The organism is Erysipelatoclostridium sp. MSK.7.34 (genome assembly GCF_019041935.1).
Taxonomy (GTDB): Bacteria; Bacillota_I; Bacilli_A; order Erysipelotrichales; family Coprobacillaceae; genus Thomasclavelia; species Thomasclavelia ramosa.
Genome location: NZ_JAHPYJ010000005.1, coordinates 56,674 through 113,788, shown reverse-complemented (window position 1 = coordinate 113,788; position 57,115 = coordinate 56,674). Strand labels below are relative to the sequence as shown.

Below are 57,115 nucleotides of genomic sequence, written 5' to 3'. Positions count from 1 at the left end.
TCCAAAGTATATGGCGACAAAGAATAAATACCAGGTAGATCCATTAATTTAACATCTTTATGACCTTTTAATTTACCCTCTTTTTTCTCTACTGTTACCCCTGGCCAGTTTCCAACAAATTGATTGGAACCAGTCAAAGCATTAAATAGCGTTGTTTTCCCACTATTAGGATTCCCCGCTAATGCAATTGTAATTGACATTTTTTCACCCTCCTATATATTTTACTACTATAATACTTCAATCATTGCTGCATCGGCTTTACGCAAAGATAGTTCATATCCTCGTACTTTAACCTCAATTGGATCACCTAATGGTGCAACTTTACGAACTAGTACTTCTGTCCCCTTAGTAATTCCCATATCCATGATTCTTCTTTTTACAGCTCCATCTCCATGCAGTTTCATGACTCTCGCACTAGTTCCGCATTTTACATCTCTTAGCGTTTTCAATTAATTATCCCCCTTTTAATAGTTAAATCATAATTTTATTAGCCATCTCTTGACTAATCGCTACTCTTGATTCTTTAATTTTAGTAATTAGATTTCCTTGGTTCTTACTTACAATAGTAACTGTCGCTCCTGTTGTAAAGCCTAGCGATTCAAGAAATAATTTTACTTCTTGTTTTCCTCCGACTTTTTTTATGGTCTGTACTTCACCAATTGTCGCCATAGTTAAAGGCATCATCATCACTTCCTCGCTTTTTCTTGTTAGTCCTATCTAACTACTGTTATGTTATACCTGCCTAACTTAAAAGTCAATAGTTGCCAAGAAAAAAGTTAGGATATTTTAACTTTATCAGCAAAAAAAGAAGGATTTCTCCTTCTTAGTCTAAATCTTCTCCATTTGATTCAAATGCTTTTTTAACCCAATGATATGATTTTTTAGGAATACGTTTTAAATCACGAATATCCTTATTAGTACGGTTTACATAAACAAAACCATATCGTTTATCCATATTACACATACTTGCTAGAATATCAATTGGTCCCCAAGTAATGTAACCTAGACATTTAACGCCTTCTTCAAACATTGCATTTTTCATTTCTTTTATGTGATCACGATGATAATTAATACGATAATCATCTTCGATTGTTTTATTAGCTGCTAACATTGTATCAACTTCTTCTTGCGTCATATCTTCACGCCATCCAATTCCGTTTTCAAGAACGAAAACCGGTAAATCAGAACGTGTTGCTAAATCATTTAAAGTCCATCTAAAACCAACAGGATCAATTTCCCAACCCCATTCATTAGCTTCGCAATGTGGATTTTTAACTGTATGTTCTCCAACTACTTCATGATATGGTCTTGTATAATCAAATTCACCTTCAGTAACAGTATTAGAGCGATAATAACTAAAAGCAATATAATCTACAGTATACTTTAATAATTCATCATCGCCTTCTTCAAATGTTGGCATCCATCCACGGTTTTCTAAATATGCTATCATATAATCTGGATATTTTCCTTTAGCAAAAACATCACAGTGGAAACCATTCATATATTGATAAGCTTTCCATGCAAATAAATTGTTCTTTGGCGTATTTGAATATGGATAAATATTAGTAACTGCATTCATACCGCAGAATTGAGCATCTGGCTGTAATTCTCTTAATGCTTTGACAGCTTTACAATGAGCAATAAAGACATTGTGATTGACTTGATATAAATGTTTAGCTGGGTCCACACCTTCAGGAATTTCTTCAGCGTTAGATACACGCAACATCATCCCATGTAAATTTTGTTCATTAAAAGACATCCAGTGTTTAACTCGATTACCAAATCGTTCGATACATACACGAGCATATCTTTCAAAACAGTCAACAACATAGCGTGATGCAAAACCATTATGTTCTTTTACTAATTTATAAGGCATATCAAAATGCACTAAAGTTATCATAGGTTCTATACCAGCAGCAATCAATTTATCAATTAGATCACTGTAAAATTTAATTCCTTCTTCATTTACCGGTTCATCTAAAGTCCCATCAGGAATAATTCTTGACCAGCAAATTGAAAAACGGTAAAAATTGAATCCCATATCTTTCATTAAAGCAATATCTTCATCATAACGATGATATTCATCAATTCCTACTGACCAGTCAGAAAATTCTGGATCAGTTGGTCTAACGTCATAAATACAAACGCCTTTTCCACCTTCGTTACGAGCTCCTTCAGTTTGAAAACTTGATACTGAGCCACCCCAATAAAAATTATCTGGTAATTTCTTTTCCATTACAATACCTCTCTTTCATATACCATTTTAGTTAATCTGTAAAGATAAGTAAATGAGTTTTTCTGACCTTATAATCAAGTTTCATATTTTATTTAATAAATACCAGTTTTATGAAACAATGTTTCATGATATACTAAATAGAGGTGATTTTATGAGTATTATGACTCAATTAGAATTTGAATTAGATTTCTCCAGTTCTGAAAAAACAATTGCGAAATACATATTAGATAATGGTGAAGATATTCTTAATTTATCAGTAAAAGAATTAGCTAAACAAACTTATACTTCTCCAGCAACAATTGTTCGTCTTTGCCGTAAATTAGGACTTAATGGCTATGGTGACTTTAAAATCAAATATTCAGCTGAATTACAGTTTGATAAAAAAAACAAAAAACGCGTTGACGTCAACTTTCCTTTTGGAAACACCGACTCAAATAGCCAAATTGCATATCGGATTGCCAATCTGCATCAAGAAGCTATTGAAGACACCTTAAACTTAGTTGATTTTAAGAACCTTGACAAAATTATTAATTTACTCGATCAAGCAAGACGCATCTATCTTTTTGGAAATGGTAATTCTTTATTAGCTGGTTTTGATTTTCAACACAAAATGATGCGAATTGGTAAAATGGTGGAAATGCGAGCTCATGCTGGTGAGCAAGGTTTCTTATCATATACTTGTAGTCCTGATGATGTAGCCATTCTTATATCATATTCCGGCGAAACGAATGAAATGGTAGAACTTGCGAAATTTTTAAAAAAGATGCATGTTCCCCTTTTGGGTATTACTTCTATCGGGGATAATCAATTATCAAAATATTGCACTTATATTATGAATACAGGATCACGAGAAAAGATATTTTCTAAGATAGCTCCTTATTCATCCAAAACATCGATTTCTTATTTGCTTGATTTGATTTTTTCATGTATCTTTAGATTGAATTATGATCATTATATTAATGAAAAAATTAATCGTGATAAATTATTTGATCACCGTCATCCTTATAAAAGTCCCATCAATGATTAAAAGGCTGTTTGAGCAGCCTTTTAAATTTCAATAATTTGTCCGTCCTCTATTTTTAATTGAACATCACATTTTTGAGCCAATGATGGCGAATGAGTAACAATTATAATACATTTATTAGCTTGATGAGCTAAATCGATAAATGTTTTTAAAATTTCTTTAGAATTCTTTTCATCAAGATTACCCGTAGGTTCATCAGCTAAAATTAAATCAACATCTTTGGCAATTGCACGAGCAATAGCAATTCTTTGTTGCTGTCCTCCAGAAAGTTTGCGAATATCTCGTAAACTTTGTTCTTTTGAAAGCCCTAATTTTTTTAAAATATCCAGGCAATATTCTTTTTTATTCGGGATCTTCCGTCCAGCTATTTCAATTGCATTAGCAACATTTTCATAAGCATTCATATAATGAATCAAATTATATGATTGAAACACAATCGAAATGTCATTCCGACGATATTTATTTAATCCAATCCCTGCAGTATCTTGGCCTTTAAAAATAACTTTTCCACCTTTTGGCTTATCTAAACCACCAGCCAATACAATAGTTGTTGTCTTCCCGCTACCGCTAGCGCCAACAATTGCATAGATTTTTCCTTTTTCAAAACTATAATTAGCTTTATTCAAAATACTTACATTACTAGAACCATCTAAATAATGGTATGAAACATCTTCAAAATTCAAAATTGTTTCCATCTCTACCCCTCCTTCTTCACAAGAATCTCACGTGGTGATAATCGTAATACATAAGCAGATGGAATAGCGATTGAAACAAGACAAATTGCAATTGTAATCCCCGCTAATTGCATTACTGTAGTAGTTGTTAAAGACACATCTAATTCTGTATTTTCCGGTCCATTAAATGCTTGATCGAACATTTTATCATTACCGGATGTCGAATTAGTGTTATTGCTATCGTTATTTTGATCTCTGATTTCCGGCATCTGCATTTGAACTTGATTATTGTTCGTTCCAGATTCTAGCATATTTCCAACTACATTTGATACTAACTTTCCGGTACCTAGTGAAATAACAAAGGCAACAGCCGCAATCAAAAGCATCTCAAATAATTGTTGTAAAATAATTTTCACTTTACTTTGTCCTAATGATAAAAATACACCAATTTCATAATATCTGCTTCTGATTGTTAAAATTAAAATCAAGCATAGAATAGCACTTCCGGCACCAATTACAACGATTAAAAACATTGTTGCAAATGATTGAGTATTTTTTAAACTACTTACATTTTGCTGATATAAACGATCATTTGCATCAAGCGTATATGTCTCAAAATCGATATCACTCTTTTTTTGTGCTAAGGTTTGAAAAGCTTCAATATTCTCAGGGTCATCTAAATAATAAGTTGCCGATGTAATATTTGTTTCACTCCCCGATAATGTTTGACCAATAGATAAATCTGTATAAATTGTATTAAACGGATTACTTTGCCCAGGTCCACCCATTGTTTTAGCATCTGTCACCTCGTAGATTCCGACAATAGTTAATTGTTGTGTTACTATTTCTTCATTTATAGTAGTATAAACTGTAAATGTATCACCTACATTTAAATCATTATCAGTAGCTAAATTTGTTTCAATGACACAATTATTTGTTCCGGCATCATCACTTGATAATAATCGTCCCTGTTTTAGAGTACTACTTTCTTCTGTGAAACTATCTAAATATTCCATCGTCGTATTTGCACTGATTGAAAAATCTCCTTGATTTGCTGATTGGAAATTTTCTTGTCCATCAGGACGTTCCATTGTTTGATTATCTTGACTTGTGGTCAATTCAACAGCTGTAATATCATCGCTACTTGCTGTGGTTGAAATAGCATAATTATAATTTTTTACATATTTTAAATCTTTTAACTGGTCAGCCATCGCAATTGTAACACTTGCTGCTACTTCACTAACTGCTTGCCCTTTTTCACGTTGACCCATCATATTTTGCATATTTGTTGTCAATGTTACATCATTGCCAAGTGATGTTCTAATTTGCTCCATTGATTTTTTCGAAGCACTCTGGATTGACAAACCTGCAATAATCAAGTTCGCAATTACTGTCATTATTACAAATAATAAAACTGTCTTGCCAATATTCTTTTTAATACTTAGAAATGCATTTTTTAACATATCTTAACCTCCTGAAAAAAATATAGCAAACTATAGTTAAGGATAAAATCGTTCAATTATGTAAAAAAATAGGAAACTAAAGTTAGTTTCCCTTATCTATATTTAATTGTAGAATCTTCTTGATTTCCTGATACAACTATTTCATCATCACCTAATTGATCTTTAGCATTGTCATTACTTGACTGTTGCCCATGTTTTGGTTTTTTCATAAATTCACCTCAATAATATTATGTACTATTTTTAATATTTAATTCAAAATTTTTAAAAAAATATTATCAAATGATACTTCTTATACTAGACTAATATCTACCGCAATAAGAATTATTCATTTCGACTATCTTTGATTCTTTTTATGTAATAAAATAATCTTAATAGTTTTTATTCATATAATATTATTTACATTTTTATAAAAAAATAAGACTGTTTTACAGTCTTATTCATCACCAAAGCAAATTCCAATCGCTTTTGCAGCTTTTACTAATTCACCATTAGGATCTACATGTTTTTGTTTTCCAAATTTAGCATCACCGATTACTTCCTCTAAAGATGTATAAGACATTTCTTCACCTTTTAAAGTAACAACATTACCAAATTTACCTTCTTTAATCAGCTCAAGTGCTTTTACACCAAAACGAATTGATAAAATACGATCATATGCTTGGATATCTCCTCCACGGATGATATGTCCTGGATTAACTGAACGAACTTCATGGTTAGCAATTGCCTGTTCAAGATCATCAGCTACCTTTGCAGCTAATCCTGAATAACGAACTGGATCAGGACTATCTTCAACGATTTTTCCAATCACCTTAGTCCCATCAGCATATTTAGCACCTTCTGCTACTGCAATTACAGTGTATGGATAACCTTCAGCGTCGCGTTTTGCAACGTGCTTAACAATGTTATCAATTGTAAATGGAATCTCAGGAATTAAGATACATGAGGCATTTCCTGCCATTCCTGAATATAACGCAATCCATCCAGCATCTCGTCCCATCAGCTCACAACAGATAACTCGATGATGTGATTTTGCCGTTGTATTTAACCGGTCAATAAATTCAGTTCCTACTGAAGAAGCACTGATAAATCCATAAGTTAAATCAGTCGCTGGCAAATCATTATCCATTGTTTTAGGGATACCAATTACATTAACGCCTTTTCTTGAAAAATCACGAGCACTTGTTAAAGTACCATCACCACCTAAAACAACCAGCACATCGACACCAGCTTTTTTTAAGTTTTCGACACCAACATCAGAAACGTCTTTTTTTACCTTTCCGCCATGACCATCATCAACAAGATAGTCGAATAAGTTATCTTTATTAGAACTATATAAAATAGTTCCACCTTCTTTATAAATATTCTCTACCTTATCAACTGTCAATTCTATGTAATCATTGTTATAAAGACCACGATAACCATAAACATAGCCAATAACTTCATACCCGTATTCATTAATAGCCGCTTTGGTTACTGCTCTAATAACAGCATTTAACCCGGGGCAATCTCCGCCTCCAGATAATAATGCGATTCTTTTTACGTCTGCCATAAACATCCCTCCATAAACTTTATTATATGATTTTTTATAATAAAACTCAATAAAAATGTTACCGTTTACATAAAATACGCAATATTTATAAAATTCAACAAAATATTATAAAAAATATTAACTTCTGCCTTAAATAAACAACATCTATTTATTATAAAGATGACTACATTACTTTTAAAGATTCAATAAATAATTACTCAATAATTAAATTATTATTATAAAAACAAAAATATCTACTTTACGTTATAATATCTTTATAGGAGGGGTCTCCATGAGAACAAATGAAGTTGAAAAAATCACAGGTTTAACTAAACATGCCATACTTTATTATGAAAAAGTGGGAATCATCCGACCCAAAAGAACAAATAATGGTTACCGTAACTACAGCCATGACGATTTACAAACGTTAAAACTTGTGAAATTTTTACGTAATTTAGATATTTCAATTGATGATATCAAAGCAATCTTAAATAATAAATGCAGTTTAGATGACTGTTTAAAGATTCATAAGCGCAACATTGATCAAACAATTTCTGAATTAGAAGATCTTCAAAATACAATATCAACATTCAAAGATATGCATATTCCACTAATTCCTGCATTAGAAAATATTAAATTAGTTCCAGAGAAAAAAGGGCTTGGATATCGAAAAACAAGTAAAACAATAGCTTATAATCGCCCACTAACTAGAGCCATGGCAATACGACAGGTCATTTCTGCAGGAATTATTGCTTCGATTTTTACTTACGGTATTTATATTTGGATTTGGAGCGAAAAATGGTATTATTTAGAAAATTTATATTTTGTCGCAGTCGTCTTTTTAATAAATATTTTAATTTTTATTTTTGCTAACTTCCAATTTATGATGCATCTTTACGATAAATCAAGAAACCAATCTATTGAATTTTTAGAAGAAGGAATAAGAATTTTCAAGCGTAAAAATTCTTTTCACCATTTTAAATATGTACTTTCTGCCTTGATTAATCAGCATTATAAATATCAAAAGTTTTATTTCTACCAAGATATTGAAAAACTTGTCGTTCAAACTAGATAGCGTTTTATCCCTCTTTATAGTTTAGGTACTGGAGGCCCAAGCACTGATATGTATGAAGTAGATATCACACTTTATTTTAGTGATGGTGAAACTTATTTTTTATTGGGACCTGAAACATTTAATAATGACAGTCAGCTGATTGGACATATTTTAACAGAGAAAATTCCCAATATTGTAGATCCCGACAATATCCTAACAGCTTACCAAAATAAAATAAATCTAACCGATTACATGACATCACAAAAAAGTATGATTTCCAGATAATAGAAATCATACTTTTTTATTCTAGTCACTCAATATTTTTTATCTATGATTATTTAAATATTCTTCAATGATCCAAACCGGCATTCCAATAACAGTCTCTAAGTTTCCTTCTACTTTAGCGACTAATGCCTTACCTTCACCTTGAATTGCATAAGCTCCTGCTTTACCTGGCCATTCGTTTAAATCAAGATAAGCGTTAATTTCTTCATCAGATAATTTTTTAAAAGTGACTTTAGTTCCATCATGGTAAGTAGAAACTTTTCCATTATCAATGATTGCTACCGCTGAGTAAACAGTTTGGGTCTGATCAGATAACAATTTTAACATTTCATAAGCTGCCTGACGTTCAGCAGCTTTTCCCAGCATCTGATTTTCTAAACATACCATAGTATCTGCTCCAATAACAATATCACTAGGGTATTTTAAAGCAATGGGTGCTGCTTTTTGATAAGCTAACTTCTCTAAACGTAAAGGAAGTGCCAAACTTTCATCTAGCACTTCCTCAATTTCTTGAAAGTCGATTATAAAATCAAACTTATGTAATTCTAATAATTCTTTTCTTCTAGGTGAACTACTAGCAAGAACAAGCCTTTTCATTATTCTGCCTTTGGTTCTTCTTTAGGTTCTTCTTTTTTAATTGGTTTAGGAAGTAAAGCCTTGCGTGAAACATTTACTTTTCCCTTATCATCAACTTTAGTGACTTTAACTTTAATGATATCACCTAATTTTATCACTTCACCCATTTTTTTAGTTCTTTCATATGCATAATCAGAGATATGCAAAAAACCATCTGTTCCGTCAAACAAATTAATAAAAGCATAATTATCTTCTACTCTTACTACTTTACCATCATAAACTTCGCCAACTTGCGCTTTTTTAACAATTTTTTCAATTAGCTCAACTGCTTTATTGATTGCAGCTTGATCATAATGATAAATAACAACTGTACCATCTTGTTCAATGTCGATCTTAACACCATCAGATTGTTCAATGATTTCATTGATTGTTTTACCCCCCTGACCAATAACCGCTTTGATTTGATCAGGTTCAATCTTCATCATTTGTACTTTTGGTGCATATGGTGATAATTCATCACGTGGTGCTGCAATCGCATCCATCATGTTTGCCATAATTTGTTTACGAGCTACTTTAGCTTGAGCTAAAGCCTCTTGTAAAATTTCTTTCGTAATACCATCAATCTTAATATCCATTTGTAATGCACAAATACCCGCATCAGTTCCTGCAACTTTAAAATCCATATCTCCTAAATGATCTTCCATTCCTTGGATATCTGTCAAGATAGTATATGCATCCCCTTTTTTTACTAGTCCCATAGCTACTCCAGCTACTGGTGCCTTAATTGGAACACCGGCTGCCATTAAGGCCATTGTCGAAGCACAGATAGAAGCCTGTGAAGAGGAACCATTAGATTCCAATACTTCAGAAACCACTCTAATTGTATAAGGAAAAGCTTCTTCACTAGGAATCACTTGTGCTAAAGCTCTTTCGCCTAAAGCGCCATGCCCAATTTCACGACGACCTGGAGCACCCATTCGTCCTGTTTCTCCAACTGAATATGGCGGGAAATTATAATGATGCATAAAACGTTTTTGATCTTCTAACCCTAATCCATCTATTTTTTGATGTTCTCCAATTGCACCTAATGTTGCAACCGATAAAACTTGCGTTTCACCACGTGTAAATAACGCTGACCCATGAACTCGAGGTAACAAATCAATTTGCGAATCTAATGGCCTGATTTCATCGATTTTGCGTCCATCCGGTCTTATTTTATCTTCAGTAATTAATCGACGTACTTCATCTTTTTCTAGATCATGTAAAATGATTCCAACTTGTTTCATCACATCAGCTTTTATTTCTTCATTTTCATATTCTCTATTGTCATATTCCTCTGTCACTTGAGCGATTAGATCATCAATTGCTCCATATCTCTCTAATTTACCGGGAATTGAAACTGCTGCAGCCATTTCGGCTTTAGCACGTACTGCAACTTCTTCAACTAAATCATTATTTAATTCAAACAATGGAATTTCAATTTTTTCTTTTCCACAAGCCTCAACTACTTTTTCTTGGAAAGCAATTAATTCTTTGATTTTTTCATGACCAAACAATAATGCTTCCAACATTACCTCTTCACTAACTTCTTTAGCATCAGCTTCAACCATATTGATAGCATCTTTGGTTCCAGCTACCTCTAAATTTATTAAAGAATTCTCTAGCTGTTCTGGTGTTCCGTTAACAATGAATTCACCATCAACCAAACCAACGTTGACCCCTGCAATAGGGCCATTAAAAGGTATATCAGAAACACATAAAGCCAGTGATGCACCTAACATAGCCGCCATTTCTGGAGTTGCATCTTGATCTACAGATAAAACGGTGTTAACACTTTGCACTTCATTTCTAAACCCATCTGCAAATAATGGTCTAATTGGACGGTCAATCATTCGAGCTGTTAATGTCCCATGTTCACTAGGTCGCCCTTCTCTTTTTAAAAATCCACCTGGAATCTTTCCAACTGAATATAATTTTTCTTCATAAGTTACTGTCAATGGAAAAAAGTCAACATTTTTTGGTTCTTTCCCTGCCACAACAGTTGATAAAATAACTGTATCATTATATCTTACCAATACAGCTCCATTAGCCTGCTTAGCTAATTCTCCTACTTCCACACTTAGATTTTTACCATAAAAATCCATACTAAACACTTGTTTATTCATTCTTTCACCTCATCTATTATCCTAGCCATTATAACATATAAATTTGCATTTCAAAACAATTTATTACTTAACTACTGCAAAAGAGATTAAAAAGATGCTATAATATTGATTAGAGGTGATTTTATGAATGAAAATGAATTAAAAAGTTTAGAAGTATACAATGAAAAGTTTAAAGAAGACCCAACTTCCTTCAATGATTTTCAGGCCAATGATTACATTAAACTATTGAAGAAAAGCGACAACAATGAAGAGGCAATTGAGGTTGGAAAGACATTTATGTCATTATGTCCAAATCTTCGCGGATATCTGAATCAATATGGGTATGCACTTTATAATAAGTTCATCAATATTGATGATGAAAAAATTAGAGATAATGAAGATCTTTTCTTTAGTGTCTTAAAAGATATTTTAGCTGTATGCAAACAGGAACGTTATTCTCCAATGGAACCTTCAGTAAATCGTGCTATTAAATATTTACAACGTGAAAAACCTGAAGATCCTAACAAATTAGTTGAAATGCTTGATTTACTTGATCCTAATCTATTAGATGATAAACCATTTACTAATGATGAAGGAAAAGAATTTGAATCTAAAAAAGAACGCTACTATCGATTAAAAGTAAAAGCTCTATACGAGGCCAAACGTTCAAAAGAATGTGTTGATACTGCTAACAATGCACTATCTCTATCTTTAAAATGGCATTTTAATACATTGCAATGGATTAATTATCAAAGAGCGTGTTCATTAGTCGAACTAGAACAATACGATGAAGCTAAAAAAGTATTCTTATCTTTACATAACCGAATCCGTAATGTTAATTTCTACGAAGTTCTTTATAAAACTAATGCTCAAACAGGCAACATTAAAGAAGCAAATGCTTATTTACTATATGAATTTTTTGAAAATGGATATTCAATTAATCATTTAGGAATTTATACACGCTTGATGGAGGCTACACAACGTACTGAAGACCCGATGTTAATTGAAATTGTAGATGCTTTCTTAACAAAATTAACTGCTGAAAATAATCGTGAATATACTCCAGTTGCTGATTATGGTGAAAAATATAACGATCAAACATCAGAAGAATTATATGATGAATTATATGAAAAAGTAATGAATAATTTAGGTAAATATGTAGAACGTGTTGAAGGAACAGTTGTTCATTATAATAATCAGCGTGGTCTTGGGACTATCTCGCGTTATGATGAAGATGGTATTTTCTTTAGACAAGCCGATTATGTTTACGATGAAGATGTTCAACGTCGTGATAAAGTTGAATATACCCCAATTGAAACATTTGACAACAAGAAAAACGAAATTACAAATAAAGCTATTTTAATTATTACTACTGAAGAATATCTGGATTTTGGATATTAAATAATGGTTATTAGGAAACTTCCTAATAACCATTATTTTTGTCTATCTAAAAATTCTTGCATTGCTTTAATACTCTCATTTGAAATCACATGTTCAATTAAACAAGCGTCTTTATCAGCAACTCCTTCGTCTATGTTCAAAACTTCAACAAATAATTGTTTAATTGTTTGATGTTTACCACAGATAAACTCAGCCGTTTCTTTCCCTTTAGGCGTTAGTTTTACATCCGCATACTTTTCATATATAACATAGCCATCTTTAGCCAAAACCACAACTGCATTATTGACACTTGGTTTAGATACACCTAAATGCTTAGCGATATCACTGACTCTAGCTTTTTTTCCATCTAATGAAAGTTCATAAATTAATTCTAAATAGTTTTGCATCGCAATTGACATTTCTTCCATTTGTTCCACCTCATTAAGAATAATCATATCATAATATTACTTCATCAGCAACTTATATGCCCATATGCAATAGGCTTTTATGCATAGTAATAATTGAGGTGAAAAAATGGAATATTTATTATCGTTAAATCCATTTATAATTGTATTAATTGTAGCAACATTTAACTGGTTAATGACCTTCTTTGGAGCATCGTTAGTTCTATTTGTTCGCAAAGCCAGTCAAAAACTCATTTGTATTGCTCTTGGCAGTTCTGCTGGAATTATGGTTGCTGCTTCATTTTTTTCATTATTACTTCCAGCAAAAGACCAGCTTGAAGCTGGAGGTAAACTTGATTTACTAATCATTCCATTTGGTTTTATTTGTGGTGTAGCATTATTGATGTTGATTGATAAACTGCTCCCCCATGAACACATGATGTCACATGAACAAGAAGGAATCAATCCAGGTCGCTTTTCAAAAAACAAGCTATTAATGTTAGCTATGACCTTACACAATATTCCTGAAGGTTTAGCAGTTGGTGTGGCATTTGCAGGATGTCACGATGGAAATTACTTACCAGCTTTAATCTTAGCTCTAGGAATTGGTATCCAAAATTTTCCTGAAGGTACTGCTATTTCTTTACCTATGCATCAATGCGGAAAAAGCCGTTTTATTGCCATGATGTATGGACAATTTTCTGCTATTGTTGAAATCCCAGCAGCATTATTAGGCTTTATTTTTGCCACTCTAGTCAATGGAGTTTTACCATTCGCTCTTTGTTTCGCAGCCGGTGCCATGTTTTTTGTCTGTATTGAAGAATTAATTCCTGAAGCTAATGCAACTGAAGGAATTGATTTGGGAACAATAAGTTTCATGATTGGTTTTGTCATTATGATGTCTTTAGACATTCTTTTATCATAAATACTATTTAAAGTAATTAAATTTGTTTAAATCCTAAACAAAAAATACTTTTTTAGAAATAAAGCTATTTATCCTAATTTTACAAGTTTTATTATATTGACAAATAGAACTTCATAACGTATTATTTTAGGTAACAATCTATTAAACAAAGACAGTGAAGTGAAGTAGTAAATATGACTTAGATATCAGAGATATTGTGGTTGGTGCGAACAATACGTTAAGAAATATTGAATTCATCATGGAGTCGGATACTGATAAGTAGGTAATCATCGGTGGCTAGCCGTTATCGTAGTAAAGTTTTACACTTATGAAGATTATTAATGTGAGTTAATAATAAACTTGGGGTGGTACCGCGACTTTGTCGTCCTCTATCGAGGGCGACTTTTTGTTTAATAATTGAAAATATGGAGGGAATAAATATGAAAAAATTATTAAAGGCATCTTTAACTGTAATGATGGCACTAACTCTAAGTGCCTGTGGGGGAAGTAAGGATGTTAATATTGGCATTGTTCAATACGCAGAACATCCCGCATTAGATAATGCTAAAAAAGGATTTTTGAAAGCATTAGAAGACAATGGCTATGGTGAGGACAATGTTGCATTTGATGACCAAAATGCTCAAGGTGATGGATCAAATTGTACAACCATTGCTGATAAATTTGTTAACGATAACGTTGACTTGATTTTCGCAATTGCTACACCAACTGCTCAAGCAGCAGCAAACAAAACAACAGAAATTCCAATTGTTTTATCAGCTGTAACAGATCCTGCTAGTGCTAAATTAGTAAAAACCAATGAAAAACCTGGCGGAAATGTAACTGGTACAAGTGATTTAACACCGGTTGCTGATCAATTTGATTTATTACAACAATTACTTCCTGATGCCAAAACAATCGGGATCATGTATTGTAATGCCGAAGATAACTCAATTTTCCAAGCTGACATTGCTAAAGAAGAATGTGCTAAACGTAATTTAACTGTAGTTGATAAATCTGTTACTGATTCTAATCAAATACAACAAGTTACTGAGTCATTAATTGGAAAAGTAGATGCTATTTACATTCCAACTGACAATCTCTTAGCCGAAGGTATGGCAACCGTTGCTCAAGTTGCTAATGAAAACAATTTACCATGTATTGTTGGTGAAAGTGGGATGGTTGAAAATGGGGGATTAGCCACTTATGGTATCGATTATTATAATCTAGGATATCGTGCTGGTCTTCAGGCTGTAAAAATTTTAAAGGGCGAAGCTAAACCTGCTGATATGGCAATTGAATATTTACCTGCTGAAGAATGTGAATTAACAATAAATGAGAAAGTTGCTAAAAAATTAAACATTACAATTCCTGATGATCTTAAATCTAAAGCAAAGATGGTGAATAAGTAATGAGTTTTATCTTAGCTATTCAAGGTGCAGCATCACAAGGAATCCTTTGGGGAATTATGGCTTTAGGGGTCTACATCACTTTTAGATTATTAGATTTTGCCGATTTAACAGTTGATGGTAGTTTTGCCACTGGCGGTGCTGTTTGTGCTGTTGCTATTGTCAATGGAATAAACCCTATTCTTGCTGTTTTATTAGCTATAATTGCTGGATTTGTTGCCGGAGCTATTACTGGTCTATTACACACTAAATGTCAAATACCTGCGATTTTAGCAGGTATCTTGACCCAAATCGGCCTTTATTCAATTAATTTACGAATCATGGGAAAAAGTAATACACCTTTACTTCAAAGTGATACTATCTTCAAAGGTTTATCAAATACTTTCAATCTATCACAAGCATGGATTACTTTAATCATCGGAATAATTTGTGCGATAATCGTTATTTTAATATGTTACTGGTTCTTTGGAACCGAAATTGGTAGTGCTATCCGTGCTACAGGAAATAATGAACATATGGTTCGAGCACTTGGTGCTAATACAAATACAACTAAATTATTAGGTTTAATGATTTCTAATGGTTTAATAGCAATGTCTGGTGCATTAGTAACCCAATCTCAAGGTTATGCCGACATTAAGATGGGAATTGGAGCAATTGTTATTGGTTTAGCTTCAATCGTTATTGGAGAAGTAATACTAGGAAGAAAGCCTGGTTTCATGTTTACTTTAACTGCTATTATTGTTGGTTCAATTTTGTATCGTATTATTGTTGCAGTTGTTTTACAATTGGGTCTAAGTACTGATGATTTAAAACTGTTGACAGCTTTATTAGTAGGTATAGCATTAACTGTACCTGTTATGGTAAGTAAAAGAAAACAAATTGCTACATACAAAAAATTAACAAAGGAGAAAGAGAATGCTTAAATTAGAACATGTAAGTAAAACTTTTAACCTTGGTACTGTTAATGAAAAAAAGGCTCTTCAAGATTTGAACCTTACTGTTAATGATGGAGATTTTATTACAATCATCGGTGGAAACGGGGCTGGTAAAAGTACGACTTTAAATATGATTGCTGGGGTTTATCCAATTGACTGTGGATATATTACTATTGACAATCAAGACATCTCGCTCGCCGATGAATATAAACGTGCCAAATTTATTGGACGTGTTTTCCAAGATCCTATGATGGGAACAGCAGCTAATATGGAAATTCAAGAAAATCTGGCTATGGCTTTTCGTCGTGGTAAACGTCGTGGTTTAAGCTGGGGAATCAGCAAAGAAGAAAAAAAACAATATCATGAAGCACTAAAACGTTTAGACTTAGGTTTAGAAACAAGGATGTCAAGTAAAGTTGGTTTGTTATCAGGAGGACAACGTCAAGCTTTAACATTACTGATGGCAACACTTCAAAAACCCAAAATTCTTTTACTTGATGAGCATACTGCAGCATTAGATCCTCGAACCGCTAAAAAAGTTCTTGATTTAACAGAGGAAATCGTCACTGAACAAAAGCTAACTGCTTTAATGGTAACACATAATATGAAAGATGCTATTAATATCGGTAATCGCTTAATTATGATGGACAAGGGCCGTATTATTTATGATGTCAACGGTGAAGAAAAAGCCAAATTAACAGTTGATGATTTACTTAAAAAATTCGAAGAAGCAAGCGGTAGTGAATTTGACAACGATCGCATGCTATTAGGATAGAGCTGATTCCAGCTCTATTTTTTTATTACTAATAAGTGGCCCTTTTCTGGCACACAATAAAAAACATCTTCTATTTTATCTACACCTTGTTTTTTCAACTCTTTTTTTAACCAATTTATATCCCGGTTGAGCAATTTTAAATTATCTTCATCAATTATCCCATCACAGATTAAAGCATCCGGTAATTCTACTACACACTGATCTTTAGGAATAATTGAAAGTGAACCATTTGTTTCTAATAAAGCAAATTCAACTTTAGAAATACTATCAATATCATTAACTCGTAAATGATGTGATAAATCATCAACAGTATATCGTTGCTTTTTCATTATTTCTTGATCCAATTTTCCTTTAAAAATAATGTATGTAGGTCGTCCTTCAAAAATATCGCGAAGTTTTTTTGATTTCATTGTTATCATTGAAACAAGTCGATCTACAACAATCAATGTAACAGTTGCAACCACACCATGATAAAAAGTAAAATCGCTGTTTCCTATCGTATCTGTCATGATCTCGGCAATAATTAAAAATACTACAAAATCAAATACATTTAATTGACTAAATTCTTTTTTACCAAAAATTCTTAACAAGATACTTAAATAAATATAAATGCAAACACTAATTAAAAATACATCGAAGATATTCATATTTCACCAATCCTTAAATATAATATTAGTAAGATAACAAGGAGGAAATATGAAATCATATTTAAAAATATACCTAAAATTCGCTTTATTTATCCTTATCACCTTTACTATTACTAGTCTTATCATGGCCGGAATTATAAGTTTTATTCATTTATCAAATTTTATCTACCATAGTATTATTAATATAATTGCTGGAATCATTATGATTGTATGGGCATTTTGGCTAATCAAAATATTTCAAAATAAAGCAATTATTCACGCTTTACTATGTGGATTGATCTTTGGAATTATCGCATTAATGGTAAATATTGAAGACATTAATCTGATTAATATCCTTTCAAGACCAATCATTTTAATTATCACTACCTTAATTTTACAATTATATACAAAAAAATTAGACGCTTAATATCTTGGCATAATCAATCCGTAATGATAATGTTATTATACAGGTGGCAATCTCTTTAATTACCTCATACACCAATCATCTAGTTAATCAACTTTATATACAAATCCATAGAATATTTCATCTTTCCAAAGATAATTTCCCTTAAAGAATGATTTAAACAGTTCTTACAAAATACTGATTAAATCATTTTTTTCTATTTCTACTTATTAAAATTGTCTATAAAAAAGAACCTTACTTATTTTTCAGTCTAAATAGTAGGTTCATTTTATAAGTTCTAGTTTTTAAACTCAATGTTAACAATTTTTACATCATAAGGATCTGCAACCCCAACTGTTACAATTTCATTTACTCCATGACCTAAAACAGCTTTTGCTAATGGAGATTCATTTGAAATCTTTCCATTTAAAGGGTCTGTTTCAGTATATCCAACGATTTGGTAACTTTCAGGTTCAGCATCTTTTTCTGATAAATCTAAGATTGTTACAGTAGTACCGGGTTTTACTACTTTTAGATCCATTTGTTCTTCAGAAATAACTTCAGCATTTTGAAGCATATAGTCAATTTCTTTAATTCTTGATTCTAAATGTGCTTGTTTTTCTCTAGCAGCATCGTAGTCAGCATTTTCAGATAAGTCACCTTGAGAACGTGCTAATTGTAATTCTTCAATAACTTTAGGTCTTTCGACATTAATCAAGTTATCTCTTTCTTGTTCTAATTTTTCTACCCCACTTTGGGTTAACAATACTTTTTCGTGTTCCATAATATCACCTCGTAGTCTCTAATATAGCATAATTCTATATAAATATCTAGTCCTAATATCTTCACTAATCAACTATTGAAGATATTTTTGTTAACAATAAATCAATTGCTACAGTGTTGCTGCTTCCTTCGGGAATTATAATATGAGCATATTTTTTCGATGGTTCAACAAATTGTTCGTGCATTGGTCTTACTGTTGTTAAATATTGTGTACATACCGAATCTAGACTCCGCCCTCGTTCTTCAAGATCGCGTCTCAACCGACGAATAAAGCGAATATCTGCATCTGTATCAACATATACTAGAATATCACAGCGTTCTCTAATTCGTACTTCATTTAACACAAATAACCCTTCAAGAATAAAAACATCACGACAATCAACTATTTCTACTATTTTGCTACGATTATGCTGTTCAAAATCATAAGTCGGTTTTTGAATACTTTTCCCTTCTTTTAATAAATCAAGATGTTCAATCAATAAATCCATATCAAAAGCTAAGGGGTGATCATAGTTAGTTAAGACTCTTTTATCCATTGATAAATGTGTTTGATCTTTATAATAGTCATCTAATTTAATAATTCTAATTGTATGGCGTCCTTTAAAACAGTCATAAAGCTCTTGTGCAATAGAGGTTTTTCCCGAAGCACTACCTCCCGCAATACCAATAATAACTGGCTTTTTCATCAAATCACTTTCCTTCCCATATCATCCTTTTGTAATTCAACACTGACCGGTATTTGTAGAATCTCCATTGGATGATTAGCTACTTCAACTTCTTCATTATCAGCATTTATAATTTTTGTTACTGGCACAACAACATTTTCGTGATATGGGCTAAAAAACTCAATTTGATCACCAATTTTAAAATAGTTACGTTGTTCTATTGTAGCTATTTGATTAACTTGATCATAGCTGATTACTCGGGCACAAAATTCTTGTGTAGGATGTTCATCACGTTGATTATATAACTGCTTATCGTTACCCGCCTGATCATCAAAGAAACCAGTGCATAAGGAACGATTAGCCGCTTTTTGTATTTCACGATAATATTTCTCAGTCAATTCAAAATTATCAGGATCATTACAATAATCATCAATTAATTTTCGATAGGTCGAAACAATTGTTGCAATATAATGCAATGACTTCATTCGACCCTCAATTTTAAAAGAATCGACTCCTAGTTCAATCAATTCAGGAATATGATTAATTAATGCCATATCCTTACTTGACATGCTAAAAGGAATTACACCATCTTGATTAATTTTTTGATTACCTTGATATAGATCATAGTACCAGCGACATGATTGTGAACATCCACCCCGATTAGCATCACGACGTGAAAAATAATTAGACAACATGCAACGACCTGAATAATGAATACACATGGCACCATGAATAAAATATTCAATATCTACATCAGTTTTATCTAAAATAGTTTTCAAATCATCGTAACAAACTTCCCGACCAAGCACTACTCGATCCATTTTTAAATTTCGATAAAATTTAATTGCTTTTGTATTTAAAGTTGATAATTGTGTTGAAACATGAACTTCTAATTTTAAATTCAACTTTTTAGCAATTGACATAATATATGGATCAGCCACAATAATCGCTCTAACACCTGCTTGATCAAGAGCCCGCAGATATTCTTCAATCCCATCAAGATTATCTTGATGTAGAATAATATTGCATGTCACATGAACCGCAGCGCCATACTGATCAGCAAAGGTTACTGCCTCTTTAATATCATCAAGTGTAAAATTTGAGGCTCCAGAACGTAATGAAAATTCTTTTCCACCCACAAAAACTGCATCAGCACCATATTGAATGGCAACCTTTAGCTTTTCTAAGTTACCAGCTGGTGCCAATAACTCAGGTTTTTTTATTATTACCCTTTTTCCGTTAATTACTTTACTTACATTTCTCATTTTCTTCCCGCTTTCTTACATCATCAATCTTATAAACAGTTGCATCAAACATAAAGCTATGATGATATTCGATATTTGGATCCAGTTGATAAAGTTGCGATATTAATTCCTTAGCGACTTTTCCGTAAGTTCTATTTCCAACGCTGATTAAAGCATCTTGATATAAATTAACGATTTCTACTAACTTTAATTCATCGACGTATAAAGATTCTATGTAGAGGTAATCAAAATCTTGAAAACTACTCATTATGTCTAAGCCACACATTTGCTGTTTACTCAAAATATGACATCCATATTGATCCTCATAAATATGACAACTATAATTTACACCATTTGCCTGAATCGTCAGATCATCTGATATTCCAATTGGAATATCCTGATTGATTTCCTTAAAATAATTAGTCAATAGCTTTCTTTTTGAATATGCCATATATTCAACACCATGAACTTGAATCATTGTTTTAACATTAACATTTTTAGCAATTATTTTTTTTTCTTCAAGCGGTATCTCCCGTGCCAAAAAAGCACCATTAATACCTTGAGTTCCCAAGTAATTTAAAGTTGCTTGATTAGTATTTAATGTATCTGGATGATAAATCATCTCAAAATCAAAATTATGCTCATTACAAATCTGTAAAACACCAAAATCTTGAAATAAAATTCCATCAACTCCAATGTGACTCAATCTAATTAAATGCTTTTCTAAGAAATCGATATATTTTTCTTCAACTAGTGCATTTACTAAAACCCATACTTTTTTATTACCTAGGACCTTTTTTAAATTGGCGATTTCATCATACTCAAGCGATAATGCTTGACGACATGAAAAATACTTTGCCCCAACGACAAAATATTCAACACCAATATCCACATAATCATAAATAAATTTTTTGCTATTTAAAGATAATACTAACTTCATTGTGCCACCCTTTTTCTTATCACACAAATACCATCACCAACATGATGATATTCAACATCATAAAGTTCGTTATCAAAGATCCAATCTTTAAAACGCTTTATTTTTTTTACCAGTTGTTTTGTATTTCGATTCTTTATATTATCAATATCAAAAATCATACCATGAAAATCTAAATTATCAACAATACAAATACCTTCGTCTGCCACTAAAGGCATATATTTTTCAAAAAACTTTTGATATTGTGCTTTAGCTGCATCAATAAACAAACAATCATATTTTTTAATTTTCAAATGCTCTAAATCAAATGATAAAGCATCACCATGATGAATAATGATTTGACTTTTTAAATTATTTTCTTCAATATTTTTTACAGCTTCTAAATATCGTTCCTCATTTAATTCAATTGTTTCAACCTTAAAATTATTAATATTACTTACCAACATCATTGCTGAATATCCAATCGCACTACCAATCTCTAAACAACAATGACAATTATGATGTTTAAAAATTTCAATCATAAATTCAAGCCCTTCACGCTGCATTACAGGTATATTTCGGGCTAAAGCATCAGCTTCTATTTTTTCATAATATCTCATTTTAATACCATTTATTTTCCTTTACTACTTGTTGATGTTCTTCATATGTTTTTGAATAGATGACTGACCCGTCTTTCAAAGCAAAGAAGAACAAATTATCAGTCTTTTGATAATTCAGACATGCCTCAATAATGTTTGTTGAAACTGTACTGATTGGACCGACTGGTAACCCTTCATACTTATATGTATTATATTTAGAATCGACTGATAAGTGATTATACGTTACTGCTACCGTTTTAATTTGATTTGCATAATTTACAGTTACATCACTTTGCAGACGCATTGGTTTTTCCAAACGATTCATAAAGACACCGGCTATCTTAGCCTGATCTTCTTTTTGGCCAGATGACTCACATTGTACAACTGATGCTAATGATAAAAATTGATGCATCGATACTTTATTACCACTAATCATAAAATTACTGATTTTGTCTTTATAAGTACTTAAATTACGATCCATTTGATCCAGCATCATCTTTGTAACATCTTCAATCGATGTCTTCTTTGAAGTAATTACATATGTTTCTGGACCAAAATACCCTTCTAACGGGAACATAATATCAGCACCCAAAATACTTTCATCCAAAAACCAGTATTTTTCCACTAAAGTTTGCAAATATTCTTTATTTGTCCATTTCTCTAATACCTCGGTACTATCGATTTCTAATCCCTTTGCTACTTGTTGAGCACATTCAGGTATACGGTATCCATCTAATATCGTAATTTTAGCAGCAGATATATAATCCTTATCTCCTTCCAAAATTGTAAGAATCTTCTTTAAATCCATATTTTTATTTAAAACATAAACATTCGCTTTAAAACTATAACTATTAAACTTTGTATAGATACTAGCAACTGTTTTGCTTTTTAATAGACCTGCCTTATCAAGCTGATTTAAGACCGAAGATGTTGATCCAGATATTTCAACTACTACCTCTTCACTTTTAGAAGAAACAGCACCTTGGCCATTGAAATAAAAAAACACTAAAGCTAGTACAACAATCGTTATTCCAGCAATTGCTCCAATAATAATTTTCTGAGTTTTTTTCATATTCTCCTCCGTCTTAACCATTATATGATATTTTTAGCGCTTATTCAACTTATCTACCGATAATAAAACATGCTTCGTCAGTATATTATGCCAAAAAAAGAGATGAATAATCATCTCTAATAAATAGTCTCAAATTTTGTAATGCAAACCGGCTCACTGACTAGATATGAGTATTTGGTTTCAAAAAGCATTCCGCCTCTTTCATCGCGGTATTCATAACTTTCAACTACTCCACCCTTTTGGCAAACTGCAACAATCCAACGATCTTTAAAGATTGCAATATCACGAGCATTTGGTGAAGTATCAACAAAATCTTTATAAGTCAATAAACCTGTTTCTTGATCTACTAAAAATAATGCTAAACTATCATGACCACGATTAGTAACAAAAATACGCTCCTCTTTTTCGCTAAAAAGCATTTGTCCAGCTAAGCTAGGCTCATCATATTCATCTTTTGGATATGTATCGATGGTTTGAATTAATTCAAATTTCAAATCATTATATTTGTAAACACAAATTGTATTAGATAATTCATTTAAAACATACGCTATTGTTCCAGCCTGGTTGAACATAATCTTTTTAGGTCCAGATCCTGGTTCTAAATCAAATGAATGTTCTTCATCCAAAATAATCTCCTTTGCTTCCATTTTAAAGAGCAGTACTTTATCTAATCCTAAGTCAACAACAATTAAACGTTTTCCATCCGGAGTAAAATCGACAAAATGAGGGTGTGGTTGATTTTGACGTTTTGGATCGATACTATGTCCTTCCAATTTATAATTAAAAATAGGTGCAACTAGTTTTTTCTTATCAATTTTTGCCACCATGATCTCACCGTTATAATAATCAACAGCATATAATTTATCTGCTGTTTCATGATCACCATTAGCACAAGCATGCATATATGTTTTACCTTTATCACTAATTCGCGATACTAATGCTAAAATATCAGCAGTTGCTGCATATGAACAAATTCCACCATCACCACTTGTACCTGTTCTATTTTTATATGTAACACACACAAAGCGCCCATAATTAAAGCTATAGACAGGGTCTGAGGGTGTTTTAAAATGCTTTTTATAAAGTATTTCTCCATTTTCAATATCTACTTGAAATGTATAAATACCACGTGTCTGATCATTTCCATATGAATTGACAAAAAATGATTCAGTAACTCTTTTTTTTCCAAATAATCCCATTAAAGCCATTTCTATACCACCTTTTCTAGTTTAAGAGAAAAAAGCTAAATAATTTAGCTTTTATTAGTTATCGCAGTTACAGTCTCCATGATTACCGCAACATTCATGTTCTTCATCATTATCATGACAGCATCCATTTCCATGGTTTCCACAACATTCATGACCTTCTTCACTTTCAGCCATAAAACTTTGGAAAACTTCTTCAACCATTTCCCATTCTTCCGGTGTTTCTATAGGGAATAATTGTCCAGCATCATCATAGATTGATGCAAATACACTAGGTTCTTCAACTGTTGTATCATAATACAACACATATTGTTTTCCTAATTCCTCATTATTAAAAGTAAATAATACTTCAAATTCTTTTTCATTACCTTGATCATCGATCACTTGGATTTTATTTGCTTCCATTTAAATTCCTTTCTATTGGGCATCTAAGTAGCCTTGTAAAATCGCTACTGCAGCCATTTTGTCAATTACCTGCTTCCGTTTCTTTCGAGAAACATCAGCAAAGATAAGTTGATCTTGAGCTACTTTAGTTGTAAGTCGCTCATCAATTAAAACAACATTGAGACCCGGTACTTCTTTTTCTAACATTTCTTTAAACATGATTGATATTTGTGCACGCTCACCCAAATCACCATTCATATGTTTAGGTAGCCCAAGTACAACCGTTTTGATCTGATGTTCATTAATTAAAGCAACAACGTGCTTTGCGGCTCTATCATAATCATCATCTCGAAAACGGTAAGTCTCAATTCCATGAGCTAACATGCCTAAAGTATCACTGATTGCAATACCACAGGTTCTTGAACCTAAGTCCAACCCTAATATCCGTTCCATCCTACTTCTCCAAATATGATTTGACTAATTCTTCAATAATTTCATCACGTTCAATTTGCTGGATTATATTTCGAGCATTTTTATGACTTGAAATATAAGCAGGATCATTAGAGATTAAATAACCTGCAATTTGATGTACTGCATTATAGCCTCTTTCATTTAATGCATCAATTACTGTTTTAAGATTTTGACGAATCATCTCACGACGCATATCTTCAGAACTGAATACTTTTGTCTTTGTTAAGTCTTGCATATTATTCGACCTCCTTTAAGGCTTTGCCTATAAAATTATTTTACACCAATTACTTAGAAATTAAAAGAAATTTTTAAGTTCTCCCTTGATGTTGGAAATCTTATCATTAATTGGGCAGCCACCTTGAGCAAAATCCGGCTTTCCACCACCGCGACCATCAACAACTGCATTGATTTTTTTAATAATATCACCAGCTTTATATCCAGTTGCAACATAATTTTTAGTCACCCCGACAAAGTATGAACATTTGTCCTCAAATTGTGTTACTAAAATTACAATTCCTTCTTCAATTTTATCTCTAAAATCAAAGGCAAGTTGTTTCGCTTTAGCAGCATCAATCATTTCTTCTACAAACAACACTTTAACTCCATTGATTTCTTGAATATCATTGGCTTTACTTGCTGCATTTAGCGCATTTAATTGTCCGCTTAATATTTCAATCTCTTTTTTAGTGTTGGAAAGTTCTTCAGTTAATGCAGTAACTTTTGCAACTACTTCTTTACGATTTTTAAGTTTTAAAATATTACTAATAATATCAACCGTTTCTTTTTCTTGAACTAACGCTTGATAAGCAGTCTTTCCAGTAACCGCCTCAATTCGACGCACTCCACTACCAACACTCTCTTCAGCCTCAATTTTAAATAATCCAATATTTGCACTGTTTGAAACATGACATCCACCACATAATTCCATTGAATAATCACCGATTGAAACAACCCGAACCTTATCGCCATACTTCTCATCAAACAACGCCATAGCACCACTATTAATGGCTTCATCTTTAGTCATGTGTGCAATATCCACAGTAACTCCATCAAAAATGACATTATTAACCTGATTCTCAATTAATTTAAGTTGTTCATTTGTTATTTTTTCAAAATGAGTAAAATCAAATCTTAAACGATGATCATCAACATAAGAACCAGCTTGATTAATATGTTTTCCAATAATTTCTTTTAAAGCTGCTTGAAGAATATGAGTAGCACTATGGTTAGCAATAATCTTATTTCGCTTAGCTTTATCAACATCTAAAGTTAAAATATCACCAACTCGAATCGTTCCTGTCTTCAATTTAACGAAATGTAAATGCTGTTGATTTGGTGCTTTTAGCACATTAATTACTTCACCCTGACAATTTTCATTATAAACATACCCAGTATCTGCACATTGACCACCCATCTCAGCATAAAAAGTTGTCGTATCAAAAATGACTTCTCCATAATCATCAATTCGATCTGTTTTAACACCATCTTTAAATAATCCAATAACTACACTATTGATATTTGTTGGATCATATTCAAAATTCGATGGTAAATCAAAGGCCATTAAATCAGGTTTCTGACTTGCCATACTTTCACTATCAGTACGTGCTCCACGCGATCTTTCTTGTTGTACTTTAAGCTCTGCTCTAAAAGCCTCTTCATCAACTTTTAAATCTGATTCTTCAGCAATTTCCAAAGTCAATTCAAAAGGAAAACCATAAGTATCGTATAATTTAAAGGCATCCTTTCCACTAATCACACCATCAGTATTTTTTGCAATAATACTACTTAATAATTTTTCACCATTTGTTAACGTCTTATGAAAAGCTTCTTCCTCTTTTTTTACTAAGTCACTAATATAACTTACTTTTTCTGGTAGATAATCATAGAATTCTTTCATAATTTCGCTTACAACATCAACTAAATCATACATAAACGCTTTTTCGATTCCAATTTGCTTACCATAACGAACAGCTCTTCTTAAAATTCTCCTCAAAACATATCCACGACCTGCATTATCAAATAATGCTCCATCAGCAAGTGCAAATGTTACAGTCCGGATATGATCAGCAATAACTCGATAAGCCATCTTATTTTCTTGATATGAAACATTGGCTAATTTTTCTACTTCATGGATAATTGGTAAGAAAAAATCAGTATCAAAATTTGTTTCTCCGCCTTGGATAATACTAGTAATTCTTTCTAATCCCATCCCAGTATCGATATTTTTTTGTGGCAACTCTTTATAATCTTCACGAGCTACTCCTTCTTGTGAGTTATATTGTGAAAATACTAAATTCCAAATTTCAATATATCGATCATTTTCTAATTCTTCATAAAACAACTTTGTTCCTAAACCATCAGGATCATATTTTTCCCCACGATCATAAAAAATCTCTGAATCGGGTCCACATGGTCCCTCGCCAATTTCCCAAAAGTTACCTGGTGTTTTTAACATATGATCAACAGCAACACCTTTGACATTAACCCAATAGTCATAAGCTTCCTCATCATGATCATGAACTGTAATATATAATTTATCTTTTTCAAAAGCAAACCATTTTTCATCAGTTAATAATTCCCACGCAAAATCAATTGCATCTTTTTTAAAATAATCACCAATTGAGAAGTTCCCTAACATTTCAAAAAATGTATGATGACGAGCTGTTTTTCCAACGTTTTCAATATCATTAGTACGAATTGACTTTTGAGCATTTGTAATTCGTGGATTATCTGGAGTTATTGTTCCATCAAAATATTTTTTAATTGCTGCTACTCCAGCATTGATCCATAGTAAAGTTGGATCGTCATTAGGAATTAATGAGTGGCTAGGTTCAACTTTATGACCTTTGCTTTCAAAAAAATCCAAAAACATTTTTCTAACTTGATTTCCTGTTAATTGTTTCATCTTGTTCTCCTTTACAATATAAAAAGTCGCCCTATTGCTAGGAACGACTTTAATCGCGGTACCATCCTAGTTCATGAAAACTCATGCCCTTACTTGACTGGTAACGTAGCCTACACGGTAATCTTTAATTACTCTCCAAAGTAGCTTTCCTATAAAATGATAAGTATTTTCACCAGCCATACTTTCTCTGAAAGATCTATTTTATAGTACTTTTCTTTTTCAACGATTTACCAAATTATAAACTATCCAATTATATTTTTCAAGACTATTAATTTATATCTTTACATCTTTGCTTTGAGTTCATACATCATATCTTCAACACACTCACATTCACTCAACAAAATCATTAGTGATGCAACTGTTAATCCAATTAGTATTTTGCTTCTTGTCATCATATATCTCACCTCAGTATAGTTTACCTTTATTCAAGAAAATCATACACATTTAAGGTTTCAATTGTTTTAAAACGACTTTTTAAGCTTGTTTTTCGACGACTGTCTTGATAATTTGCTAAACCATGCATAAAAGCTTTAGAGCTTCCTAAAATAAAGAGAGACTGCTTTGCTCTTGTAATCGCTGTATATAATAGATTACGCCGTAGCATAATATAATAATCAGACAAGACCGCCATAATAACGATTTTAAATTCATTTCCCTGCGATTTATGAATCGACATACAATAAGCATGAGTAATTGTGTTAAAAGTATTACTTGTATATTCAACAAAATTACCATCAAAATCAACAATCAGTGTATCTTGCAAATATTCAAAATTATCTTTTCGACATATTTCAACAAGCGTTCCAATATCACCATTAAAAACATCATCATCAGGTCGATTTTTTAACTGCAAAATTTTGTCACCTACACGATATTCCTTGCGGCCAATTTGATATGAATCATTAAATTCATCAATCGGATTAAAAACATCTTGTAAAGCATCATTCAAAGCATCGATTCCAGCCACTCCCTGATACATTGGTACTAGTACTTGAATATCATTTGTGTCATAACCTTCGTCAATTGCTTTTTTTACTATTATCTTAACATTTTTTACGACATCATAGTTTATGCAAGGAAAAAAGTTTATATCCCGATATTGCTCAAAAAGATCCATATTTTCAATTTCATTATGAATAATATGATGAGCCAATTGAATAATTCCTGAATCCTTAGCTTGTCTGAAGATTTCATCTAGCTCAATCGTTTTCACTCCAGCTTCCATCAAATCCTGTAATATATTTCCAGGTGCAACCGAAGGCAATTGATGGTAATCACCGATAAATAATACTTTATTGATTCCTCGACCCGCCTCAAAAAGTTTACTCAACAATAAACAATCGACCATTGAAAACTCATCAATGATCAAAACATCTAAATCTAATGGATTGCTTTTATTCATAGCAAATGTGTTACTATGAAGATCCCATTTTAATAGGCGATGAATCGTACAAGCATAAATTCCAGTTAATTCTGTCAATCGTTTTGCAGCCCGACCAGTTGGCGCAACTAAACCAATTCGATCATCTGGGTACAATACCGAATACACTTTTAAAAGTGCTTGAACAATTGTCGTTTTCCCAGTTCCAGGTCCGCCTGTCAAAATCATGCAAGAAGACTTTAAAAAATAATTTAGGGCTTCTTTCTGCTTGGCAGCATAACATATACCTTGAGTCTTTTCATAATTTGTCAACAATCGTTCTACTTCTTTTTCATCAAAAAGTTCATCGGGTTTATTTATCCGTATTTTTAAATATTCAGCTATATTTTTTTCAGCCTCATCCATTTCAAAATAATAATACTTATCACCACGTTGAATAATCAATCCTTCATCAATCAATTCATCAAGATATTCATTAAACGATACTTCTTCAATATTATATATTATTTTAGAAAACATTATTTTGATTTCATCAAGGTAACAGTATGTACTCCCAGTATTAAACCCATATTGCTTAATACTGTAAATAATCCCAGCTTTAATTCGATTAGGATTATCAAGTGTCCCACCTGTTTTTAAAGCTAACTCATCAGCTGTTTTAAATCCAATCCCATCAATATCCTCTACTAGTTGGTACGGATTGTTTTGAAGTATTTCTAATGTTTTTTCTTGATAATATGCTTGAATCAAGCCCAAGTTTTTCAGACTGATACCATGTCCCATAAAAAACTGCATTACTTCTTGATCATAATCACCATTAGTCAATGCTTCATAAATTATTTCCCGCCGTTTTTCAGTCATTCCTCTAACCAAATCTAAATTATGTTTATCTTCTTTAATCTTTTCAAGACACTCTTCACCAAGTGTATTTACTATTTGTGTTGCCAAAGCTTTACCAATCCCCTTAAATAGCGGACTAGATAAATATTTAATAATTTCTTCACTTTCTTTTGCATAAATGATACGATATTCTGATAATTTAAACTGTTTACCATATTTAGGATGAATTTCGTAATCACCAATAAAAGCATATTTTTCATAATCATTAAAATTATTCATATAACCATTCATTGTGATCAACTTATCTTCCTGCTCAACTTCAATTAAAGCAACGATATAATTAGAAGATTCGCTATAAAAACGAATCTTCTTAATATAACCTGTATATTCAATCATTATAAATACTTGATTGGCTGCCCATCTTTATAGACAGTTTCAATCGTTCCACCACCAAGACAAATATCACCATCGTAAAAGACTGCAGCTTGGCCTGGAGTCACCGCTTTTATTGGTTTATCAAAAGTTAAGTAAACAGTATCTTCATCAATAAATTCAAGTTGAATTGGATTATCTGGCTGACGATATCTAAACTTAGCGTTACATGCAATTTTATCTATTGGTTTAGTTGAAGCAATCCAGTTCACATCAGTAATCAGAGCCCCGGTTGAATATAACCAATCTTTTTGATCTCCTTGACAAATATATAACACATTTTTATCATAGTCTTTCCCAACGACAAACCATGCATCACCTGGACCACCAATCCCTAATCCTTTACGCTGACCAATAGTATAGTACATGATTCCTGAATGATCACCAATCACGTTCCCAGTTTCTATATCAACCATTTTTCCAGCTTGAGCTGGAATATAATTTTGTAAAAACTCTTTAAAATCACGTTCTCCGATAAAACAAATTCCGGTACTGTCTTTTTTATCTGCTACTGGTAAGTTCAATTCTCTAGCGATTCGACGAACTTCTGTTTTATCTATTTCACCTAAAGGAAATAATGAGTTTTGTAGCTGTTGTTGATTTAATTGACATAGAAAGTATGTTTGATCCTTATTATTATCAAGGCCTTTTAACATCACCGAATCTGCTCCTTGATAATGTTTAACTTGGGCATAGTGACCTGTAGCAATATAATCTGCATTTAAAGTTTTAGCAAAATCTAAAAAAGCTTTAAATTTAATATGCTTATTACATAATATATCGGGGTTAGGTGTTCTACCTTTTCGATATTCATCTAAAAAGTATGTAAATACATGATCCCAATACTCTTTGATAAAATCCACCCTTTTAATAGGAATCCCAAGACATTCAGCTACAGCCTTGGCATCATTATAATCTTCTTCTTGTGGACAGATATCATTATCATTAGTAGGATTACCTAAAATATCATTATTTAACTGGCTATCCCAATTACGCATAAACACACCAATAACATCATATCCTTGTTCTTTTAACAAATAAGCAGCAACTGCTGAATCGACACCACCACTTAATCCTAATACTACTCTTTTTGACATTCTCGTCACCTCACCGTACTATAATACCATTATTCGATTTAAAAAACTACTACTTTAAATCAAAAAAAAAGGATGAAATATCCTTTCTTAACCTAATCTTGACATTGGTAACATTGCTGCTCCGATTGCTCCACAATCTTCTAATTTTGTTCCTAATAACGGAATATATCCGCGCATTCCTACATGAATTTTTGAGTTAAATTGTTCTACTAAGCGATCATAGAAATATTCACGAGATTTCATTACACCACCACCAATTACAAAACAGTGCGGATCAACAGTGTGAGCAATATTAGCAAACATTGTTGCTAATTCTGAAATACATTCATCAACTATACTTTGTGCTTTTAAATCACCTTCGCTAGCCAATCTAAAAACATCTCCAGCATGATTTACTCTATCTTCTCCTAAAAGTTCTTTACCTTTACGAGTAATTGCAGTACCACTAGTTTCTCCCTCAGCAGCCCCTGGATTTAAACCTCCGAATTTATAACCATTGTTTTTAACAATAATATTCCCAATTTCTCCAGCATGTCCTCGACCACCAGAAACTAATTTACCATCAACAATAAAGGCTCCCCCAATTCCTGTTGAAATAGTCACATAATAACATGTCGGATAATCTTTTCCAGCACCTAATAAAGCTTCTGCTAATCCAGCAACATTTGCATCGTTATCAATAAAAGTTGGTAAATTAAAACGATCTGCTAATTTATCACAAATTGGATAATTTTCGAATCCAGGTAAATTTGTTGCCATGATCATTGTACCTTTTACTGTGTCAACAGGTCCAGGTACCCCAATACCAATTCCACTTACACCTTGTAAACCACCACAAATTGATGTATCTAAACTTTCAATTTGACGAATGATTTTAGCACATACATAGTCAGGACCATTTTCTCTTTCAGTATTATCTTTTACTTCACTATAAGTTTTACCATTTTCATCCACCAGCAAAGTACGAACATTAGTCCCACCTAAATCAATTCCAATATAGTATTTCATATCTTTCCTCCTATAATCTATGTAAATAATTATACAATAAACAACTCTTTATTTAAAGGTGTCTATAACAAACTTTTCTCTATTTTTTCAAACAAAGCCGGCACAGGGCAAATTATCTCTTTATCTTGAAGATAATTTAGTACACCAAAGGTTTTTACAAATTTTATTTTATAAGCATGCAGCAATTGATTATTTAAACCAAAAGTCTTCTTAATATATTTATTCAGTTCAAAATCTCCATATTTACGATCACCAATAATTGGGTGTTCAATACTTGATAAATGTACTCTGATCTGGTGCATCCGTCCAGTTATTAATGTAACCTCAACAAGACTATAATCACAATTATATTTTAACGGCCTAACAATCGTTTCCATCGTTAAAGCCCCAGGATAGTCTTTCTTTACTAATTTAACTTGAGCCTGATTCTCTAACTTGACCATATATCCGTGTAAATTTCGCTGATGACTCAATTGTCCGCGACAGATCGTTAAATATTTTTTTTCAATGCAATGACGTTGCTTTATCATTTCATTGAGATTTTGCAAAGCTGCCAAAGTTTTACCAAAAATTACAATTCCACTAGTATTCCTGTCTAAACGATGAACTGGTCCTGGCATAAAAGTATTTTCTCGACTTAGATCTAGTTCATTTTTTGAAGCAAGATAACTTAAAACCTGATTTGTTAAAGTATTAATGCTTTCATTTGCATCCTCATGAACTAAAAGCCCTGCTGGTTTAAAAACAATCAATACATGTTTATCTTCATAAAGAACACTAAACGTTTTATTAACCTCATAGATACTTTTGGTTTCTGTAAATTCTTTGAATTTATCATCATATAAAAACATTTCGACCTCATCATCTAATGATAAAATATATTTTTCATCCACTTTTTTCCCATTTACTTTGATATCTTTTTTTCGAAACATTTTATATATAAAATTATTTGGAGCATTAACTAGTAACTTTTTTAAATATTTATCAATTCTTTGATTAGCATCATTTTCTGTTATTTTTAATTTTTTCATTATATCACCTTGAAACATTATAACAAAATTTGCTAAAAACGCCTAATACTTTTATTGTAACCCTTTACATTTTATGAAACTGATGCTATAATTGACTTTGTTAAGTGAAGTATTTCGCTTTACATACCCCCTATTATCACCCTTACGTGAAATAATAGAAAAAAGTATGCACCCCCGCATACTTTTTTTGTTATACTTTTAATGAGGTGAAACTAATGGAAAAGAAAATATCATCAGAAATAATCTATGATGGAAAAATTATCACTGTTTATAAAGACAAAGTAGAATGTGAAAATGGGAATCTCGCAACTCGAGAAGTAGTTCGACACCACGGCGGAGTTGGCGTTCTTGCTATTGTTGATGACAAAATTTTATTAGTAAAGCAATATCGGTATCCTAATGCTGTAGATACTTTAGAAATTCCTGCGGGTAAATTAGAATTAAATGAAGATACTGCTATATGCGCTTTACGAGAATTAGAAGAAGAAACTGGCTATAGTGCTAAAAAGATAAGTTTAATTTCTAAGTTTTTACCAACTCCTGGTTATAGTGATGAATGGCTTTATGTATACGAAGCTCATGATGTTTACAAAGTCGAAAATCCTTTAGAGTGTGATGAAGATGAAGTAATTGAATTAATTAAAATGGATATTGATACCGCTTATCACAAAGTAGTTAATGGCGAAATCTTTGATTCTAAAACAATGATTGCAATTTTGCATGCTTATATTAATAAAAACAAATCATAATGATTTGTTTTTATAAAAAAAGTTTCACCAAAGTGAAACTAAACAATCTAATTGGCGGTCTGGACGGGACTCGAACCCGCGACCTCCGCCGTGACAGGGCGGCATTCTAACCAACTGAACTACCAGACCAATATAATGGCGGAGACAGAGGGATTTGAACCCTCGCGCCAGTTTCCCGACCTACACCCTTAGCAGGGGCGCCTCTTCAGCCTCTTGAGTATGTCTCCGTCTATTGCTTAAACATAATATCATATGTAAAAAGTTTTTGCAATAATTTTAGCCAACTTTTTTTCTATAAAAACTTACTCCACCTGATAAAAAAGCAAATTATTTCGTTTAAATCAGTCTTATTTAAAAAATAATTTTTTTATTTTTTTTAAAGGAGCAGACCCTTGCTCCTTTTATCACACTAAAATAACATAACAATTATTCCAACACTAATTCCCAAAACAATTGCAAAAGTAACATCGCTCAAATAATGGACAAACAAATACAATCTTGAAAAAGCCATTAATGCAGCAAAAATCATGCAAATAAAGCCGACTCTAGGAAAAAAGAAACATACAGTCGTTGCGCATGCAAAGCTTGAAGTAGTATGTCCTGAAGGAAATGAATAATCACTCGGAACTGGAATCAACATTTCAACATCATGATATGTATGACATGGTCGCTTACGCCTTACAATCGACTTAATTGTCACTTGACCGATGACTGTTGCTAATATTAGCGCTGCCAGCATTTTTTGAGAAAGCAGCTGTGTTTTATCATTAAGACTTAAAAGTAAAATTAAAACAAGCCAAATCATTCCAAAATCACCAATTCCAGCAATAAACTTCATCGCACCACTAAAAAAACGATGATGATAAAACTGCGGAAAAAAGTGCGATGTTTTAACATCTATTTCTTTAATCTTCTGCAAAATTCGCATCATCTTCCTCCGCTTCTGTAATTAATAAATAAATCATTTTAACTATATAGACTATTATTACATTAAAAATAATGAACAATACTAATTTTACTGCCATTGTCGATAATAAACCATTACCCGCAATTAAACTAGAATAATCAGGAATAAAACTTAGTAGAGCATTTAAGCTGTTAAAAATAACCGCATATATGGATAAAACTAGATTAACATAAAAATCAATAATGCTTTTAATTATTCCAGCAACAATACCTGGTCTCTGAATAAAATCTTCAAAACCGATAAAAATTATTAATCCTAAAAATGATATCAGTCCCACCACGATAACAGTATAGACAAAATTAATAAAATAAGACAATAGTCCCCGTTTTTCTAATAATATTTCATCATTTGACTTTTCAAATAATTCTCCCTCTTCCAACTTAGTTCCAGAATTACCATTAATAATATCCATCAATTCATTAACGCGTTCAGGATCACATCCTATCGCTGTTCTTGTTTTTGAAAATTCATCATCCTGATATAAATTCTCTCTTTTAAAAACAGTATCGGCAATTTCGTTGTCAGTTTCTGAAACTTCTTCTGACTCTAAAACCTCTTCAATTGACTTTTCCAAAGTTGCAATACTTTGGGGATTAGAAAAATGTTCATCATCCACTGGCGCTACAATAACATCTTCATCTTCAAATAACGATGTATTGACGGTATCAGCTTCACGATTTGCAATTTCTCCCAAAAAATAATGATATGTATTGCGAACTAGTTCAATCAACTGCTGATCATTTTGATACTCTTCAAGCAGCTTAGCGTATGTTTTATCTAGTGTTTCAATATCCATATCACTAGACATCCCTAATAACGGCGAAAATATTTCCATTGTATCGTAACGTGCAAAAAGAAAAATATTAATAATTTCTAAATTATTTCTTGCAATTTTAAATACCCTTGGACCAATCGATTCTTGTACCAAGCATAAATCACTTAGATAAATTACATTGATTAAACATTGATTAGCTGCATAAAGAAGATTTGGATAGTTTGCAATTACAATTGCCTCACTTGGTTTGCAGTTCATTTGTTCAAGAGTTGTTTTTAAAACAGCAGTATCTGGTAATGGTAGATTATCGCTATCGCCGCCAATAACAAAATCAACTTTGTCATACAATCTTGTTAATTGTAAATATTGAATTGCACGTTTTGTTTTATGAGTTGAAACCACAGCAATTTTAATCTCTTTTTGTTTAAAAAATTGTAACAGTTCATCCGTTCCCTCTTTTTTTATTGTCTCAGGCTTTAACTTTGCATACTCGTATAAATCACGTTCAATCAACTTATTAATATCATCGGGATTAATATCTTTAGAAATTGGAAAATCATTATACATTGTTTTCATATTTCCAAGGGCTTCCTCGAAAATATCTTTAGTTAATTCAAAATTGTGAGTTTTACAAATCCTTTTAAAATAATTAAATCTAAGCCGATTTAGATCTAATAATCCTCCATCCAATGATAAAATAACTACTTTTATATTGTTAATAGTTTGTTTGTAGAACATTGCCAGATCACTCCATTCACCTAGTAATTATAGCATAGCTAATGTCATTTTTCATTAAATTTAACTTGCTTTTATGTTTAAATAGGTGTATTATAATATCTGTCCTCTCTCCTTAGCTCAGTTGGTAGAGCAACAGACTCTTAATCTGTGGGTCCACGGTTCGAGACCGTGAGGGGAGACCATTAATAAATTTCCGTAATTCTTATTTATATAAGTTTTACGGTTTTTTTATTATAAAATAAAAAACACTATGTCATGCATAGTGTTTAAAACATCGTCGCCATTAACAATACTGCGATTAGATTTTTTGCAGCATGTAAAATGATCGGAGCTATAATTGTTTGACGTTTTTCATATACGATTGAAAAAGATAAACCTGCCATCATATATGGAATCAATTTAATCCATTCACTCATATCACCAGCTAAAATATAGCTGTAAACATGTAACAAGCCAAATAGGAATGCTGAAATCAAATGAGCCCAAACCATATTTTTTTGTCGTAAACTGTTGAAAATCAGACCTCTAAATAACAACTCTTCAATAAATGGTGCAATAATTACTGATTGAAAAAACATTAATAGAAAATTAGATTGCACAAGAGTTTCCACTAATGTCTGGTTAGCTGCTTCGCCTGATTGAGGGGCTACAAGATTGACAATCAGTTCCCCTGCAATTGAAAATAAATATGCTAAACCAATCCCGATCGTAAGCACCCATATTATATTTTCCAAAAAGTCTTTTTTAAAAACAAGCCAGTTTTCTTTAATAAAACCCTTAAACACAATAATCAAAGGAATAGCAGTTGCAATTCCAATGAATAAATTAAAAAATGCATTTAAACTATTAGTTGAAAAATCATTAGCTATATATACTGTATATAGCTTCAAAAAATAATTAATTACAATTGGTGCAAAATAAAGATACCAGGGAAAAATCAATATGACCCCTATCGCCTTTTGCCTACTATTTAATTTAATTTTTTTTATCAAATTCAAATTAACACCTCGTTAAATATTATTTTTATCTTCTAAATCAATTTCTTCAAAAAATACTGCTAAACTAGTATTTAGTTCAGCACCAAACAAATAAGTAGTCAAAGCCGCCACGATAATATTCAAAATTAATGGAATCGGTAAAATCATCTCAACAACAGCAGAAAGTACTAATACTAAGATAGCCCATCCTAAATATGACAAATACAGCATAAATAAAGTTCGTTTATGTCCTTTCATTAAACGAGCTGATTCACTCATTGCCTTGGCACCGCGTATATTATATTTTTCTAATACAAAAGGTGTTAAAGCAAATACCAAACTATAAATAAACGCTACAATTGCAATAATGATGATACCAATAAAAAAGATTACTCCTAGTGTTCCTAATGCTTCAATTACAGTTGGATCATTTAAATATGCACTTACATTAGTAGAGTATACAGCAGCTTGCTCAATAATTGCTCCTAATTGAGAAAAAACATTACTGTCTACTGTAAATCTAGCAATTACGAATATGATTAATCCAAGCAGCATCATAATCACCAATAATAATATTTCTCTAATAAAATATGTGCCAAATAAATCTTTAAAACGTCTTAATCCGACTACCCCATCTTGTTCAATAGTGACCTCATCACCTTGTTCATTGACTGTTTTTAATGCAGTTACCACATTCCCATGACCAAAGGGCAACATTATAATAGTTACAATCAATGAAAGAAATGGTATCACCCCGCCAATTTCTGAACCAATATAATTAGCCAAAGTTGTTATTACACTAATAAACACAAATACTGTAACTATATTATTACGATTAACTAAAACACTTTTAGCCTTTAATTTAATATCACGAACATTCATCTTTCCTCTACCTCCATGGGGCTATTATAGCAAATATCTGACTCAAAAGGAAACTATTTAATATCCAAGCTTGTCTTAATTGCTTGATTGATCAGATTCATTACTTGGCTATCAATCATTCCAACTTTTTCTTTAATTCGCTGTTTATCAATCGTTCTAATTTGTTCTAGTAAAACTACACTCTTTTTTTCCAATGAACTGCAATCAACCATCACATGGGTTGGTAACGGATTTTTTGTTAATCGTGAAGAAATTGGCGCAATAATCACTGTTGTCGAATATCGATTGCCCTTATTATTTTGTAAAACAATCACAGGTCGATATCCTCCTTGTTCACTCCCCACTACCGGAGATAAATCAGCATAATAAATTTCCCCTCTATGTATCATATCTACAACTCCTTTAGTGCAGTATATGAATTAGAACTTTTTTTATTCTATGAAAATCTTTTTACTAATCGGATAATTATGATATGATATTTGCGTGGAGGTAAAAAGATGATAACAGCAGTAATTTTTGATATGGATGGTTTAATGATTGATAGTGAGAGAGTTACATTCGAGGGATATAAGCATGTATTAGCTAAACATAATTTAACATTATCATTAGAAGCCTATAAAACTCTTTTAGGAAAGCCTGTTAAAGCAGTCTATGAGCTTTTCCATAAAGATTATGGCGACGATTTTGATGTTGAGGAAACAATTAAAGCAGTTCATCAATATATGGCTGACTTATTTGAAAATGAAGGGGTTCCTTTAAAAGAAGGATTAATTGAGTTACTAAAGTATTTAAAAGAAAACGACTATAAAACAATTGTTGCAACCAGTTCACAGCGTCATCGTGTTGATCATATTTTAGAATTATCTGGTTTACAAAAATATTTTGATGATTCCATTTGTGGTGACGAAGTAACAAAAGGAAAACCTGATCCTGAAGTATTTTTAAAATCATGCCAAAAATTAGGAATTACGCCCGATGAAGCTCTGGTTCTCGAAGATTCTGAATCCGGAATTAACGCTGCCTATAGTGCAGGCATTAAAGTAATTTGTATTCCTGATTTAAAATACCCTGATCATAAGTTTGCGATAATGACTAATAAGATCATGGACAATTTATCAAATGTCCGTGATTATTTGGCGAATGAAAATCATTAAATAAACACCAAGAATTAATTCTTGGTGTTTATTAATTTATCGATAAACATAACAATTCTTTGTGTATTATGACCATCTTGATATTTAAAAAACATATCTCTAAATGCCTTAATATCATATTTTTTATTACCTTGCAAGGCTGCAATAACTTGCGTTTCATTATAACAGATTGCTCCGGGCATGACCCTTCGATAATCCACAAAACATCCTAATGTTTCAATATATTCATCTAAATCCGGAACAAAAAAACACATTGGTTTATTTAATAAGGAATAATCAAAGATAATTGATGAGAAATCAGAAATCAAGACATCACAAACTGCGAATAAATCATGAGTATTTTCATGATTCATATTAATCACTCTAGAATCGTCTGATAGCGTAGTTTTCAATAACAATGGGTGAAATTTAAAGATTATTACGTATTCTTCTCCCAGTGCATTTAAAACTGCTTGAGCATCAAAGTCAACTGTTTTAAAACCCTGATAAATATTTCCTCTAAAAGTCGGTGCATATAAAATAACCTTTTTTCCTTTTAGAATCGGATATCTACTATACATACGTGCTTTCGCTTGTGTTAAATAATATGGATCAACAAGATGATCCGCACGTGGCATTCCTGTAATAATAACGCCCTGCTCGGAAACGTTGAAAGCTTCTTGATAAGGCTGCTTCCAATAATCACTATTTGCAATCACATAGTCATAATTTTTAATAGGATATTCACGTTTGATAGCATTTCCAAACTTTTTGATTGCTCCAGTCGCATGCCATACCTGAATAACTTTAACGCCAGGTCGTTTAAAATTACTAATTACATAGTTATTGTCTGTAATCAAAACAACTTTAGAAGTATTAATTACATAAATTTGCTTAATACAGTTTAACATATACAAAAAATTGTTAATTAAACTTTTTTTATTATAATTTATTAATACCATTTTTAAACTATATTTGTTTTCTTTTTTTAACTCCTGATAAATAAGTTCAAGATCACTTTCAAGTTGATTCGACTCTAATGAAATAAAGGCTATTTGTCCTTGCTTGATTGAACATCTTAAAACAAATATATTGGCTATTTTTAAGATAATATTAATAATAATTTTCTTTATTCCCATCTCATCACCTACTTTAATAAAATTTCAATAACCCGTTTACTCGCATTGCCATCTTCATGATTATTAAACTGTTCATTAAATATTTGCAATCGATTATAGTCAAATTTTTCAGAGAAAATTTTTTGGATCAATTCATCCTCACTTTCAATAACATCGCCTGGTAAATCATGATAAATATCTAAATAAAAGCCTCTTAACTCATCACGATAAGTGTCTAAATCATACATAAAAAAATAAATTGGTCGTTTTAATATTGCATAATCAAAAAATACACTTGAATAATCTGTAACTAAGACATCGGCAATTAAATACAAGCTGCTAATATCTTCTTTAGGATCAATGTAGTAGACAAATTCTTTAACTGCCTCTAAATCAAAATCATTTACAATTAAATAATGGGGTTTAAAAATAACAATATAATCTGTACCTAGAATTTTTTGCCACTTTTTAAAGTCAACTTCTAATTTAAATGTATACCCTTTTAAATTATATGAATTGTCACGCCAAGTTGGCGCATATAAAATTATCTTCTTACCCTCAGGTAAATTTAATTTATCTTTTATTTTTTTTATATCATCAGAATTATAATTTGATAAAATATCATTTCGTGGATATCCCGTTTCAATCAAGCGCTCTCTCTCAATCGCAAAAGCACTTTGAAAGACTTCAGTTGTAAAAGCACTAGGACTAATCATATAATTATACTTACTTACATCATTATCGTAGGTTGAACGCATTTCTTCAACGCTCATTTCACTACGATAAAAGGTTGTTCCTTCTGGAACTTCAATATCATGTGCTAATTTTTTTAATGGTGTCCCATGCCATGTTTGTAAATAAACTTGGCTATCTTTTTTCAAAACATATTTTGGGAGCTTGCAATTAGCAATCCAATATTTACTACGCGCTAGATAGAAAAAATAAGCAATACTAAAATACTCAATAATTCTAGCATTTTCAATTTTTAATTTTTTTTGTTTATGATTTTTTATTGCATAAATGCAACGATAATCAGCATATTGTGAATGTTTTGAAAGATATTGGTGAATTGCCATTGGATTATCAGAATAACCGCGACCATGAAAAGAAATAAAAAGAATTGTTTTTTCCTGACAAGGAATAAATCGATATACGAATCGATATAAAATTCTGATTAACTTACCGAGTAGTTTCTTTAATATTTTCATTTACTTTCCTCCCATAAAAATAAGGGGTAAACCCCTTATTTAAAAACTGCTTCAACAACTCGCATAGCAGCATTCCCATCTTCCCATGAACAAAAACGTTCATAAAATTGTTCATAACGTTGTTGATATTCTTGATTCAAACTATTCAGATTCTTGATTTTATCAATAACTTCTTCAGTAGTATAAACCAATGGTCCTGGTAATTCTGTTTCCATATCAATATAAAAACCTCTTAATACATCACGATATTTATCTAAATCATACGTATAGAATAACATCGGCCTTTTTAAATTAGCATAGTCAAAAAACACACTAGAATAATCCGTAATACAAATATCACTAATTAAATAAATTTCTGTAATATCATCATACTTACTCAAATTATACGCAAACTCTTCTAGTCCCGTAACATCTAATGCATCAGCAATATAATGATGTGTTCTTAACAATACAACATATTCATCACCAAGCTGCTGCTTTAATAAATCTAAATCTAATTTCAATTTAAACTTATATTTACCATTTCCATAATACTCATCATCACGCCATGTCGGAGCATACAAAATAGTCTTTTTATCTAGAGGAATCCCTAATTTTTTCTTCAATTCTAAAGCTATTGCATCACGGTTTGGTAACGATAATAAATCATTTCTTGGATATCCTGTTTCCAGCATGTTACCATCGTACATAAAACAACTTTTGAAAATATCACTAGAGAATTTATTCGGTGCAATCAAATAATCCCATTCTTGTTTTTGACGATAAAATTGAGCTTTATAGGTCGGCGAAGCAGCAGTAACCTCTTCTTGATCAAACGCTAAACGTTTCAGTGGCGTTCCGTGCCACGTTTCTAAAAAAACTTGTTCCTCCCGCTTTCTAAACCATAATGGCTGACGAATATTAAAAACAAAATATTTAGAAACGCCTAAATAATAAGCATATTCCCTTGTGAATCTTTTGACAATCTTACCTTCGTAAGGCAATTTTTCTTTAGGATCATTTAATACCCAAATAAACTTATATTTACCTGGATAATTCTTCGCCAAATATTCATAAATATATTTAGGTGAATCTGCATAACTTTTTCCCATAAAAGTTTCAAACATAACCGTATTTTCTTCAAGCGGTTTATTAATATATTTATGACGATATAAATATTTATTCATCTCGTTTTTATTTTTTAAGATCTTTTTAAACTTTATTTTTGCTAAATGCCGGCTTACAGTCTTCTTTGCTAACTCAAGATCACCATTTAGACCAGCTTTGATCATTTTTTTACTATAACGAGAACTTTTATTCAATAAACGAGGATGAATATTTTTTAATATTTCTCCCATTGCTTTAAATCGTTCGTTACGCCAAATATCATCTTTACTGCGCCGAATCTTTCGTGCAAAAAACTTTGTGTAATATCTAAGCATTTTCGAATCTAAATAATAACGAATATAACTATCTGGAGCTACTAAAGAAGCACTATAGCGATAAGCCATCAAAAATTCATCAAATTTATTTTCAGAATCTTTTATTTGTGATAAAGCAGGTGTATTGATTGGATCATTATGTTTTCTTTTAACAAAAATTGCTTGTTCAACACGATCAAAACTCTTTGCGTAATTAACTAATTGGATTACAAAAGGAACATCAGTGTAATAGAAAAAATCTTCGTTAAAACGAATTTGATGCTCATCAATCAGTTTCTTTTTTATTAAAACATTTAAGACAGAAATATTACGAATAGCATGTCGGCTCCGAATTAAAACATCTACCATATATTCATCAACATTATTTTGGTCATATACTTTTTCAATAAATTTATCATCATAATCATGATCTTTATCTTTTAAGTTTAATTCATTATTTTTTTCATCACCCATGGTCTCAAAAACTTTCTTTTTGAACCATGTAAAGCGTCTAATTCCTGCAACTAAATCTAAATCATTTTGATTAGCACAAGTAATTAATAATTTTAAAGTATTTGGCATCAAATAATCATCACAATCAATAAAATAGATATATTCACCACTTGCCTGTTCTAAGCCAATATTTCTTTTTTTAGCAACACTAGAATTTTCTCCAGCTTCAAGGATTTTTAAATTAATATCATACGCTTTGATATCTTGATCAATCTCTTTTTTATTATTTACAACAAGTAAAGTTTCATAATCATTTAACCGCTGTTCATAAACACTTTCTAGACAATCATGTAAATACTGTTTGTAACGATCGTAAGGGATAATTATACTAAGTTTCATCTTTACACCTATTTATGTAGATCGTCCTTAATTTTTGTTGTTGAAATACCATCAGTTCTTGGTAAATAGACAACTTCACAGTAATCCTTTAAAAAATCAAATTTACCTTCCCAATCATCACCCATTACAAATACATCTACATCATGTTCTTGAACATCTTTAATTTTTTGATCCCAAGATTCCTCAAAAATAACTTCATCAACGTATCTAATCGCCTCTAAAATCAATTTTCGATCATGATCACTATGATATGCCTTTTTCCCCTTCTGCGCATTAAATGCATCACTACTTACCGCAACAATCAAGTAATCACCCAGCGCTTTTGCTCTTTTAATAATATTCAAATGACCTACATGAAATAAATCAAATGTTCCGTATGTAATAACCTTCTTCATTATTTTCACCTATCCTTTTATCCGATCTAAAACTTTTTCCCAAAATCCAATTTGAGGATTTTGAACAATTCGTTTTTTAAATTTATTATCTCTTATTTTAGCCTTTTCTTTGTTCGTTAAACTGTTATAGTAATCAACATATTCACCATAATGATCACATACTTCCCCGACTTCACCATATTCTTTTAACATTCCTCCCTCAATCCACATTGCTGTTTGACAAAAATTTCGAACTTGAGGCAATGAATGTGAAATAAATATAATCGTTTTACCTTCATCTTTTAATTCATTCATTTTATTTATGCACTTTTGTGCAAAACCTTTATCACCTACCGATAAAGCTTCATCAACGATAATAATATCTGGATTTAAATATAAAGAGATTGAAAAACCAAGTCGTGATTTCATCCCGCTAGAATATTTTTTTACAGGTTGATATAAAAAATCTCCTAGCTCCGCAAATTCAATAACACCATCAATAATCTCCTGAATCTGCTTTTTTGATAGTCCTAATAAAGCACCTTTAACATTAATGTTTTCTAAACCTGTTAGCTGTTTATTTAAACCGGTATTAATAGCAACCAATGATTGTTCACCATTAATATGCATGACACCCTCATCGATTTCGCTAATTCCCGCCAAGATAAGTGACAGAGTTGATTTTCCTGAGCCATTAGTTCCTAAAATCCCTACTACTTCCCCTTGTGGGATTTCAAAACTAATATTTTTTAAAGCATAAAATCTTTTTGTTTCACTACTTTTAGTATTACCATCATTTTTCTTTTTCAATTTATATATTTTTGAAACATTTTCAAATTTAATTGCGTAATTTTCCATTTCTACCACCTAGATCATATCAATAAATTTATGTTTGAATTTATACATCATATAACAGCCAACAACAAACAGTATTCCAGTAATCCCCCAGAAAGCCAGCATTTGTTTCCAATAATGCATAAATCCAAGGTGATATAAAAAACAATCTCGATACCCACATACAATATAATAGATTGGATTGATTTTCATGACAAAACGAATAATATCAAACAATAACGTCTGTTCACTAAAACGAGAAATCGGCCATAAAATAGGTGTTAAATATAAAATCAAACGCATACACGCTAAAATCAACTTACGAGTATCTCGAGCAATCATATTAAGCACAGATGTAATCATCGCTAAACTCACAGCAAAACAGCAGGCCGCAAAGCAATAATATATAATTCCCAACCACTCGATTGATGGATAGACACCTTGAGTACAATAAAAAATAATCATTAAAAGCAATATACAGGCATGATTAAATAATTCCTTTAAAACTACCGTAGCTGGTAAAACACTAACTGGAAATTTCATTTTAGTAATTACACCCGTCTTTGAAAAAATGGCATTAGCCCCTTGAGTAATACAAGGATTAATAAAAAACCAAACAACCATTCCCGCCAACATCCATTGAATAAAAGGAATTCCATCTACATCTTTACGATTCATTACTAAACCAAAAACAAAATAATATGTTAAAATTTGAATTAATGGATTAGCAAAATTCCAAAAAATCCCCAAACGGGAATCACGAATATCAGATAATAATTCATATTTCGAAATTGAATATATTCTAAATAAATTTGTGAAATTCTCTTTTAGAACATATTTAATACTTTTTAGCATTTTCTACCTCCAAAGCTACTTTTATTTACAACAATAGCATTATAATTATAGCACAATGATAATGCAATTAAAATATCTTTATTTTAGGGGGAAAATATAAAAAAAGAAGGTGTTTTTACCTTCTATTTACTCATCCAGCTTTCGTCACTTGGATCTTTTTTCCAAGCCTTTAATTTTTCCATATCAGCTTCTTTAATATAGTCATTTTCTTTTGCTACACCGATCAATGTATCATAATCAGTCAATGTTACATATTTACATTCAGCCGCTTCAAAATTAATTGTTGCTTTTGGTAATCCATATGTGAAAATAGCAATCATTCCAATTACTTCGCAACCGGCTTTTTTTAGCGCTTCAACGCATTCTAATGAACTCCCCCCCGTTGAAATCAGGTCTTCTACCACAACAACTTTCATGCCGGGTTCTACTTTTCCTTCGATCCGATTGTTACGACCATGGCTTTTTGCCCCACCACGGACATATCCCATTGGTAATTCCAAAATATCTGCCACTAATGCAGCATGAGCAATTCCCGCAGTAGCTGTTCCCATTAAGCATTCTGCTTCTGGAAAATTTTCTTGAACTAATTTAGCTAGCCCAGTTTCTACATCTTTACGAACTTTTGGATATGATAATGTTAAACGATTATCACAATAAATCGGTGATTTAATTCCACTAGCCCATGTAAATGGTTCATTTGGTCTTAAAAAAACCGCTTGAATATCTAATAAATCTTTAGCAATTAATTCTTTCATTATTCTTCTCCTCTACCCTTGAAAATCTTGATATACTTTTTTATATGTTGCGTATGGATCAGCAGATCCAGTAATCGTTCTACCTACTACGATATAACTAGATGTTAATTCGCGTGCCATCGCCGGAGTAGTAACCCGTTTTTGATCATTTACGCTATCATCAGCTAAACGAATTCCTGGCGTTACTGTTATGAATTCCATTCCTAAATTATCATGAATCACTTTAGATTCTAATGGTGAACAAACAACACCATCAAGTCCTGCTTCTTTAGCATTAGTAGCCCACTTTAAAACGACATTTTCTAATGTATCGTTAATTAAAAGCTCGTTATCTAGCACTTCTTGATCAAGTGACGTTAAACATGTAACGGCGATACATAAAGGTCGTTTATCACCTGTCTTGCCTGCTTCTAATCCTTCAATTGCAGCTTTCATCATTGCGATACTTCCTGAAGCATGAACATTGACCATATCTACTTCTAATTTTGCTAGTTGCTTCATTGCACTTTTTACAGTATTAGGAATATCATGTAATTTTAAATCTAAAAAAATGTTATGTCCCATTTCTTTAATCATTTTGATGATTTCAATACCTTCACCATAAAATAGTTCCATTCCAACTTTTACATATAGTTTTTCATCATTGAATTTTTCCAAAAATTCTTTTACTTCTGCCTTATTTTGAAAATCCAAGGCAATACAAATTCTACTATCTGTCATACATACCTCCACATTAATTTGATTATATCAAATTATCAAAATTAATACATTATTAAATTAATTTTTTATGCAAATACTTTTTTCAATTTTATATGATTTTTTCTTAGGGTTATCCGGAATATCATTTTAATTATTTTAATTTAAACCAATAAAAAATAATTTTCTTACCATTTTATAAATAATTATAATTGCTATCAACCTGTGCGCTCGTTCTTTAAACAGGATGGCAAAACTGTCGTTTTAAACCAGCAATTAATAATCTAACGAAGAATCAAATTCAAAAAAAAGTATATCCTAACTTCTGCATAGTTAAGATATACCAGTTTAATCCCGTAGGGATTATCCCATACGGTTATATACCGTCCTCTATAATGTGCATTTTAGAACCATTTTTTTATTTATGTTTAATTTTTAGCAGAAATTTAGCAGTTGATATTTATATTTAAATACTAGACTTTAAAAAAGTATTTGTATTTTTTCTAAATAATGTATTGTCCTTTGACATATCCATATAACCTCCTTTAGTATCTTAGTGTACAAAACACTTTTATTCAACACAATCTTGAGTATTCATTGCTTTTTTTATTATAATACTAATGAGGTGTTAAATATGAATTTAAAGGACAGAAAACTGCAAGAAGCAAAAACAAAATTAAAGGTACTGGAAGAAAAACTGAAACTTTTAGAAATATCTGACATACCAAATAAAGATGAAATGATCATTAATTGCAAGCATGATATTGAAAAACAAAAAAGAATTATAAGCCATACCACAAGTTATCTAGAATAAATATGTAAGTTACTAATAGCTACAATGCTTAAAGGAGCGCTCTAATCGAACACTCCTTTATCACTATAACTCTCTATTTTTTTGATTAATCTTCCACTTCGATTGCTTCTACAGGGCAAGATTCAGCAGCTTCTTTAGCTGAATCGACATCATCACCAATAACAGATGATAACCCTTCATCATTCATTTCAAAAACATCTGGTGCAACACCTACACAAGTTCCACACCCAATACAAGATTCATTTACTGTAATTTTAGCCATTGTAAATCCTCCTTTATGTGTTTACTATATAATAAATAACTATATTTTACAATATGTTTTTCCATACTAAAAAGTATTACTTATTCAATCAAATATTGAGTATTAAGTATATGAGTTGATAAAAAATGACAAATAACTATAATTGATATTGTACAATTATTGATCCCCACTATAATTCCAATAGTTGTATAATAGGGTATGGTCCTCCTTTCCCCTTAGCCATACCCAACCAAGAGCACAAAAAAGATATCTCCTCGATAGAGCCTTGTGCTCTTTTATTTAAAAGTTTAATACATTTGCATATTTTGTATAATGTAGTAGAATAGATTGCGTACAAATATTATTTTTGTACAATAGAATATTGTTCCTCTCCCATTAACAATATTCGAAAGTATACAAAGAGTACAAGTTCACCTCTCCCGTTTTGGGCTTGTTCTCTTTTTTGTTAGCTAAAAAAAACAATATTGTGCAACATAATAAATTAATATATACTAAGATTATAGTATGGTAATTGTAAATACCATGCTTCCAGCATAATTAAAATTATGCTAAAGAAAACACAGCGTTCCATTCCCATGTCGCTGTGTTTTTCTTTTTACAATAAAAGATGTACACCATCTATATATATTATACCTTTTAGAGTGTATTTAATTTATAAAAATTATGATTAAAATAATTATTAGTGAGCATAACATATATGTGTAATTATTAATACATCACACATTTTATTATAGATCCTTTGTTAAAATTCCACTGTATATTAAAAAGCTGATTTATTAATCAGTTTTTTAATTAATTCTAATAAAATATATTTAAATTTTGTACTGTACACTAATATAACTGCATATATATTAATGTATAATTTCTTAATTGTACAGCAAAATTAATTTTGCGTCATCTTTATACTCATCTTTAAAGATTGTTAAATTTGTTTTGCCATCTGTAAACAAAAAAGCCAGATAATAAAAAATCTGGCTTTTTTGCATATCTAAATTTTACTGTACGAAATTAATTCATTTTTAATATCGTCTATTGACTCCCTGATCATTCTCAATTCCTTAATTACTTTATCAAGATCCTTCCCTTCACTTTCTAGAATTTTTTTAGCGCGGTTGAGCATTTCTGCTAGTTCATCTAGCCTTTCCATACTAAATCTCCCCTTCTTATAAATTATAGCATATGATGTATATTGCTGTATGCTATAAATTTATAGACTATAAAGGACTCAAAGAATTAAAAGATTAGATTTTTAATTTATTTCATAACAAAAAGAACACCTTTCAAAGTGTTCTTACATGACTAAAACTTATCTAAATTAAAACTTGGTGGTACATCATTTGGATTAAAATTTTGACCATCCAAATCTGATAAATCAAAATATATTAAGGAATCCCTTGTGACTCCCCAATCTTTTTGTGATTCAGCAGAATCTTGAATCTTATTAAATGCCTGACGAAACATTGTATTATGAGCTTCTTCACGATTTAATAAGAAATCAATTGTTTCCCTAACACCACTGTCATCTATTTGACGATATAAATTTTGATAAACAACCTTTGCACGCTGTTCAGATGCTATATTAGACAAAATATCAGCGGCAAGATCGCCTGTTTCATTAACATATGCTGCAGTCCACAAATAACCAGATGCATTTGCCAGCATCGGGGTTAATCCTGTTAATACATGTGCCTCAACACTTCCAATATCTGCCTCGTTAGCATTTGGATTCTCTCCATTTAATAAATTTATCAATTGTGCAATCATTTCTAAATGAGATAACTCTTCCGTTGCAATATCCAAGAATAAATCTCTGATTTCTTTATCCTTAATACGAAAACTTTGAGCGAAATATTGCATCGCCGCCTTTAATTCTCCCTGTGGTCCACCCAACTGTTCCTGTAAAAGAGCTGCATAATTAGGGTTGGGACGATCTACTTTTACTGGACATAAATACCGACTTTCATATTTAAACATTACTTTCACCTCAAAATAAGTATTGTCCATATTTTTTATTTCTATACGGGAAAACCATTTTAATGTTTTATTTATCATAAATACTTTATTTTACTTAGTCTAATTTTCATTTATTTTTCCCTATCTATTAAAATAATTATCTTTTTATTCCAAAATCGTTCCACAATTTTTTTATTTGTAATCAAAAACACTTTACATACGTATATACGTATGTTATAATAATATTGTAAAGAAAGGAGGTAATTAAGTTGTGGATAAGAACAATTTAAAAGACTTACTCGATATTGTATATAAGCTAATTCAACTTGCAATCGCTTTAGCAACATATAATATCTACCGTAAGTCTCACAAGGGGAAGTAATTCCCCTTACCTATAATATATTATACCATAACTTAAAACAATATCTATGAAAAGTGAAAAAATTTTAAATCTCTTGATCGGTCTTATTCTAATAGATTCTATACCTGATTTGCTTGAATTCAACAACTCACTTTTAGGAATCGTAAAATTAATCATTAATATATTGACAGTTTTAATTTGTCTTTATATTTTAAAAGAGGTAAACAAGAATGAATGAACGGCCACAGGAAAAATACGACAAAAAAAATATGGCTTTTGTAAATGCCAAATACAAAAAAGAATTTGTACAGGAATTCAAGTCGGCTTGTAAATCTCTAGGAATCTCGCAAAGTGAAGTATTTCGCGAAGCAATGATCGAAACAATTGAAAAAGCAAAAAAACCTAACTCAAAAAAATGAGTTAGGTTTGATTTTTAAATATTTATTATTGATATATATTTTTTTACCATATCCAGAAGTGATTATACTATGAGATAGCCCCTTATGTATAAGGGTGTATTCTATTCGGGTATTTAATTTGCTACCATGAACATCTTCAGCACCGTGTTTTAGATAAACTTTATTCATAAGCATAAACACCCATCTGATTTTGGAGTTCTTCAGATAGCTCGTAGTATTTCTGGTATTGAGATTTATAATAATCTCTATCGCCTTGAGTATCCTGTAATTCTCGATTTGTTAACTCCAGCTTAATTTTTAGATTACGGGATACTTGTTTTTCTTGTACCAGGGCAATTCCTAATAGTAATGATAACAGCACTAGAATGGCTAAAATTGATACTTCTATGTGTTTCATATTGCTATACCTTTTTTAAATATTGCATAGAAACCCATCCGCTTGGACATTTTCCCCAACCATTTTGAATTTTAGAGATAGTTACACGTGTACCACGATCCAAAGCGCCATCCTTGTCTTTATCGTGATTTTTACCATCAGCGGTTAATTTGTTATGACCAACTGGTTTTCCGTTTGGGGCATCACGCACAATTAAATCAGAGGCAGTTACTTCATAAGTACCTAAAGTGTTTGATGTGTTATTAGAACTTACTTTTTCAGTATATTCTAATTTAACCCAACAAGCGCCAGTATATCCCCAACCATTTTGTTCTTTTGAAATGTTTAAGACTGTTCCTTTAGCATAAGCAGTAACTTTGCTTCCTGAAGTGCTTGGAGTAGAACGACCGTTCAATCCTGAGTTTGCAGTAACTTTAACCTTATAATTAACTGAAGATCCGCTAGAAACTCTTTCAGTATATTCAGCCGAAATCCATCCTTGACTGATATGTAACCATCCATTAGATTCTCTATCTACAGCAACTACAGTTCCTTTAGCTAATGCAGTTACTTTAGAAGCACTAGCAGAAGCAGCAGAACGAACATTTAATCCACTATTTGCAGTAATTCGTACTTGATAATTTACTGATGTTCCATTATCTGGTGTTGGTTGTGGTAATGGTTGAGCATTTCCGTCAAGATTAGCTTGTACCATGTTTAAAAATCTTTGCCACCCCATATCTAGTGTTCTATGTGGGCAATATTTATCAGCAAAATCTTGGTGTTTTTTAACTTTATCAATACCCCAGCCATGTGCTTTTAAACCATCTGCAATAAGTTTAGCGGCATTTTGTTCAGCTTTATTAAATCTATCGCCACCAGATTTAGAATAGCAAATTTCAACATGAATACCATATAAATTTCCTTGTCCTCTTTTACCATCACCAGAAGCAAAAGCACTTCTATTCTCAGGTAAACCTTGAATGGCTTCTACATCATCAACAGCCCAATGAAATGATACTTTGTTATTGTTCCCAATCATATATGAAACTTCATTTTTTGCTGGAGCATCATTATATGTGTTGTGTACAACGTAAAATTGTGGTGTTCTTTCATAAGGACACTTAATATCATATTTGCTTGAGCTTACTAAATTTTGTTTGATTTCCATTTTGTTTTTCCTCCTGAATTTAATTTAAAAGAGCGGAATCACTCCGCTCCGTTTTCTACTCTCAATGGAAGCTGCTGCACTTTGTTATATAATCTTTCTGCTGTTCCATTACCTCCTAAAGCCCTGTAGGGATTATAAAGGTAGTCCAGTTCCTTTAGATCATCAGCAGTAACATAACCGATTATCAGCAACCGCTCACAAAAACGAACGATACGTTCATGTAACATTGCACATAGCGCCTCTTCCATAACAATTTGTCTTTTAGTCTGGTCTAATTTCTCCTGCTCTCTTTTTTCTTCGAGTTTTTTTCGACTTTTCTTACTGTCTCTGGAATTAGTTACAAGATAACCAACTGCAGCAGTTAAGACAATAGACCATGTACTCATTAAAAATTCTTGCATCAGGATCTGTTACTCCTCTTTTTTATTTTCGATAATTCGAGTAAAAGCCTGATGCAATCCGGTACTAGCTAAACCGCATACTGCACCGGCTACAACTGTTTCTACTGTTACATTTCCGGATACGATGCAGTTTAATGCAGCACCCTCGAAAAACACAACTGTAGGAATCCATTTATTATCAACATCTTTTATCCATTTTTTAACAACATATCCAGTTGCTAGACATCCGGCCATTACGACCGGAACAAAATAATTTGAAATAAAACCTAAATCCATATTTTACCTTCTTTCCAGACGATTTTTATGCCATCCTGAGGCAATATAAAAAGACACATACTTCTGTGTCCTAATAACCAATTACTCTTAAAATATGTTCTTCTACTGCGTCAACTGCATTACCGTTAATAACCTGAGTACGGCCAGAAAGTGATACATTTTTTCCACTAAAAGCCAACTGACACCGATAAACAGTAGTAACACCATTTATAGCCTGTGCACGTTCCAAATGCATCTTACTGTCTTTCGTTGGTATCATCATATCCGAACACTGCCCCAAAGTAGAATGCGGACGCCAGATAACTTCTATATAGTCATAGTTCGTATAGTAATCTTTCAAAGTAAAATTAGCTGTTGTGTCGCCGTCGAAAAGAATAGTTCCCAACAGAATTTTTTTACCGTTCATATCTTTAAGTTTACCCATATTTCCTCCTGTTTTTTAAATCATCCAACACTCTCATCATAGTATACCGCTAATCCAAGTGTTTCTTTATGATCATTAAGCACATCGATAAGTTTATTAATATACTGTATTGTAGTCTTAATCTCACTCCATACCTCCCGAATATCGGCAGGATCGCTCATATCGATATCCGGCGGTACTGTAATTTTTGCAGGGATATTAACCGCCAATCAGATCACCCCACTTCTTTAAATCGTAAAGGTTTTTCCAGCTGTAGTTTTTTCCAACAAAATCCCACGTTCCTATAGAAACACGTATAATAAACTGCTCTTTAACTGCCAAAGTGGATTTTGTCAGTTCAACATCAAGAATTTTATAACTCATTTATCTTACCTCCACTTTAAACATTTCTTTCAGCGTTTCATCAGCAATAAAATATGTCACGATAAGATCGTAGCGGCCGGGCTCGTCTATACTTAGCATAAATTCAATATCGTGTTCATCTATTTCGCAGTCAATCTGCTTTATATTCTCACCATACTGCATAAGTTCAACGTATGCTCTGTTAATAGAAAAATTCTGTTCTTTCCTGCTGTGCACCGAAAAAACCGTTTTAAGATTTTCACCTGCAATCAGCTTTAATTCTTCACTGCACACGGCATTACCTCCCTTATCATACATTTATAGTCATTTTTAAACCTTACTGTTACATCGTAGTCAATAATTTTAATATGCCAGCATAAATTTGTAGTATCCACTTCAAATAATGCTTTAGACATATATCCTACATTTCCGGCTTTATCGTATGCATACAGATCAATATAGTATTCACCGGATAAATTAGGAGGCAGTTCCGCCTCCCATCTTTGTCCTTCAGTGAAATAGAAAATAATCTCAAAGTTTGGATTTTTTCCTATTACCTTTTCAACCATTAGTCTGTTACTTCTACTGCAACGACATACGTCTTGCCGCCATCGACCGGATTCGGTGTAATCGTAACGTTTGTAATTACCGGTGCTTTTGTATCCAGATTTAAAGTACGTGTAATTGTTGTATCGACACCGCTGGCACTTGTAGCTACAAATGTAACGGTATTAGCACCCTCAACTAAAGTAACGTTTCCTGTAAACGTACCGTCACTGATTGGTACATTCTGAGCATTTCCATTCCCTACTTTGACAGTTAATCTAGCTCCGTTTGTTGAACCGGCAAAAGCTACAGATGCATTTTTATGCCAAGAACCGTCTTCCGGACTGGTAATAGACAAGTTAGGTGCAGTTGCCAGTACCCTGAATGTCAACGTTACAGGTGTCGCAGCATTTCCATCATTGTCGCTCGCATTTACCGTAACAGTGTGTTCACCATCTTTTAATGCAGTTGCAGGAGTATAAGTATATCTAAACCCTCCCTCGATAGCGGACTTGCTCAATCCGCTTACTGCACTATTATCAATTTTTAATGTAACAGTAGATTCATTAACACCTGAATCATTGTCTTTAACTTCAAAACTGATTTCCGGTTTGTTTTGAGACATAAGCTGACCGCTTGTTGGCTTTAAGATTGTGATTGTCGGTGCTACTTTTTCTTTAACTACTAACCGCAGTTTAGAACCAAGTGTTTCATGCTTATCATCTACAGTCACTGCATTGCCGGCTTTGTCTGTTGCCTTTATCTGTACGGGATAATAATGTCCTTCTTTAGGATAACTGGAAGTTGCCGGGGCTGTTAATGTTGCCTCGTATTTTCCGGTCTGGTTGTTTAAAGTCAATGTAGTCGTAACCCCGTTGATAATTGCCTGTACTGTTTGTATTGCCATTTATTTGCTCCTTTCTTTATTCTTCATAAAAAACCAACTTAGATAAATCAATTGATGTATCACCAGTTTTTATCTCAGTTGGCAGTGTTATATTCTTATCTTTTAAATTTAAAGTATCTTCAAGATTATCAGAACCAAAAATGTGATCATCAACATATTTTTTTGATGCAAAATCACCTGACAGATCATGATACGGACCCCACGAACCATCAGCAAGTTGAAATCTTATCTGTGTCCCGTTCCATTCATAATTTCCCATATAGCTTATTGCTGTATTGATCCGCTCCTGAAGGTCGGCAGTTGCACTGTTTAATTTCCTTGCATTTTCAAGAATCTCATTAATTTCATTTTCAAAACGGGATTCAAACAGATTTGTAACTAAATTTGAAACCAGTGTTTCCCATGTACCATCATCGGGAAGTTTAATTCCTGACTCTGGTGCATTTGCAACATTAAAGTTAATAGGAAATGTTTTTATTTTGGTAGTATCTTTTATATATGCAAATGCGATTTTTATTTTTCCTCCACGTTTGAATGCATTAGCCGGAATTGTAAATGAATTATTCTGAAGTTCCCTAACTGTAGAAATCAGTACTCCGTTTTCAAACCATCCTACATACGGTACCACCGCATAACCGGAATAATCCTCCTGATTTTCCAGTTCGATAACAACCGGAATATTGGCACTCCCCTGAGCAGG

At 31.9% G+C, this 57,115-nt stretch carries 67 protein-coding genes, 3 tRNA genes and 2 other annotated features (2 of these 72 running past the window's edge); of the genes, 15 read left to right on the top strand and 55 right to left on the bottom strand.

All coding sequences use genetic code 11. The features are described 5' to 3' along the window. The 4 genes from feoB to KTF99_RS05545 all read right to left on the bottom strand — a co-directional run. Positions 1–200 carry the beginning of a ferrous iron transport protein B gene (gene feoB, locus KTF99_RS05560; RefSeq protein WP_029479959.1) on the bottom strand. The gene continues 1,984 nt to the left of window position 1, outside the view, so the window shows 200 of its 2,184 coding nt (coding positions 1–200); the start codon lies at positions 198–200; its stop codon lies off the left edge, out of view. A 27-nt stretch (positions 201–227) separates the two neighbouring features. Then, positions 228–449 carry a FeoA family protein gene (locus KTF99_RS05555; protein WP_003538135.1) on the bottom strand — a complete coding sequence of 74 codons (222 nt, stop codon included), beginning with the start codon at positions 447–449 and terminating at the stop codon, positions 228–230. A gap of 22 nt (positions 450–471) precedes the next feature. After that, positions 472–687: a FeoA family protein gene (locus tag KTF99_RS05550; RefSeq protein ID WP_008791790.1), complete on the bottom strand. Its 216-nt coding sequence runs from the start codon at positions 685–687 to the stop codon at positions 472–474. 136 nt (positions 688–823) lie between these two features. Continuing rightward, positions 824–2,236 carry a glycoside hydrolase family 1 protein gene (locus KTF99_RS05545; RefSeq protein WP_003538133.1) on the bottom strand — a complete coding sequence of 471 codons (1,413 nt, stop codon included), beginning with the start codon at positions 2,234–2,236 and terminating at the stop codon, positions 824–826. 151 nt (positions 2,237–2,387) lie between these two features. Here KTF99_RS05545 and KTF99_RS05540 point away from each other — a divergent pair, with 151 nt between their 5' ends. Continuing rightward, positions 2,388–3,263 carry a MurR/RpiR family transcriptional regulator gene (locus tag KTF99_RS05540; RefSeq protein ID WP_008791791.1) on the top strand — a complete coding sequence of 292 codons (876 nt, stop codon included), beginning with the start codon at positions 2,388–2,390 and terminating at the stop codon, positions 3,261–3,263. A 20-nt stretch (positions 3,264–3,283) separates the two neighbouring features. On the opposite strand, the gene KTF99_RS05535 is transcribed toward KTF99_RS05540, so the two are convergent. The 3 genes from KTF99_RS05535 to KTF99_RS05525 all read right to left on the bottom strand — a co-directional run bounded on the left by KTF99_RS05535 (position 3,284) and on the right by KTF99_RS05525 (position 6,946). Beyond that, entirely contained in the window at positions 3,284–3,955 is a 672-nt protein-coding gene (locus tag KTF99_RS05535; protein ID WP_029479957.1) for an ABC transporter ATP-binding protein, read from the bottom strand. A gap of 2 nt (positions 3,956–3,957) precedes the next feature. After that, the gene (locus KTF99_RS05530) at positions 3,958–5,397 is read right to left on the bottom strand and encodes an ABC transporter permease (protein WP_029479955.1); all 1,440 of its coding nucleotides are present in this window, start codon (positions 5,395–5,397) and stop codon (positions 3,958–3,960) included. A gap of 433 nt (positions 5,398–5,830) precedes the next feature. After that, positions 5,831–6,946: a 6-phosphofructokinase gene (locus KTF99_RS05525; RefSeq protein ID WP_003538129.1), complete on the bottom strand. Its 1,116-nt coding sequence runs from the start codon at positions 6,944–6,946 to the stop codon at positions 5,831–5,833. A 271-nt stretch (positions 6,947–7,217) separates the two neighbouring features. Here KTF99_RS05525 and KTF99_RS05520 point away from each other — a divergent pair, with 271 nt between their 5' ends. Beyond that, entirely contained in the window at positions 7,218–8,000 is a 783-nt protein-coding gene (locus KTF99_RS05520; protein ID WP_254210095.1) for a MerR family transcriptional regulator, read from the top strand. A gap of 48 nt (positions 8,001–8,048) precedes the next feature. Beyond that, complete coding sequence (locus KTF99_RS17020; protein WP_254210094.1) at positions 8,049–8,264, top strand: hypothetical protein; 216 nt, start codon at positions 8,049–8,051, stop codon at positions 8,262–8,264. Positions 8,265–8,303: 39 nt separating this feature from the next. On the opposite strand, the gene KTF99_RS05515 is transcribed toward KTF99_RS17020, so the two are convergent. After that, positions 8,304–8,861 (bottom strand): Maf family protein, encoded by a 558-nt coding sequence (locus tag KTF99_RS05515; RefSeq protein WP_029479953.1) that lies wholly within the window; start codon positions 8,859–8,861, stop codon positions 8,304–8,306. Then, complete coding sequence (gene pnp / locus KTF99_RS05510) at positions 8,861–11,005, bottom strand: polyribonucleotide nucleotidyltransferase (protein WP_009009069.1); 2,145 nt, start codon at positions 11,003–11,005, stop codon at positions 8,861–8,863. Before pnp ends, KTF99_RS05515 begins: the two co-directional genes overlap by 1 nt. A 123-nt stretch (positions 11,006–11,128) precedes the next feature. On the opposite strand from pnp, the gene KTF99_RS05505 reads away from it, so the two are divergent. Continuing rightward, complete coding sequence (locus KTF99_RS05505) at positions 11,129–12,385, top strand: hypothetical protein (RefSeq protein ID WP_003538124.1); 1,257 nt, start codon at positions 11,129–11,131, stop codon at positions 12,383–12,385. A gap of 32 nt (positions 12,386–12,417) precedes the next feature. On the opposite strand, the gene KTF99_RS05500 is transcribed toward KTF99_RS05505, so the two are convergent. After that, on the bottom strand, positions 12,418–12,792 hold the full coding sequence (locus KTF99_RS05500) for a metal-dependent transcriptional regulator (RefSeq protein ID WP_009300605.1): 375 nt from the start codon (positions 12,790–12,792) through the stop codon (positions 12,418–12,420). Between the two features lie 106 nt (positions 12,793–12,898). Between KTF99_RS05500 and KTF99_RS05495 the strand changes: the two genes are divergently transcribed. The 4 genes from KTF99_RS05495 (at position 12,899) to KTF99_RS05480 (ending at position 16,788) form a co-directional block, all read left to right on the top strand. Further along, complete coding sequence (locus tag KTF99_RS05495; protein WP_003538122.1) at positions 12,899–13,693, top strand: ZIP family metal transporter; 795 nt, start codon at positions 12,899–12,901, stop codon at positions 13,691–13,693. 145 nt (positions 13,694–13,838) lie between these two features. Then, positions 13,839–14,065: a binding site (T-box leader), on the top strand. A gap of 47 nt (positions 14,066–14,112) precedes the next feature. Continuing rightward, positions 14,113–15,081, top strand: a complete 969-nt coding sequence (locus KTF99_RS05490; RefSeq protein WP_008791798.1) for an ABC transporter substrate-binding protein — start codon at positions 14,113–14,115, stop codon at positions 15,079–15,081. After that, on the top strand, positions 15,081–16,001 hold the full coding sequence (locus KTF99_RS05485; protein ID WP_003538120.1) for an ABC transporter permease: 921 nt from the start codon (positions 15,081–15,083) through the stop codon (positions 15,999–16,001). The genes KTF99_RS05490 and KTF99_RS05485 overlap by 1 nt, the downstream gene beginning before the upstream one ends. Then, a complete protein-coding gene (locus KTF99_RS05480) occupies positions 15,994–16,788 on the top strand; it encodes an ABC transporter ATP-binding protein (RefSeq protein WP_008791799.1) in 795 nt (264 codons plus the stop codon). The genes KTF99_RS05485 and KTF99_RS05480 overlap by 8 nt, the downstream gene beginning before the upstream one ends. 14 nt (positions 16,789–16,802) lie before the next feature. Here the strand turns inward: KTF99_RS05480 and KTF99_RS05475 are convergent, their stop codons facing one another. Beyond that, complete coding sequence (locus tag KTF99_RS05475) at positions 16,803–17,435, bottom strand: YetF domain-containing protein (protein WP_003538116.1); 633 nt, start codon at positions 17,433–17,435, stop codon at positions 16,803–16,805. Positions 17,436–17,484: 49 nt separating this feature from the next. Between KTF99_RS05475 and KTF99_RS05470 the strand changes: the two genes are divergently transcribed. Further along, positions 17,485–17,841, top strand: coding sequence for a hypothetical protein (locus KTF99_RS05470; RefSeq protein ID WP_008791801.1), 357 nt, complete (start codon positions 17,485–17,487; stop codon positions 17,839–17,841). A gap of 274 nt (positions 17,842–18,115) precedes the next feature. On the opposite strand, the gene greA is transcribed toward KTF99_RS05470, so the two are convergent. The 15 genes from greA to KTF99_RS05395 form a co-directional block, all read right to left on the bottom strand. After that, positions 18,116–18,601 carry a transcription elongation factor GreA gene (gene greA / locus KTF99_RS05465; protein WP_003538114.1) on the bottom strand — a complete coding sequence of 162 codons (486 nt, stop codon included), beginning with the start codon at positions 18,599–18,601 and terminating at the stop codon, positions 18,116–18,118. 64 nt (positions 18,602–18,665) lie between these two features. Further along, positions 18,666–19,286: a uridine kinase gene (gene udk / locus KTF99_RS05460; RefSeq protein WP_003538113.1), complete on the bottom strand. Its 621-nt coding sequence runs from the start codon at positions 19,284–19,286 to the stop codon at positions 18,666–18,668. Then, positions 19,286–20,530, bottom strand: coding sequence for a peptidase U32 family protein (locus KTF99_RS05455; protein WP_029479942.1), 1,245 nt, complete (start codon positions 20,528–20,530; stop codon positions 19,286–19,288). The genes udk and KTF99_RS05455 overlap by 1 nt, the downstream gene beginning before the upstream one ends. Next, positions 20,514–21,449: a U32 family peptidase gene (locus tag KTF99_RS05450; protein WP_008791802.1), complete on the bottom strand. Its 936-nt coding sequence runs from the start codon at positions 21,447–21,449 to the stop codon at positions 20,514–20,516. The genes KTF99_RS05455 and KTF99_RS05450 overlap by 17 nt, the downstream gene beginning before the upstream one ends. Continuing rightward, positions 21,446–22,045, bottom strand: coding sequence for an O-methyltransferase (locus KTF99_RS05445; RefSeq protein ID WP_003538109.1), 600 nt, complete (start codon positions 22,043–22,045; stop codon positions 21,446–21,448). Before KTF99_RS05445 ends, KTF99_RS05450 begins: the two co-directional genes overlap by 4 nt. Before the next feature lies 1 nt (position 22,046). Then, entirely contained in the window at positions 22,047–23,096 is a 1,050-nt protein-coding gene (gene mltG / locus KTF99_RS05440) for an endolytic transglycosylase MltG (RefSeq protein ID WP_022007698.1), read from the bottom strand. 116 nt (positions 23,097–23,212) lie between these two features. Further along, complete coding sequence (locus KTF99_RS05435) at positions 23,213–24,304, bottom strand: beta-propeller fold lactonase family protein (protein ID WP_003538107.1); 1,092 nt, start codon at positions 24,302–24,304, stop codon at positions 23,213–23,215. Between the two features lie 54 nt (positions 24,305–24,358). Then, entirely contained in the window at positions 24,359–24,706 is a 348-nt protein-coding gene (locus KTF99_RS05430) for a DUF1292 domain-containing protein (protein WP_003538106.1), read from the bottom strand. A gap of 12 nt (positions 24,707–24,718) precedes the next feature. Beyond that, positions 24,719–25,138: a Holliday junction resolvase RuvX gene (gene ruvX / locus KTF99_RS05425; RefSeq protein WP_003538105.1), complete on the bottom strand. Its 420-nt coding sequence runs from the start codon at positions 25,136–25,138 to the stop codon at positions 24,719–24,721. Position 25,139: 1 nt separating this feature from the next. Beyond that, positions 25,140–25,391 (bottom strand): IreB family regulatory phosphoprotein, encoded by a 252-nt coding sequence (locus KTF99_RS05420; RefSeq protein ID WP_003538104.1) that lies wholly within the window; start codon positions 25,389–25,391, stop codon positions 25,140–25,142. Between the two features lie 60 nt (positions 25,392–25,451). Next, a complete protein-coding gene (gene alaS / locus KTF99_RS05415; RefSeq protein ID WP_029479936.1) occupies positions 25,452–28,061 on the bottom strand; it encodes an alanine--tRNA ligase in 2,610 nt (869 codons plus the stop codon). A gap of 36 nt (positions 28,062–28,097) precedes the next feature. Beyond that, positions 28,098–28,293, bottom strand: a binding site (T-box leader). Between the two features lie 189 nt (positions 28,294–28,482). Then, positions 28,483–30,678: an SF1B family DNA helicase RecD2 gene (gene recD2, locus KTF99_RS05410; protein WP_009009062.1), complete on the bottom strand. Its 2,196-nt coding sequence runs from the start codon at positions 30,676–30,678 to the stop codon at positions 28,483–28,485. Continuing rightward, the gene (gene mnmA, locus KTF99_RS05405; RefSeq protein ID WP_003538101.1) at positions 30,678–31,811 is read right to left on the bottom strand and encodes a tRNA 2-thiouridine(34) synthase MnmA; all 1,134 of its coding nucleotides are present in this window, start codon (positions 31,809–31,811) and stop codon (positions 30,678–30,680) included. Before mnmA ends, recD2 begins: the two co-directional genes overlap by 1 nt. 87 nt (positions 31,812–31,898) lie before the next feature. Further along, complete coding sequence (locus KTF99_RS05400) at positions 31,899–32,819, bottom strand: ROK family protein (protein WP_003538100.1); 921 nt, start codon at positions 32,817–32,819, stop codon at positions 31,899–31,901. 62 nt (positions 32,820–32,881) lie between these two features. After that, positions 32,882–33,850 carry an RluA family pseudouridine synthase gene (locus KTF99_RS05395; protein ID WP_009300594.1) on the bottom strand — a complete coding sequence of 323 codons (969 nt, stop codon included), beginning with the start codon at positions 33,848–33,850 and terminating at the stop codon, positions 32,882–32,884. A 215-nt stretch (positions 33,851–34,065) separates the two neighbouring features. Between KTF99_RS05395 and KTF99_RS05390 the strand changes: the two genes are divergently transcribed. Next, complete coding sequence (locus KTF99_RS05390; protein WP_003538097.1) at positions 34,066–34,599, top strand: NUDIX hydrolase; 534 nt, start codon at positions 34,066–34,068, stop codon at positions 34,597–34,599. 52 nt (positions 34,600–34,651) lie between these two features. On the opposite strand, the gene KTF99_RS05385 is transcribed toward KTF99_RS05390, so the two are convergent. From KTF99_RS05385 to KTF99_RS05370, 4 genes are all read right to left on the bottom strand, one after another. Then, positions 34,652–34,728 (bottom strand) — tRNA-Asp (locus tag KTF99_RS05385). Between the two features lie 7 nt (positions 34,729–34,735). After that, positions 34,736–34,826 (bottom strand) — tRNA-Ser (locus KTF99_RS05380). Between the two features lie 182 nt (positions 34,827–35,008). Continuing rightward, positions 35,009–35,527 carry a phosphatase PAP2 family protein gene (locus tag KTF99_RS05375; RefSeq protein ID WP_008791810.1) on the bottom strand — a complete coding sequence of 173 codons (519 nt, stop codon included), beginning with the start codon at positions 35,525–35,527 and terminating at the stop codon, positions 35,009–35,011. Continuing rightward, on the bottom strand, positions 35,505–37,079 hold the full coding sequence (locus KTF99_RS05370; RefSeq protein ID WP_003538095.1) for an HAD hydrolase-like protein: 1,575 nt from the start codon (positions 37,077–37,079) through the stop codon (positions 35,505–35,507). Before KTF99_RS05370 ends, KTF99_RS05375 begins: the two co-directional genes overlap by 23 nt. Before the next feature lie 106 nt (positions 37,080–37,185). On the opposite strand from KTF99_RS05370, the gene KTF99_RS05365 reads away from it, so the two are divergent. Then, a tRNA-Lys gene (locus KTF99_RS05365) sits at positions 37,186–37,261 on the top strand. Positions 37,262–37,345: 84 nt separating this feature from the next. Here the strand turns inward: KTF99_RS05365 and KTF99_RS05360 are convergent. Genes KTF99_RS05360 through KTF99_RS05350 form a run of 3 tightly spaced genes read right to left on the bottom strand, consistent with a single transcriptional unit; the run spans position 37,346 to position 39,327 of the window. Beyond that, on the bottom strand, positions 37,346–38,077 hold the full coding sequence (locus KTF99_RS05360) for a CPBP family intramembrane glutamic endopeptidase (RefSeq protein WP_008791812.1): 732 nt from the start codon (positions 38,075–38,077) through the stop codon (positions 37,346–37,348). A 12-nt stretch (positions 38,078–38,089) separates the two neighbouring features. Beyond that, positions 38,090–38,938 carry a DUF975 family protein gene (locus tag KTF99_RS05355; RefSeq protein WP_003538092.1) on the bottom strand — a complete coding sequence of 283 codons (849 nt, stop codon included), beginning with the start codon at positions 38,936–38,938 and terminating at the stop codon, positions 38,090–38,092. Positions 38,939–38,991: 53 nt separating this feature from the next. Further along, the gene (locus KTF99_RS05350; protein WP_003538091.1) at positions 38,992–39,327 is read right to left on the bottom strand and encodes a type II toxin-antitoxin system PemK/MazF family toxin; all 336 of its coding nucleotides are present in this window, start codon (positions 39,325–39,327) and stop codon (positions 38,992–38,994) included. Between the two features lie 108 nt (positions 39,328–39,435). On the opposite strand from KTF99_RS05350, the gene KTF99_RS05345 reads away from it, so the two are divergent. Then, positions 39,436–40,092 (top strand): HAD family hydrolase, encoded by a 657-nt coding sequence (locus KTF99_RS05345; RefSeq protein WP_003538090.1) that lies wholly within the window; start codon positions 39,436–39,438, stop codon positions 40,090–40,092. Between the two features lie 14 nt (positions 40,093–40,106). Here KTF99_RS05345 and KTF99_RS05340 read toward each other — a convergent pair whose 3' ends face one another. The 8 genes from KTF99_RS05340 to pyrF form a co-directional block, all read right to left on the bottom strand. Continuing rightward, complete coding sequence (locus tag KTF99_RS05340) at positions 40,107–41,210, bottom strand: CDP-glycerol glycerophosphotransferase family protein (protein ID WP_029479931.1); 1,104 nt, start codon at positions 41,208–41,210, stop codon at positions 40,107–40,109. Positions 41,211–41,218: 8 nt separating this feature from the next. After that, positions 41,219–42,397 carry a CDP-glycerol glycerophosphotransferase family protein gene (locus tag KTF99_RS05335; protein WP_003538088.1) on the bottom strand — a complete coding sequence of 393 codons (1,179 nt, stop codon included), beginning with the start codon at positions 42,395–42,397 and terminating at the stop codon, positions 41,219–41,221. A gap of 35 nt (positions 42,398–42,432) precedes the next feature. Beyond that, positions 42,433–44,649 (bottom strand): bifunctional glycosyltransferase/CDP-glycerol:glycerophosphate glycerophosphotransferase, encoded by a 2,217-nt coding sequence (locus KTF99_RS05330; RefSeq protein WP_003538086.1) that lies wholly within the window; start codon positions 44,647–44,649, stop codon positions 42,433–42,435. 8 nt (positions 44,650–44,657) lie between these two features. Then, entirely contained in the window at positions 44,658–45,044 is a 387-nt protein-coding gene (gene tagD, locus KTF99_RS05325; protein ID WP_008791813.1) for a glycerol-3-phosphate cytidylyltransferase, read from the bottom strand. Positions 45,045–45,053: 9 nt separating this feature from the next. Further along, positions 45,054–45,881: an ABC transporter ATP-binding protein gene (locus KTF99_RS05320; RefSeq protein WP_008791814.1), complete on the bottom strand. Its 828-nt coding sequence runs from the start codon at positions 45,879–45,881 to the stop codon at positions 45,054–45,056. 9 nt (positions 45,882–45,890) lie between these two features. Then, the gene (locus KTF99_RS05315) at positions 45,891–46,712 is read right to left on the bottom strand and encodes an ABC transporter permease (protein ID WP_008791815.1); all 822 of its coding nucleotides are present in this window, start codon (positions 46,710–46,712) and stop codon (positions 45,891–45,893) included. A gap of 122 nt (positions 46,713–46,834) precedes the next feature. After that, positions 46,835–47,467 (bottom strand): orotate phosphoribosyltransferase, encoded by a 633-nt coding sequence (gene pyrE, locus KTF99_RS05310; protein WP_217215481.1) that lies wholly within the window; start codon positions 47,465–47,467, stop codon positions 46,835–46,837. 12 nt (positions 47,468–47,479) lie between these two features. Beyond that, positions 47,480–48,187: an orotidine-5'-phosphate decarboxylase gene (gene pyrF / locus KTF99_RS05305; protein WP_003538080.1), complete on the bottom strand. Its 708-nt coding sequence runs from the start codon at positions 48,185–48,187 to the stop codon at positions 47,480–47,482. Between the two features lie 610 nt (positions 48,188–48,797). Between pyrF and KTF99_RS05300 the strand changes: the two genes are divergently transcribed. Further along, positions 48,798–48,977 carry a hypothetical protein gene (locus KTF99_RS05300; protein ID WP_217215479.1) on the top strand — a complete coding sequence of 60 codons (180 nt, stop codon included), beginning with the start codon at positions 48,798–48,800 and terminating at the stop codon, positions 48,975–48,977. 85 nt (positions 48,978–49,062) lie between these two features. Here KTF99_RS05300 and KTF99_RS05295 read toward each other — a convergent pair whose 3' ends face one another. The 3 genes from KTF99_RS05295 to KTF99_RS05285 form a co-directional block, all read right to left on the bottom strand. After that, positions 49,063–49,239, bottom strand: a complete 177-nt coding sequence (locus KTF99_RS05295) for a ferredoxin (RefSeq protein ID WP_008792279.1) — start codon at positions 49,237–49,239, stop codon at positions 49,063–49,065. Positions 49,240–50,227: 988 nt separating this feature from the next. After that, on the bottom strand, positions 50,228–50,386 hold the full coding sequence (locus KTF99_RS05290; RefSeq protein ID WP_155854210.1) for a hypothetical protein: 159 nt from the start codon (positions 50,384–50,386) through the stop codon (positions 50,228–50,230). A gap of 152 nt (positions 50,387–50,538) precedes the next feature. Further along, positions 50,539–51,213 (bottom strand): manganese catalase family protein, encoded by a 675-nt coding sequence (locus KTF99_RS05285; RefSeq protein WP_029479925.1) that lies wholly within the window; start codon positions 51,211–51,213, stop codon positions 50,539–50,541. 570 nt (positions 51,214–51,783) lie between these two features. Here KTF99_RS05285 and KTF99_RS05280 point away from each other — a divergent pair. After that, positions 51,784–51,972, top strand: coding sequence for a hypothetical protein (locus tag KTF99_RS05280; protein ID WP_009300136.1), 189 nt, complete (start codon positions 51,784–51,786; stop codon positions 51,970–51,972). Positions 51,973–52,132: 160 nt separating this feature from the next. On the opposite strand, the gene KTF99_RS05275 is transcribed toward KTF99_RS05280, so the two are convergent. The 10 genes from KTF99_RS05275 to KTF99_RS05230 all read right to left on the bottom strand — a co-directional run bounded on the left by KTF99_RS05275 (position 52,133) and on the right by KTF99_RS05230 (position 56,133). Then, positions 52,133–52,369 carry a hypothetical protein gene (locus KTF99_RS05275; protein WP_029479921.1) on the bottom strand — a complete coding sequence of 79 codons (237 nt, stop codon included), beginning with the start codon at positions 52,367–52,369 and terminating at the stop codon, positions 52,133–52,135. 4 nt (positions 52,370–52,373) lie between these two features. Continuing rightward, positions 52,374–53,519 carry an SH3 domain-containing protein gene (locus KTF99_RS05270; RefSeq protein ID WP_217215476.1) on the bottom strand — a complete coding sequence of 382 codons (1,146 nt, stop codon included), beginning with the start codon at positions 53,517–53,519 and terminating at the stop codon, positions 52,374–52,376. A gap of 38 nt (positions 53,520–53,557) precedes the next feature. Next, a complete protein-coding gene (locus tag KTF99_RS05265; protein ID WP_224209101.1) occupies positions 53,558–53,905 on the bottom strand; it encodes a hypothetical protein in 348 nt (115 codons plus the stop codon). 24 nt (positions 53,906–53,929) lie between these two features. Continuing rightward, a complete protein-coding gene (locus KTF99_RS05260) occupies positions 53,930–54,196 on the bottom strand; it encodes a phage holin family protein (protein WP_008791823.1) in 267 nt (88 codons plus the stop codon). Between the two features lie 70 nt (positions 54,197–54,266). Next, a complete protein-coding gene (locus KTF99_RS05255; protein ID WP_117562124.1) occupies positions 54,267–54,620 on the bottom strand; it encodes a hypothetical protein in 354 nt (117 codons plus the stop codon). 20 nt (positions 54,621–54,640) lie between these two features. Then, complete coding sequence (locus tag KTF99_RS05250) at positions 54,641–54,829, bottom strand: hypothetical protein (protein WP_029479909.1); 189 nt, start codon at positions 54,827–54,829, stop codon at positions 54,641–54,643. Next, a complete protein-coding gene (locus tag KTF99_RS05245; RefSeq protein ID WP_008791828.1) occupies positions 54,819–54,983 on the bottom strand; it encodes a hypothetical protein in 165 nt (54 codons plus the stop codon). The genes KTF99_RS05250 and KTF99_RS05245 overlap by 11 nt, the downstream gene beginning before the upstream one ends. Continuing rightward, positions 54,984–55,256 (bottom strand): hypothetical protein, encoded by a 273-nt coding sequence (locus KTF99_RS05240; RefSeq protein WP_008791829.1) that lies wholly within the window; start codon positions 55,254–55,256, stop codon positions 54,984–54,986. Continuing rightward, positions 55,238–55,531 (bottom strand): PF13754 domain-containing protein, encoded by a 294-nt coding sequence (locus KTF99_RS05235; protein WP_008791830.1) that lies wholly within the window; start codon positions 55,529–55,531, stop codon positions 55,238–55,240. The genes KTF99_RS05240 and KTF99_RS05235 overlap by 19 nt, the downstream gene beginning before the upstream one ends. Then, complete coding sequence (locus tag KTF99_RS05230) at positions 55,531–56,133, bottom strand: Ig-like domain-containing protein (RefSeq protein ID WP_254210097.1); 603 nt, start codon at positions 56,131–56,133, stop codon at positions 55,531–55,533. The genes KTF99_RS05235 and KTF99_RS05230 overlap by 1 nt, the downstream gene beginning before the upstream one ends. A gap of 28 nt (positions 56,134–56,161) precedes the next feature. Between KTF99_RS05230 and KTF99_RS17375 the strand changes: the two genes are divergently transcribed. Continuing rightward, positions 56,162–56,284 carry a hypothetical protein gene (locus KTF99_RS17375; RefSeq protein ID WP_256443918.1) on the top strand — a complete coding sequence of 41 codons (123 nt, stop codon included), beginning with the start codon at positions 56,162–56,164 and terminating at the stop codon, positions 56,282–56,284. Between the two features lie 147 nt (positions 56,285–56,431). Here the strand turns inward: KTF99_RS17375 and KTF99_RS05225 are convergent, their stop codons facing one another. Then, positions 56,432–57,115, bottom strand: partial view of a hypothetical protein gene (locus KTF99_RS05225; RefSeq protein WP_117562121.1) — the 3' portion only. Its footprint extends 54 nt past the window's final position; the window shows 684 of its 738 coding nt (coding positions 55–738); its start codon lies off the right edge, out of view; it ends in the stop codon at positions 56,432–56,434.

Bases quoted from the DNA above. Each gene is read 5' to 3' on its own strand.
- KTF99_RS05550 (WP_008791790.1), bottom strand. From the start codon at position 687: ATGATGATGCCTTTAACTATGGCGACAATTGGTGAAGTACAGACCATA.
- KTF99_RS05545 (WP_003538133.1), bottom strand. From the start codon at position 2,236: ATGGAAAAGAAATTACCAGATAATTTTTATTGGGGTGGCTCAGTATCA.
- KTF99_RS05540 (WP_008791791.1), top strand. From the start codon at position 2,388: ATGAGTATTATGACTCAATTAGAATTTGAATTAGATTTCTCCAGTTCT.
- KTF99_RS05535 (WP_029479957.1), bottom strand. From the start codon at position 3,955: ATGGAAACAATTTTGAATTTTGAAGATGTTTCATACCATTATTTAGAT.
- KTF99_RS05530 (WP_029479955.1), bottom strand. From the start codon at position 5,397: ATGTTAAAAAATGCATTTCTAAGTATTAAAAAGAATATTGGCAAGACA.
- KTF99_RS05525 (WP_003538129.1), bottom strand. From the start codon at position 6,946: ATGGCAGACGTAAAAAGAATCGCATTATTATCTGGAGGCGGAGATTGC.
- KTF99_RS05520 (WP_254210095.1), top strand. From the start codon at position 7,218: ATGAGAACAAATGAAGTTGAAAAAATCACAGGTTTAACTAAACATGCC.
- KTF99_RS17020 (WP_254210094.1), top strand. From the start codon at position 8,049: ATGTATGAAGTAGATATCACACTTTATTTTAGTGATGGTGAAACTTAT.
- KTF99_RS05515 (WP_029479953.1), bottom strand. From the start codon at position 8,861: ATGAAAAGGCTTGTTCTTGCTAGTAGTTCACCTAGAAGAAAAGAATTA.
- pnp (WP_009009069.1), bottom strand. From the start codon at position 11,005: ATGAATAAACAAGTGTTTAGTATGGATTTTTATGGTAAAAATCTAAGT.
- KTF99_RS05505 (WP_003538124.1), top strand. From the start codon at position 11,129: ATGAATGAAAATGAATTAAAAAGTTTAGAAGTATACAATGAAAAGTTT.
- KTF99_RS05500 (WP_009300605.1), bottom strand. From the start codon at position 12,792: ATGGAAGAAATGTCAATTGCGATGCAAAACTATTTAGAATTAATTTAT.
- KTF99_RS05495 (WP_003538122.1), top strand. From the start codon at position 12,899: ATGGAATATTTATTATCGTTAAATCCATTTATAATTGTATTAATTGTA.
- KTF99_RS05490 (WP_008791798.1), top strand. From the start codon at position 14,113: ATGAAAAAATTATTAAAGGCATCTTTAACTGTAATGATGGCACTAACT.
- KTF99_RS05485 (WP_003538120.1), top strand. From the start codon at position 15,081: ATGAGTTTTATCTTAGCTATTCAAGGTGCAGCATCACAAGGAATCCTT.
- KTF99_RS05480 (WP_008791799.1), top strand. From the start codon at position 15,994: ATGCTTAAATTAGAACATGTAAGTAAAACTTTTAACCTTGGTACTGTT.
- KTF99_RS05475 (WP_003538116.1), bottom strand. From the start codon at position 17,435: ATGAATATCTTCGATGTATTTTTAATTAGTGTTTGCATTTATATTTAT.
- KTF99_RS05470 (WP_008791801.1), top strand. From the start codon at position 17,485: ATGAAATCATATTTAAAAATATACCTAAAATTCGCTTTATTTATCCTT.
- greA (WP_003538114.1), bottom strand. From the start codon at position 18,601: ATGGAACACGAAAAAGTATTGTTAACCCAAAGTGGGGTAGAAAAATTA.
- udk (WP_003538113.1), bottom strand. From the start codon at position 19,286: ATGAAAAAGCCAGTTATTATTGGTATTGCGGGAGGTAGTGCTTCGGGA.
- KTF99_RS05455 (WP_029479942.1), bottom strand. From the start codon at position 20,530: ATGAGAAATGTAAGTAAAGTAATTAACGGAAAAAGGGTAATAATAAAA.
- KTF99_RS05450 (WP_008791802.1), bottom strand. From the start codon at position 21,449: ATGAAGTTAGTATTATCTTTAAATAGCAAAAAATTTATTTATGATTAT.
- KTF99_RS05445 (WP_003538109.1), bottom strand. From the start codon at position 22,045: ATGAGATATTATGAAAAAATAGAAGCTGATGCTTTAGCCCGAAATATA.
- mltG (WP_022007698.1), bottom strand. From the start codon at position 23,096: ATGAAAAAAACTCAGAAAATTATTATTGGAGCAATTGCTGGAATAACG.
- KTF99_RS05435 (WP_003538107.1), bottom strand. From the start codon at position 24,304: ATGGCTTTAATGGGATTATTTGGAAAAAAAAGAGTTACTGAATCATTT.
- KTF99_RS05430 (WP_003538106.1), bottom strand. From the start codon at position 24,706: ATGGAAGCAAATAAAATCCAAGTGATCGATGATCAAGGTAATGAAAAA.
- ruvX (WP_003538105.1), bottom strand. From the start codon at position 25,138: ATGGAACGGATATTAGGGTTGGACTTAGGTTCAAGAACCTGTGGTATT.
- KTF99_RS05420 (WP_003538104.1), bottom strand. From the start codon at position 25,391: ATGCAAGACTTAACAAAGACAAAAGTATTCAGTTCTGAAGATATGCGT.
- alaS (WP_029479936.1), bottom strand. From the start codon at position 28,061: ATGAAACAATTAACAGGAAATCAAGTTAGAAAAATGTTTTTGGATTTT.
- recD2 (WP_009009062.1), bottom strand. From the start codon at position 30,678: ATGATTGAATATACAGGTTATATTAAGAAGATTCGTTTTTATAGCGAA.
- mnmA (WP_003538101.1), bottom strand. From the start codon at position 31,811: ATGTCAAAAAGAGTAGTATTAGGATTAAGTGGTGGTGTCGATTCAGCA.
- KTF99_RS05400 (WP_003538100.1), bottom strand. From the start codon at position 32,819: ATGAAATACTATATTGGAATTGATTTAGGTGGGACTAATGTTCGTACT.
- KTF99_RS05395 (WP_009300594.1), bottom strand. From the start codon at position 33,850: ATGAAAAAATTAAAAATAACAGAAAATGATGCTAATCAAAGAATTGAT.
- KTF99_RS05390 (WP_003538097.1), top strand. From the start codon at position 34,066: ATGGAAAAGAAAATATCATCAGAAATAATCTATGATGGAAAAATTATC.
- KTF99_RS05375 (WP_008791810.1), bottom strand. From the start codon at position 35,527: ATGCGAATTTTGCAGAAGATTAAAGAAATAGATGTTAAAACATCGCAC.
- KTF99_RS05370 (WP_003538095.1), bottom strand. From the start codon at position 37,079: ATGTTCTACAAACAAACTATTAACAATATAAAAGTAGTTATTTTATCA.
- KTF99_RS05355 (WP_003538092.1), bottom strand. From the start codon at position 38,938: ATGAATGTTCGTGATATTAAATTAAAGGCTAAAAGTGTTTTAGTTAAT.
- KTF99_RS05350 (WP_003538091.1), bottom strand. From the start codon at position 39,327: ATGATACATAGAGGGGAAATTTATTATGCTGATTTATCTCCGGTAGTG.
- KTF99_RS05345 (WP_003538090.1), top strand. From the start codon at position 39,436: ATGATAACAGCAGTAATTTTTGATATGGATGGTTTAATGATTGATAGT.
- KTF99_RS05340 (WP_029479931.1), bottom strand. From the start codon at position 41,210: ATGGGAATAAAGAAAATTATTATTAATATTATCTTAAAAATAGCCAAT.
- KTF99_RS05335 (WP_003538088.1), bottom strand. From the start codon at position 42,397: ATGAAAATATTAAAGAAACTACTCGGTAAGTTAATCAGAATTTTATAT.
- KTF99_RS05330 (WP_003538086.1), bottom strand. From the start codon at position 44,649: ATGAAACTTAGTATAATTATCCCTTACGATCGTTACAAACAGTATTTA.
- tagD (WP_008791813.1), bottom strand. From the start codon at position 45,044: ATGAAGAAGGTTATTACATACGGAACATTTGATTTATTTCATGTAGGT.
- KTF99_RS05320 (WP_008791814.1), bottom strand. From the start codon at position 45,881: ATGGAAAATTACGCAATTAAATTTGAAAATGTTTCAAAAATATATAAA.
- KTF99_RS05315 (WP_008791815.1), bottom strand. From the start codon at position 46,712: ATGCTAAAAAGTATTAAATATGTTCTAAAAGAGAATTTCACAAATTTA.
- pyrE (WP_217215481.1), bottom strand. From the start codon at position 47,467: ATGAAAGAATTAATTGCTAAAGATTTATTAGATATTCAAGCGGTTTTT.
- pyrF (WP_003538080.1), bottom strand. From the start codon at position 48,187: ATGACAGATAGTAGAATTTGTATTGCCTTGGATTTTCAAAATAAGGCA.
- KTF99_RS05300 (WP_217215479.1), top strand. From the start codon at position 48,798: ATGAATTTAAAGGACAGAAAACTGCAAGAAGCAAAAACAAAATTAAAG.
- KTF99_RS05295 (WP_008792279.1), bottom strand. From the start codon at position 49,239: ATGGCTAAAATTACAGTAAATGAATCTTGTATTGGGTGTGGAACTTGT.
- KTF99_RS05290 (WP_155854210.1), bottom strand. From the start codon at position 50,386: ATGGAAAGGCTAGATGAACTAGCAGAAATGCTCAACCGCGCTAAAAAA.
- KTF99_RS05285 (WP_029479925.1), bottom strand. From the start codon at position 51,213: ATGTTTAAATATGAAAGTCGGTATTTATGTCCAGTAAAAGTAGATCGT.
- KTF99_RS05280 (WP_009300136.1), top strand. From the start codon at position 51,784: ATGAATGAACGGCCACAGGAAAAATACGACAAAAAAAATATGGCTTTT.
- KTF99_RS05275 (WP_029479921.1), bottom strand. From the start codon at position 52,369: ATGAAACACATAGAAGTATCAATTTTAGCCATTCTAGTGCTGTTATCA.
- KTF99_RS05270 (WP_217215476.1), bottom strand. From the start codon at position 53,519: ATGGAAATCAAACAAAATTTAGTAAGCTCAAGCAAATATGATATTAAG.
- KTF99_RS05265 (WP_224209101.1), bottom strand. From the start codon at position 53,905: ATGAGTACATGGTCTATTGTCTTAACTGCTGCAGTTGGTTATCTTGTA.
- KTF99_RS05260 (WP_008791823.1), bottom strand. From the start codon at position 54,196: ATGGATTTAGGTTTTATTTCAAATTATTTTGTTCCGGTCGTAATGGCC.
- KTF99_RS05255 (WP_117562124.1), bottom strand. From the start codon at position 54,620: ATGGGTAAACTTAAAGATATGAACGGTAAAAAAATTCTGTTGGGAACT.
- KTF99_RS05245 (WP_008791828.1), bottom strand. From the start codon at position 54,983: ATGAGTTATAAAATTCTTGATGTTGAACTGACAAAATCCACTTTGGCA.
- KTF99_RS05235 (WP_008791830.1), bottom strand. From the start codon at position 55,531: ATGGTTGAAAAGGTAATAGGAAAAAATCCAAACTTTGAGATTATTTTC.
- KTF99_RS05230 (WP_254210097.1), bottom strand. From the start codon at position 56,133: ATGTCTCAAAACAAACCGGAAATCAGTTTTGAAGTTAAAGACAATGAT.